Source organism: Caldimonas taiwanensis NBRC 104434, from assembly GCF_001592165.1.
In the GTDB taxonomy this organism is placed as follows: Bacteria; Pseudomonadota; Gammaproteobacteria; order Burkholderiales; family Burkholderiaceae_C; genus Caldimonas; species Caldimonas manganoxidans.
The window spans coordinates 115,344-171,639 of the sequence record NZ_BCWK01000008.1 but is presented as its reverse complement, the minus strand read 5'-3'; the positions used below and the strand labels follow the sequence as shown (position 1 = coordinate 171,639).

Sequence of the window (56,296 nt, the reverse complement as noted above, 5' to 3'; positions counted from 1 at the left end):
GTCGATCCGCGCTATATCGCCCGGCGGCTCATTCGCATGGCCAGCGAAGACATCGGTCTGGCCGACCCACGTGCCCTGCGTCTGGCGCTGGATGCGGCCGAAACCTATGAGCGCCTGGGTTCGCCCGAAGGCGAGCTGACCCTGGCGCAGGCGGTGGTCTATCTGGCCGTGGCCCCCAAGTCCAATGCCGTCTACACCGCCTACAAAGCCGCGCGCGCCTTCGTCCAGGCCGACGGCACGCGCCCAGTGCCCTTGCACCTGCGCAACGCGCCCACGCGGCTGATGAAGGATCTCGGCCATGGCCGCGACTACCGCTATGCCCATGACGAGGAAGATGCCTATGCCGCCGGGCAGCGCTACTTTCCCGATGCGATCGAGCCCCAGCGCTTCTATCACCCCGTGAACCGGGGGCTGGAGATTCGCATCGGTGAAAAACTCGAAGAACTGCGTGCCAAGGACGAACAGTCGATCAAAAGACGATGATTTTTCAGAATCTTCGTTGGAATCACTGCATTTGAAGGGAAAACCCCGAAGATTTCACCATAGGCAAGGTCGCTACAATCCGCGCCACTTTTCGAGCCGACCGCTCGGGGGGCGGGTTGTCCCCTCGTGGTCGGCTTCGCTTTAGCGCCTAGATTCGTCGCAGCTTGAGGGTGTGGCGGGGCAAGCCTGGTTCGGGTCCAGAACTTGCACTCGCATGCGCAAGCCGCGCCGTCAGCGGCGTCGTTTGGGTTTTCGTCGGAGACCGACTGATGGACATCTTCATACAACAGGTCATCAACGGCCTGGTGCTGGGCAGCATGTATGCCTTGGTGGCACTGGGCTACACGATGGTCTACGGCATCATCAGCCTGATCAATTTCGCCCATGGCGAGGTGCTGATGGTGGGGGCGATGACGAGTTGGATGATCGTCACGCATCTGCAGGAGGCGGCCCCCGGCATGCCGGGCTGGGCCATGATGCTCGTCTCGCTGCTGTGCGCCATCGTCGTGTGCGCCACGCTGAACTTCACGATCGAGAAGGTGGCTTACCGGCCGCTGCGCGGCCAGCCTCGACTGGCCCCGCTGATCACCGCCATTGGCATGTCCATCTTGTTGCAGACGCTGGCGATGATCATCTGGAAGCCCAATCCCAAACCCTATCCCCAGTTGCTGCCGACCGAGGCCATCCCCATCGGTGGGGCGGTCATCACGGTCACGCAAATCGCGATCTTGGCCTCCACCGTCGTGCTGCTGGCTGCACTGCTGTGGTTGGTCAATCGCACCAAGCTGGGCCGCGCGATGCGGGCCACGGCGGAAAATCCCCGGGTGGCCAGCCTGATGGGCGTCAAGCCCGACATGGTGATCTCGGCCACCTTCGTCATCGGCGCCGTGCTGGCGGCGGTGGCCGGCGTGATGTGGGCGGCCAACTATGGCACCGTGCAGCACACCATGGGTTTTCTGCCTGGGTTGAAGGCCTTCACCGCCGCGGTGTTCGGTGGCATCGGCAACCTCACCGGCGCGATGGTCGGTGGCGTGCTGCTGGGCCTGATCGAGGCCATCGGTGCCGGCTATCTGGGAGTGTTGACCGGTGGCGTGCTGGGGAGCCATTACTCGGACATCTTCGCTTTCATCGTGCTCATCTTGGTGCTCACGCTGCGACCCTCGGGCCTGCTGGGCGAGCGCGTGGCCGACCGTGCCTGAGGCTGCCGGAGACAGATCATGACCCAACGCAACAAACTCATCGTGATGGTCGCCGCCGCGCTCGGCTTGCTGATCCTGCCGCACTTGGCGCTTTACTTCGGCCAGGGCTGGGTGCGCATCATCGATTTGGCCCTGCTGTACGTGCTGCTGGCCTTGGGCCTGAACATCGTGGTGGGCTACGCCGGACTGCTCGACTTGGGCTACGTGGCCTTCTATGCCGTGGGCGCCTACATGATGGCCTTGCTGGCTTCGCCGCACCTGTGGGACACCTTCCCGGCCATCGCGGCGGCCTTTCCCAATGGCTTGCACACGCCGATCTGGGTGGTGGTGCCGCTGGCCGCAGGTCTGGCGGCCATCGCCGGTGTGCTGCTGGGCACCCCGGTGTTGCGTTTGCGCGGGGACTACCTGGCCATCGTGACGCTGGGCTTTGGCGAAATCATCCGGGTGTTCATGAACAACTTGGAGCATCCGGTCAACATCACCAATGGCCCGCGCGGCATCAGCGGCATCGACTCGATGCGCATTTTTGGCTTCGACTTCGGCAAGACACTGGTGATCGGGGACTACCGTCTGCCGCCGGTGGTGCTGTATTACTACTTGTTCCTGCTGCTCGTGGTGGCCAGCATCATCATTTGTCACCGCTTGGAGACGTCGCGCATCGGCCGGGCCTGGATGGCCATCCGTGAGGATGACGTGGCGGCCAAGGCCATGGGCATCAACGTGCGCAACATGAAGCTTCTGGCTTTTGCGATGGGCGCCACTTTCGGGGGCGTGGCTGGTGCGATGTTCGCCTCGTTCCAGGGCTTCATCTCGCCTGAGTCCTTCGGGCTGATGGAGTCCATCATGCTGGTGGCGATGGTGGTGTTGGGCGGGCTGGGCCACTTGCCCGGTGTGATCATGGGCGCACTGTTGCTGGCTGCCTTGCCCGAAGTGCTGCGTTACGTGGCCGGGCCTTTGCAAAGCATGACTGGTGGACGACTGGATGCTGCCATCTTGCGCCAGTTGCTGATCGCGCTGGCGATGATCGCGATCATGCTCTTGCGGCCGCGTGGCCTGTGGCCGGCACGTGAGCATGGCAAAGCCGCCCCGACCCCGGCCGGCAAGTGAGCAGGGAGACCGACATGAGTACCGACATCGTCCTCAAGGTTCAAGGGGTGTCCAAGCGCTTCGGCGGGCTGCAAGCCCTGTCCGACGTGGGCATCGAGATCCGCCGCGGCCAGGTCTACGGCCTCATCGGCCCCAATGGCGCGGGCAAGACCACGTTCTTCAACGTGCTGACCGGCCTGTACACACCGGATTCGGGCAGTTTCGAACTCGAGGGCAAGCCCTACAAGCCCACGGCCGTCCACGAGGTGGCCAAGGCCGGCATCGCGCGCACCTTCCAGAACATCCGGCTGTTTGCCGAAATGACGGCCCTGGAAAACGTGATGGTCGGCCGCCATGTGCGCACCAGCACCGGCGTGTTCGGCGCGGTGTTTCGCACCGCTGGCTTCAAGGCCGAGGAGAAGGCCATCCGCGAGCGCGCCATGGAGTTGCTGGCCTATGTGGGCATCGAGAAATATGCCGATTTCCGCGCACGCACTTTGAGTTATGGCGACCAGCGTCGCCTGGAGATCGCGCGAGCCCTGGCCACCGACCCCAAGCTGATCGCGCTGGACGAGCCCGCCGCTGGCATGAACGCCACCGAGAAGGTGGTGCTGCGCGAGCTGATCGACCGCATCCGCAATGACGGGCGCACGATTCTGCTGATCGAGCATGACGTCAAGCTCGTCATGGGGCTGTGCGATCGCGTGACCGTGCTCGACTATGGCAAGCCCATCGCCGAGGGGACGCCATACGAGGTGCAGCGCAACGAGAAGGTGATCGAAGCCTACCTTGGCGCCGGGCACAAGGCGCATTGAACCACCCCACGCACGCGGAGCAAGTACATATGAGCCAAACGATGCTGAAAGTCAGCGGACTGCGGGTGGCCTACGGGGGCATCCAGGCCGTCAAGGGCGCTTCGCTGGAAGTGCGCCAAGGCGAGCTCGTCAGTCTGATCGGCGCCAATGGCGCAGGCAAGACCACCACGCTGAAGGCCATCACGGGCATCCAGCCGGTGGCCGATGGCGACATCGAATTCCTGGGGCGTTCGATCAAGGGTCAAGGCGCTTGGGATCTGGTCAAGCAGGGTTTGGTGATGGTCCCGGAGGGGCGAGGCACCTTCACACGCATGACGATCACCGAAAACCTCCAGATGGGAGCGTTCACCCGCAATGACAAGGAGATCGAGGACGACATCGAGAAGGTGTTCACCTTGTTCCCGCGTCTGAAGGAGCGTCGCCATCAGCTTGCCGGCACGATGTCCGGGGGCGAGCAGCAAATGCTGGCGATGGGGCGGGCGTTGATGGCGCGCCCGAAGGTGTTGCTGATGGACGAACCCTCGATGGGCCTGTCGCCCATCATGGTCGACAAAATCTTCGAGGTGGTGGAAGACATCCACAAACAAGGCGTCACCGTGCTGCTGGTCGAGCAAAACGCCAGCCGTGCGCTGCAATTGGCCGACCGCGGCTACGTGATGGACTCTGGCGAAATCACGATGGAAGGCGAGGCCAAAGCGCTGCTGAGCGACCCGAAGGTGCGCGCGGCCTATCTGGGCGAGTGATCTTGCACGCCGAGCGTGGCGGCGTGAGGCATCTCACCGTTGAGCCCCGGTGAACGCGGGGTTGTCAGTTGGCCTGCGATCGAGGAGACGCCATGTTGGGACGAGTCCTGATGGCTTGGGGGCTGAGTGCATGCCTGGCCGTGTCTGCGCAAGCCCAGATGGTCAAGCCAGTGCGCATCGGCCTGATTGCCCCACTGACCGGAGATTCCGCCGACCTCGGCCTGAGCATGCGCCATGCGGCCGAGCTGGCGGTCAAGGAAATCAATGCCGTGGGCGGCTATCTGGGCCGGCCGCTGGAGCTGGTGGTGCGTGACGACCGGTCCGATCCTCGGCAAGGACGGCAGGCGGCGCAGGAACTGGTGCAGCAGGAGAAGGTCGCGTTCACGCTGGGTTTTTGCGACACCGAAGTGACCGTGCAGGCCTTGGAGATCTTTCAATCCCAGCGCCATGTGCTGATGGTGCCTTGCGATCAGGGGTCTGCGGTGATGGCCGGCCCACCTGCCGCAGGCAGCTATGTCTTTCGCCTCACACCGCCCGACGAGTTGACGGCGCGCGTGTTGGTGGGCGAGATCGTGGACCGGCGCAAACTGCGCAAAGTGGCGCTGCTGGCCGATCGCACGGCCTACGGCGACAGCGGCTTGAAGGACCTGGACAATGAACTGGCCCAGCGCGAGCTCAAGCCGGTGTACGTCGGTCGCTTCGACCGGGGGGTGAAGTCACTGTTGGAGGACATGCGCCAAGCCCGCGCGGCCGGCAGCGAGGCCGTGATCGTTTGGGCGCGCGGGGCCGATCAGGCGGCGGCTTTGCGGGCGCGGGCGGAGCTGCGCTGGACGGTGCCGTATTTCGCGCCGCCCACGCTGGCCTCGCGCAAGGCACTGGAAGGCGCCGGTGCGGCTGCGCTGGAAGGCGCGGTGATGACCCAGACGGTGCATCTCGATGCGGCCAACGAACGCCGGGCGACGTTCCTCACCAGTTATTTCACGCACAGTGGCGAAAAGCGCATGGGCTCGCTGATGGTGGCCGCGCAGACCTATGACGCGGTCTATCTGCTCGTCTCGGCCCTGTTCCAGTCGCGCAGCCCCGAGGGCGGAGAGCCGCTCAAGCGCGCGCTGGAAAACCTCGACAAGCCGCATCGTGGGGTGGTGACGACGTATGAGCGACCTTACTCCACGCGCGATCACGAGGCCTACTCGATCAACATGCTGTGGCTGAGCGTGTGGCGCGGCGGGGAGGTGCAGTTTCTCTATCCCATCGATGCGCAGCGTGCCAGTGTGATCCGACGCAAAGAGTTCTGAGTCGATCATCTCCCCCGAGGCCTAGAATCCGCGCCGCGCGCCACCATTGCTGGGCGCACCGAGCCATGCGTGATTCGCTCCTCCGACCGTTCGCATCAGCTTCAGCATCCCTGTGTGGTCCAGTCGTCGATGGCTTGCGCTGTCGACACGATCGGCCCGGCTTGGCTTGGCCGTTGGATGGCGAGCACGACGCGGAGCTCGGACGGATCTGCCACGGCGGGGCGACGCACGCGCCGCTGGCCAGCCCGGAACCTTTGTGGCCGCTCCACCCGGTGGCCGAGCGCTGGCAGGTGCGTGGTCCGGTGCATGAGGGCCAACAGGGCTGCGTGCGCTATCGCAGCAACGGCATGTGGGTTTTCGGCACGGCGTGTTTGGACGACCGTGTGGTCGGCGGCATGGAAGCCGCAGCCTGGCGGGTCTACACCGATCTGTTTGCGGTGCTCGAACGCGAGGGGTGCCCCCAACTGCAGCGCCTGTGGAACTACTTGCCCGACATCCACGGCCTGGAGGACGGCTTGGAACGCTACCGCTGCTTCAATTTGGGCCGCGCTCGCGCTTTTGCGCAGGCCGGGCGCAGTCTGGGCGAAGGGGCGCCGGCGGCATGTGCGATGGGCACGCGTTCCGGATGGTTGACGGTGCATTTCCTGGCCGGACGGCAGCCGGCGCGGGCGATCGAAAACCCGCGCCAGGTCAGTGCCTATCACTATCCTCGGCGCTACGGGCCTTGCAGCCCGACCTTCTCGCGTGCGGCCTTGGCCGATCTGGGGGGTGGGCTGCGTGTGCTGTTCATTTCGGGCACGGCCAGCATCGTCGGCCATGAATCGGTGCATGTGGACGACCTCGAGGCCCAGACCGCCGAAACCTTGCGCAACATCGATGCGGTGCTCGAGGCGACCCGGTCCCATCTGGAGGCGTCCTGGACGCTGGAGGCGCTGCGGCGGCGACTGGAATGCACGGTCTACTTGCGCCGGCCGGCAGACTTGGACCGGGTGCGTGCGGTCATCATCGCCCATCTGGGGGCGCAGGCGCCAGCGGTGCAAGCGGCGACCTACTTGCGCGCCGATGTGTGTCGCGCCGAGCTGCTGGTGGAAATCGAAGCTCAGCTGGCGCTCGTGGGGTGATCCCAAGATTCGGCCACCAGCGCGGCTTCCCGCAGCGGGCGCAGACTCAGGAGCAAGGCTGTCACGCAGACCGGCAAGGCCAGCGCGAAGGTCAGCGCCAGCGCGTGGCCGATGCGCCGCTCGTCGGCAAAGACGAAATCGGTGCAGGCGGCCACCAGACTCGGTCCGAGCACCGACCCCAGGACGGTGGTGAGCATCAGACCGAGCGCCGAAATCTGACCGCGCATTTCATTGGGCGTGACGAGTTGGATCGTCGAGGTGCCCAGTGAGATGAACATGCTCGACAGGAACAGGCCCGGGCCGAAGGCCAGCAGTGAGGCCGTTGCGGAGGGCAGCAGCGGCGTGGCCACCAAAAATGGCGTGGCTGCTGCCAGGCTCCATGCGGCCGTGCGCAAGGTCGCATCACGCTGACCTCGGCGCAGCTGGAGGCCAGCCCACCAGCCACCCGTGACGATGCCCAGAGGGCTCAGGCTGAGGATCAATGCGCCCAACAGCGGGCCGATGCGCTCTACCGGCAGGCCGTGCACGCGGATGTAGAAGGTCGCCATCCATGCCAGCAGGGCATAGGTCACGCAAAATGCCAGGCTGATGCCTACCACATAGCCCAGCGCCAGCCGCCGCCGCTCCCGCAGGAAGCGCACGACGGCCGACACGGGCAGGACTTGGCCGCCAGCCACGGTGTGACGCCGCGGCGGTTCACGCACGGTGAACATCAGCGCCGCCACCAGCAGGCCGGGCAGGCCCACGAGCATGAAGGCGAGCTGCCAGCCCTTGACCGCGCCCAGCAGCGGCAGCACGACGTCCCCACGCTGGGCCCATCCACCCACCAGCCCACCGATGGCGAAGGCCGCTCCCGAGCCCAAGGCCGTGCCCAGCGTGAACACCGACAGCGCCAGCGGCAGGCGGTGTCGCTCGAAGTAATCGCTGATGATCGAGTAGGCCGCGGGTCCCAGGGTGGCCTCTCCCACGCCCACGCCCGCGCGGGTGAGAAAGAGTTGCCAATAGTGCTGCGCCAGGCCGGCCGCTGCGGTCATCAGGCTCCAAAAGGTGATGCCCGCGGCCACGAGATTGCGCCGGTGGGTCCGATCGACGAGCCGCCCCAACGGCAGTCCGGCCAGGCAGAAAAAGAGGGAGAAAGCCAATCCCTGGAGCAGGCTGATCTGGAAATCGCTGATGCCCAGATCGCGCCGGATCGGCTCGACCAACAGGCCCACGAGCAGCCGATCGATCAGGGAGACCACGGCCGCCAGCATCAGGACGCAGACCACGTACCACGGGTAGCCTGTGCCGCGCTGCGCCGTGGATGGCGTCGTTGGGTCAGTGGTGCCCGTCGTGCTCGTGTCTGTGTCTATTTCCTGCTCCTGCGGGGGTGAGACTGCGGGGCGGCAGCGGATCGCATCGCAATAGAGTCGAGGCCGGATCTGGCTGACCGAGGATCGCCCAGTCGAGTTCCTGCAAGAGCGCTTGTGTGCCTCGTGTAAGGCGATTGGCGGGCCGCATGAGCGGCACGGCCAGCACCAGGCTGTTGTGGATGGTCGGCGGGCCGATGGGGGCATGCTGGAACTCGATTCCGGGCTCTCCGAGCGTGAGCGCGCTGCGGGGGAGGATGGTACATCCCACACCCTGCGAGACCAAGGCCAGCACGGTCTGCACTGCGCCAACCTCGGCTACTACCTGCAAGGCGATGCCACGGGGCCGTAGCACGTTGTCGATGAGGCTACGGATGGCGTAAGGGGCGCTGGGCAACACCATCGGATAGCCCTTGAGGGTGGGCAGGCCCACGCGCGAGGGCAGCTTCGGTGCTTCGGGTGGCGCCACGAGCAGCAGCGGCTCATGCATCAGCGGCTGGTACGAGAGCTGGGGTGAGGAGGGTGGATCGAAGAGCAGCGCCATGTCCAGCCGGCCCGCCAGCAGCCACTCGCGCAGGTGAAGGCTTAGCCCTTCCGATACGGTGATCACCGCGCGCGGGAAGCGTTCCCGGAAGCGCTGCACCAGCCGGGCGCTCATGCGAAGCGCCACCCGTGGGGGCAGGCCCACCGTGATCCGCCCCGAGGGGCTGGTGTGCAGGTCGCGAAGCTCCTCGCGGGCGCGCCGTGCCGTCTCGAGCATGCTGCGGGCGTGCACGAGCAGGGCATTACCCGCCTCAGTGAGCGACACACCACGCCCCGTGCGCACCAGCAGTCGTTGGCCGAGGTCGTCCTCTAGCAGGGCGACCTGCCGGCTCAGCGTGGGCTGGGCCAGGTTGAGCGTCACGGCGGCGCGGCTGAAGCTGCCGGCATCGGCCACCTGGACGAAATACTCAAGCTGCTTCAAATCCATAGAGAAAGAGCATATCTGCTATTGGAGCCATGCGCTTACGCTTGAGATGCCGGATGGACAGAATGCGCCCCATGACCACCGTACTTCCTTCGGGCGCCTGCAACGCACATTGTCATGTCTTCGGGCCGCGCGAGCGCTTCCCATATGCGGCCAACGCCAGCTTCGTGCCGGCCGTCGACGCTCCACGAGAAGCGCTTTATGCCCTGAACGACCGGCTGGGCCTGCATCGCTGCGTGGTGGTGCAGTCGGCCTGCCACGGTTTCGACAACACAGTAACCCAAGACGCGCTGGCCGGCCGGCCGGGTGCCTACCGCGGCATCGCCCTGTTGCCCACCGACGTGCCGGAGTCCGAGCTGAAACGGCTGGATGCAGCGGGCTTTCGAGGGGTGCGATTCAACTATATGCGCCACCTGGGCCGGCCCACACCGATCGACGAGGTGTTGCGGCTGGCCCGCCGATTTGCGCCGCTGGGCTGGCATCTGCAGTTGCATGGTGATCCTGGCATGCTGACCGAGCTGGCCCAAGCCATTGCCTCGGCGCCCGTGCCCGTCGTGATCGACCACATCGGCCGCATCGACGCGTCGCGTGGGCTCGACCAGCCCGACTTTAGCGTTTTGCGCCGCCTGCTCGACCACGACCACGTGTGGGTGAAAGTCAGTGGCATCGACCGCATCTCGGCCGAGGGGCCGCCCTATGCCGATGCGCTGCCCTTCGCTCGCGCTCTGGTGGCTGAGCAGGGGGACCGTGTGCTGTGGGGCAACGACTGGCCCCACCCGAATCACCGAGGACCGGTGCCTGACGAGGACCTGCTCGTGGCGCTGATCTACGAGATTGCGCCCACCGAAGCGGCGCGTCAGCGACTGTTGGTGGACAACCCACATCAACTTTATCGTTTCGGAGACGAGGCATGAAACGCCGATTTGAGAACAAGGTGGCCATCGTCACCGGTGCCGGCTGTGTGGGCGCGGGGTGGGGCAATGGCCGTGCGATCGCTTTGCGTCTGGCCGAGGAAGGCGCGCGCGTGCTGGCCGTAGACCTCGATGAGGCGCGTCTGGAAGAGACGCTGTCGCAGGCCGGTACCGCACGTGAAGCCATACGGCCCTGGATTTGCGACGTGACCAGCAGCAAGAGCGTGGCAGCGATGGCGGCTGCCTGCGTAGACGCCTTCGGCACCATCGACGTGCTCATCAACAACGTGGGGGGATCGGCGCCGGGCGGTCCGGTGGAGATGGCCGAGGAGGTGTGGGATGCGCAGGTCGACTTCAATCTAAAGAGCGTTTACCTCACCTGCAAGCATGTGCTGCCCACCATGCTGGCATGCGGCCGCGGTGCCATTGTCAACGTGGCGTCCACCTCCGGCATGCGCTGGACCGGCAGCGCCCAGGTGGCCTACGCGGCCACCAAGGCGGGGGTGATACAGCTTTCGCGTGTGGTGGCGGTGCAGTACGCCGCCCAGGGCATCCGCGTCAACACCGTGGTGCCGGGCCAGTTGCATACGCCCATGGTCAAGGCGCGACTGGCAGGCCAGCGTGCCGGTGGTGATGTTGATGCTTTGTTGGCCCAGCGCCAGAAGCGCATTCCCCTGGGATTCATGGGCGACGGCCGAGATACCGCTGCTGCCGCGCTCTTCCTGGCCAGCGATGAAGCCCGCTTCATCACCGGCACCGAAATCGTCGTCGACGGCGGCATGACCGCGCGTTGCGACTGACCCGCGCTTCCTTCACTTCCACGACAACGGAGACAGCAAGATGCTCAAGCGACACTTTCTCATCGCTGCGATGAGCCTGGCTTTGGGGGCTGGTGCCATGGCGCAGACCAAGACCACGCGCATCGTCGTGTCATTTCCCCCTGGCGGGCCGGTGGACTTCGTGGCGCGCGTGCTGGCCGAGCAGCTTGGAAAAGAATTGGGCCATACCGTCATCGTTGAGAACAAGGCGGGCGCCAACGGCGCGCTTGGCGCGCTCGAGGTGGCACGTTCCACCCCCGACGGCAGCAGTCTGTGGATCACCAGTGTGGGGGCGGCGGCCATCAACCCCGTGCTCTACGACAAGCTGACCTATGACATGACCCGCGACTTCGTGCCGGTGTCGCTGGTGGTGAACAACGTCGAGCTGCTGGTGGTGCATCCGAACAACCCGGCCAACACCGCAGCGGAATTCGTAGCCAACGCGAAGACCGCGAAGCAACCGATCTCGATGGCCTCGTCGGGTATCGGCAGCATTCCGCATCTGGCCATCGAGCAGCTCACCGATGCAACGGGCATCAAGGTCACGCACATTCCCTACCGCGGTGCGGCGCCGGCGATCACCGATGTGATGGGCGGGCAGGTCGACGGCTTCTTTGGTGACGTTCCCGGGCTGATCTCGCATGTACGCAGCGGCAAGCTCAAGCCACTGGGCCTGGCATCGGCCAGGCGCCATCCGGCCTTGCCGGGAGTGAAGACCCTGGCCGAGCAGGGCCTGCCTGGGGTGGACACGAACAACTGGTACGCGTTGTTCGCGCCGGCCAAGACACCACCCGCGGTGGTTGAGCAACTCAACCAGGCCGTGCGGCGGGCCCTGAAGACGCCTGCGCTGCATGACAAGCTGCTCAACATCGGCGCGGAGCCTGCTCCGTCCACGCCGGAGGAACTTGCCACCTTGTTGAAGCAAGACACCGACAAGTGGGGCAAGCTCATCCGAGCCAAGAACATCAAGGCAGAATGATGGGCGTGCGTGTACCGCTGGTGACTCCGGGAACCCGGCCCGAACTGGCCGAGATCGAAGCCCGCATCCTCGCCGAGCGCGGGCGCATTTCGCTGCTTTACCAGGTTTTGCTCAACAGCGCGCCCATCGCCTCCGGCTGGGAGCGCCTGCTGACGGCGGTACGCAACCAGACATGCGTGCCGGGCGACTTGCGCGAGCTGATGATCCTGCGCGTAGCGGTGCTCAACCGCGCCGCCTTCGAGTTCGACGCCCACGTCCCACATGCCCAGCGCGCTGGCGTGAGCGACGAGAAGATTGATGCCGTGCGCCAGCCGGGCATCGCTGGGCTTTTTACCGACGACGAGCGCTTGGTGCTGGAGCTCACCGATACGATGACGCGCCAGGTGCAGGTGCCGGACAGTCTGATGCATCGCCTGCAGGCGCGCTACGACGCCCGAAGCCTGGTTGAGGTGGTGGCCACGGTGGCTGCCTACAACATGGTGTCGCGCCTGCTCGTGGCCCTGAACGTGGAGCATTGAGTGGACGAGTCCCTGGACGAATCCGTGTGGTTGTTGCGCTTCCACTGCGGCGCCGACGACGCTGTTTTGGCCGAATTGCATGCCCTGGCGCCCAGCCTGGTTCTGTGCCGTGCGTTGGAGGGGCATGAGGTGTATGCCTACGCTGATTCCGAACGCGAGGTGTGTTCGCTAATGAGTCATCCGCTCACGGCGAGTGCCGAATCGACGCGCCTGAGGGTCACCCTGAGGCTGGATGGGGCCTCGAAGGGCCAGGTGGCGGCCTGGCGCTACGTGGTCGAGACCGATGTGCTGAGCGAAGCCGAGGCCGACCTCAATGCCTGGTACGACCACGAGCACCTGCCGGGGCTTGCTGCCGTGCCGGGCACTGTGCGGGCACAGCGCCTGCTCAACGAACAGGGCCACCCGCGCTACCACGCCTGCTATGACCTGGTCACATTGGAAACCTTCGGAAGCCCAGCTTGGCTGGCGGTTCGTGCCACGGCCTGGAGCTCGCGTGTGCGGCCATCTTTTCGCAACACCCGGCGCACAATGTTCCGTCGGATCTGAGTATGCATATGATGAATATGACTTAGTCAGTTCATCCGCTGGATGGATCCGGTTTGTCTCCGTAAAGTGGGCGATCCTATGCGACCCCTGAGGTCGCTCCCACGATGAAGCCGGCGTCACAGCCGGCCGGAGACAAGACCAATGGAAGTGTCCTTCAGCAAGGAAGTCCAGGCTTTGCGCCTGGGCGCAGGCCAGACGTTTCATGGCGAGGGCATCCTGGCCATCACCAAGGCGTTGCTGCAGTCGGGGGTGGCTTATGTCGGTGGCTATCAGGGCGCGCCGGTGTCGCACCTGTTGGACGTGATGGTCCAGGCCAAGGACTACCTGCAAGAGTTGGGCGTGCATGTGGAGGCTTGTTCGAACGAAGCCTCGGCCGCCGCGATGCTGGGGGCCTCCATTCATTACCCGCTGCGTGGTGCGGTGACTTGGAAATCCATCGTCGGCACCAATGTGGCGGCCGATGCGCTGTCGAACCTGGCCTCACCGGGGGTCCAGGGAGGGGCACTGATCGTCGTGGGCGAGGACTATGGCGAAGGCGCCAGTGTGATCCAGGAGCGCACGCATGCCTACGCGCTGAAGTCCACGATGGTGATGCTCGATCCGCGCCCGCAGCTGGCTGCGATGGTGCGTCTGGTGGAAGAGGGGTTCGCCTTGTCGGAGGCCTCCAACATGCCCGCGTTGTTGGAGTTGCGCATCCGGGCCTGCCATGTGCGCGGCCGCTTCGAGTGCAAGGACAATATCCCGCCGCCGGTGTCGATGCGGCATCTGATCGACGAGCCGGCGGCTTTCGACTACATGCGACTGGCGCATCCGCCAGTGACGTTCCGCCATGAGAAGCTCAAGGTGCAAGAGCGCATCCCGGCGGCGCGCCGCTACATCGCCCAACACCGGCTCAATGAATGGTTTGCCGGCCGGCGCCATGAGGTGGGTCTGATCGTCCAAGGTGGGCTGTACAACGCCTTGATCCGCGCGCTGCAACAGCTGGGTCTGGCCGATGGGTTTGGCAGCAGTCAGCTGCCCATTCTGGTGCTCAATGTCACCTATCCGTTGGTGCCTGAGGAAATCGCGCGTTTTTGCGCCGGCAAGCGCGCCGTGCTGGTGCTCGAGGAAGGTCAGCCCGAATACATCGAGCAAGACATCGCGAGCCTGCTGCGCCGCTGTGAGGTTCGCACCCCGTTGCACGGGAAAGACTTGTTGCCGGCTGCTGGCGAGTACACGGTCGAGGTGATGACCGAGGGGCTGTTGGCCTTCGTGTCCCGCTACCTGCCCGATCATGCGGTGGACGATGCCCGAGCTTGGCTGGAGGGCAATGCCAAGCGTCGGCAAGATGTCGCGCAGCAACTGGGCTCGCCGCTGCCTCCCAGGCCGCCGGGCTTTTGTGTGGGCTGCCCTGAGCGGCCGGTGTTTGCCGCGCTCAAGCTGGCGCAGCAGACCGTGGGGCCGGTGCACATCGCCGCGGACATCGGCTGCCACGCGCTGGCCACTTTCGAGCCGTTTTCCTCGGGCCATTCCATCTTGGGATACGGCCTGAGCCTGGCCAGTCGGGCAGGTGTGTCGCCCGTGATGAGCCGCCGCGTGCTGTCCATCATGGGCGATGGAGGGTTCTGGCACAACGGTTTGCTCACCGGCGTGCAAAGTGCACTGTTCAATGGCGACGATGCGGTGCTGCTCATCATGAAGAACGGCTATACCTCGGCCACTGGCACGCAGGACATCATTTCCACCCCTGACGAGGAGGTCAAGGCTCGCGCCGAAGACAAACAGCAAAGCCTGGTCGATCGCAACACCACGATCGAATCGACTTTGCGGGGTTTGGGGGTGCAATGGATGCGCACGGTGCACACCTACCATGTCGATGCGATGCGCAAGACCTTGCAAGAGGCATTGACCACCGACTTTGCCGGCCTGAAGGTGATCATCGCCGAAGGGGAGTGCCAGCTGGAGCGTCAGCGCCGCATCAAGCCCTGGATCGCGCAATTGCTCAAAGCCGGCCGCCGTGTGGTGCGTGTGAAGTACGGCGTCGATGAAGACGTGTGCTCGGGCGATCATGCCTGCATTCGTCTGTCGGGCTGCCCGACGCTCACGCTCAAGGACAGTCCCGACCCGTTGAAGGTGGACCCGGTGGCCACCGTGATCGACGGCTGCGTGGGCTGCGGCTTGTGCGGGGCCAACGCGCATGCGGCCACGCTGTGCCCGTCGTTCTATCGCGCCGAGGTGGTTCGCAACCCGAAGTGGCACGAGCGGCTGCTGGCAGCCGTGCGGCTCACCACCCTGCGCTGGTTGCAGCCCGCCTGAGCGCGGTGCTTGCGCAGGTTTCATCTCATTCCACCAAGAGGAGACACCCCGATGAAAATCTCGATCTCGCAGACTGGATGGACCCGTCGTGTCGTGTGCGCGATGCTGTTGGGCATGGCGGCAGGGCCTGTATTGGCGCAAGACTATCCGACCCAACCCATTCGGATGATCGTGAGCTTCCCGCCCGGGGGCGCGGCCGATGTGATCGGCCGCGCCATCGCCACCGGGCTGAGCGAAGCGTTCAAGCAAAACGTCATCGTCGAGAACCGGCCCGGCGCCAATGGCAACATCGGTGCGGATGCGGTGGCCAAGTCCGCGCCCGATGGCTACACCTTGCTGATGAGCTCGGGCGGCACGATCACGGCCAACCCGTTCCTGTTCAGCAAAATGCCTTTCGACCCCGAGAAGGACCTCATTCCGGTGGCCTCGGCAGCCGTCGTGCACCCGTACCTGGTGGTGCATCCTTCGTTGCCGGTCAACACCGTGCAGGAATTCATCGCCTATGTGCGCGCCCACCCAGGCAAACTCAGCTACGGCTCGGCGGGTATTGGCAGCTCGCTGCATTTGGCCGGCGAGATGCTCAAGCGGGACGCGAAGATCGAGGCCACGCATGTGCCCTACCGTGGGGCGGCGCCAGCGCTGAACGATCTGCTGGCCGGACAAGTGCATTTCATGTTCGATTCCGGACCTGGTCTCAAACATGCCCAGGCCGGCAAGCTCAAGCTCTTGGCCGTGGGCAGTGCGCAGCGTTCGCCGCAGGTGCCGCACGTGCCGACGTTGGCCGAGTCCGGCCTGCCGGGCTTCGATGCGGACACGGTGTTTGGCGTCTATGCCCCGGCCGGCACGCCGACGGCCATCGTCAACAAACTCAATGCGGAAATCAACAAGGTGCTGCGCACTCCGCAGGCGGTGGCGGCCATCCATGCCATCGGGGCAGACATCCTGACCATGAGCGTCAGCGAGTTCGTCGAGCGGCAGCGTGCCGAGCGGGCTCGAATGGGCGCTTTCATCAAACAGGCCGGCATCAAGCTCGATTGAGGGATCGATGACTCAGCTGCCCGATGCGTGTGCCGATCGTCCGATCACCGTGCTGATCTGTGCCCTGGGTGGGGAAGGCGGTGCCGTGCTCTCGCAGTGGCTGTTCGAGACCGCACTGCATTGCGGCCACAGCGCGCAGAGCACGTCCATCCCCGGCGTAGCGCAGCGCACTGGTGCCACCACCTACTACCTGGAGATCCACCCGCGGCCCGACGCCGAGCTGGGCGGACGCCACCCGGTCTTCAGCCTGAACCCGGTGCCTGGCGCCTTGGACTTGCTGGTGTCTTCCGAGTTGCTGGAGACGGTGCGCCAAATCGGCTTGGGCATGGTCAGCCCTGATCGTACGATGGTGATCAGCTCCAGCAGCCGCACGCTGACCGTGGCCGAGAAGATGCCGCTGGGCGACGGACGGGTCAAAGCCGCGCAACTGCTGGCCATGGTGCAGCGCTACAGCCGCGAAGCGCGGGTCTTCGACATGGCGGCGCTGGCCGAGCAGTGCGGCACGGTGATCAGTGCCGTGCTGCTGGGGGCGGTGGCCGCCAGTGGTCTTTTGCCGTTTGCCCGAGACGCCTACGAAGCGGTGATTCGCGCTTCGGGCAAAGGGGTCGAGGCGAGCCTGCGGGGCTTTGCACAGGCTTACGACCGGGTGGCGACCGAGCGTGCGCAGCAGGCCGCGCTGCTGCAGGCGGCCGAGGCGGGAGTGCGATCGGCCGCGCCAGCGGTGTTGCCCGCGGCGCTGGCGCAGCGTTTTCCTGCCGCCACCCACGAGATGGTCGGCGCAGGCCATGCCCGCATGCTCGAGTACCAGGATGCGGCCTATGCGGCCTTGTACGTCGAGCGCCTCGACCGGGTGCTGCAGGCCGAACGCAGCGTCGATCCCGAAGGCACCCATGGCTGGTCCATCACCCGCGAAACCGCGCGTTACCTGGCGCTGTGGATGGCTTTCGACGACATCGTGCGCGTGGCCGATCTCAAAAGCCGCGCCAGCCGCCTGCAGCGTGTGCGCCGCGAGGTGAAAGCCGCCGAAGACGAGCTGGTCTATGTGTATGACCATTTCAAACCCGGCGTCAACGAACTGGCCGCCTTGCTGCCGCAGGGCCTGGCCGATCGGTTGTTGCGGTGGGAGCAGCGCCGCTTGGAAGCGGGCAAGGAGCCCCTGGCCCTGCCACTGAAGGTCGGCGCCCACACCCTCAGCGGTATGTTGGCCCTGCGGGTGCTGGCCAGTTTGAAGCGGCTGCGTCGCTGGGGCAGCCGCTACCGGCAAGAGCAGCTCCTGATCGAGCGTTGGTTGGACAGCGTGGAACGAGGCACGCGTGCGTCGTGGGCCTTGGGGCACGAGATCGCACAGTGTGGCCGGCTCATCAAAGGCTATGGGGCGACCAACGAACGTGGCAAGCACAACCTGCGGCATGTGCTCGATCACTTGGCAGCATCGTTCGATCGGCCCGAGCCATGTGTCGAGGCGATCCGGGCGGCCCGCGAGGCGGCTCTGCGGGACGAGTCCGGCAAGGCTCTGGACCAAGCCTTGGTACGGCATGGTGCACCGCCGCGTCCGGCGCAGGCCCAGCCGATCCGGTGGTACAAACGTCGTCCTGTGTCTTGAAATCGCTCTGATCATGAGCCGCATCCACCATCTGCCCATCCATGTCGAATTCGGTGACTGCGACCCTGCGGGCATCGTCTGGTTTCCCAACTTCTTCCGATGGTTCGACGCCGGCTCGCGGCGCTTTTTCATCGCTTGTGGCGTGCCTCCTTGGAAGGAGCTGGAAAAGACCACGGGCATCATTGGGACCCCGCTGGTGGACACTCAGGCGCGTTTCGTGCGGCCGGCCAGCTATGGCGATGAGATCGTGGTGGAAACACAGATTTCGCACTGGCGCACCAAGAGCTTCGTGATGCAGCATCGCATCCTGCGCGGTGAGGAGTTGCTGTGCGAATGCACCGAGGTGCGTGTGTTTGCGCAGCGCACCGGCGACGATCCGCACGCCATCCGGGCCGTGCCCATTCCGGACGACATCCGCGCCTTGTGCGGCTGAAGCCTCAGGCCGCCGCGGTGGCCAGCGCAGCGCGCACGTCTGGCACGATGTTGTGGGCGCCCAGCTCGGCGGCAAAGCCTGAACGTTCCATCAGGCCGCGTGGCTGCTCGTTCAGATGGCACAGCACCAGGCGCACGCCGCGGCGTTGCAGACTGCGGTGCAACTGCTGCAGTGCATCCAATCCCGTGGTGTCCATGGAGATGAGGCGCTGCATGTCCAGCACCAGCACCTGCGTGTTGGGGCGCAGGTGCTGAGCGATGGCCTCCACCTTGGCCACGGCGCCGAAGAAGAGCGAGCCGTACAGCGTGATCAATTGCACCGTGCCGGGCGCATCGGCAGGCAGTGCCACCGCCTCGACGCGAAACAGCGTGCTCATGCGGTAGATGAAGAAAATGCAGGCCATCACCAGACCGACTTCCACCGCCACGGTGAGGTCGAACACCACCGTGAGGACGAAGGTGCCCACCAGCAGTACGCGGTAGAGCATCGAGAACTGGCGTAAGCGCACGAACTCGTGCCATTCGCCCATGTTCCATGCCACGTAGAGCAGGATCCCGGCCAAAGCCGAAAGTGGCACGTGTGAGGCCAGTGGCGCGGCCACCAGCACCACCGCCAGCAGTGTGAGCGCATGCACCATGCCTGCCACCGGACTGGTGGCGCCGGAACGGACGTTGGTGACCGTGCGTGCAATCGTGCCGGTGGCCGGAATACCGCCGAAGAATGGCACGACCATGTTGGCCACGCCCTGTCCCATCAATTCCTGATTGGGGTCGTGGCGAGGACGGTCGCTCAGGCTGTCGGCCACCCGTGCACACAGCAGCGATTCGATCGCGCCGAGCATGGCAATCGTGAGCGTGGGGATGAACAGTTGGCGGATGCCATCCCAGGAAAAGGCTGGCCATTGCGGGCTGGGCAGGGTCTGAGGGATGCCGCCGAAGCGCGAGCCGATCGTCTCCACCGACAGGCCGAACAGCGCGGTCGATGCCGTGGCCAAGCCCAACGCGACGATGGTCCCAGGCAGACGGGCCACCGCCTTCAACATGCGCTGCGCAGGTGAGTGCGCGACGGCGGGCAGGGCATACAGCTTCGGCCAGAGGATGACGATGGCCAGGCACCCCAGGCCGATGCACAGGGCGATGGGGTTGAAGCTGTCCAGATGATGGGCCAGCGTGCGGATTTGGCTGAAGAAGTCGGCCGGCAGATGCTCGATCTTCAGGCCGAGCAAATCCTTGACTTGGGATACAGCGATGAGTACCGCGATGCCGTTGGTGAAGCCGATGACGATGGTGACTGGGATGTAACGCACCAACACGCCCAGCTTGAACAAGCCCATCAAGAACATCAGGGCCCCCGCCAACACGGTGGCGATGAGCAGGTTGCCCAGGCCGTAGCGCTGAACGATGCCATACACGATCACGATGAAGGCGCCGGCCGGCCCACCGATCTGGACGCTGGAGCCGCCCAACGCCGAGATGAGAAAGCCGGCGATGATCGCGGTGATGAGGCCTTGCTCAGGCTTGACGCCAGAGGCGATGGCAAAGGCCATGGCCAAGGGCAGCGCCACCACGCCCACGGTCAGGCCGGCCGAGATGTCTTGGACGAAGCGTTGGCGGTTGTATTGCCGCCAATCATCGAGGAGACGGGGGCGGAAGGATGCGAGTTCGATGCCAGCGGGAAGCCGTAAACCCATGATTGTGTTCGCCGTGACGGATGGATTCGCAGCAGTCTCGTGACAATCATCGAATGCGCGTGGCGGCCCAGTCAAGCCTTGGTGAGCATCGTGCGGCCGCGCCGCGCCAGGATGAGGTAGGCTTGCCGACTGTCGGCAATTTTCCCGGGAGTCTTCGCTGATGAGCCTGCCAGCCTGCTTCGATGATCCACGCGCCCTGTTGCGCCACTTGCTGGAGGTGGCGATCGCACGGGCCCAGCCCGAGCGGTGTTTGCAAGGACGGTTGCCGCCTGTGCCGCGTGGCCGCACGCTGGTGCTGGGCGCAGGCAAGGCCGGCGGTGCGATGGCCGCGGCCGTCGATGCCCTGTGGCCGAAGGATGCGCCGCTCAGTGGCTTGGTGGTGACGCGCTACGGTCATGTGCCCCCGGCCTATCGGGCCTCGCCCGGGCGGATCGAGGTGGTCGAGGCGGCGCATCCCGTGCCCGATGCGGCCGGGCAGGCTGCGGCGCAGCGCATCATGGAGCTGACCCGTGGGCTGACGGCTGACGACCTGGTGCTGTGTCTCATCTCCGGCGGCGGTTCGGCCTTGCTCAGCGCGCCAGCGCCGGGCTTGTCGCTGCAAGACAAGCAGGACATCAATCGCGCGCTGTTGAAAAGCGGGGCCTCGATCGACCAAATGAACTGCGTGCGCAAGCATTTGTCGGCCCTCAAAGGGGGCCGGCTGGCCGCGTTGTGCGCGCCGGCCCGGGTGGTCACGCTGGTCATCTCCGACGTGCCTGGCGACGACCCCAGTGTGATCGCCAGCGGCCCCACGGTGCCCGATGCGACGACCTGTGCCGAGGCCTTGGCCATCGTGCGGCGCTATGGCATCGCATTGCCGGCCGGCATCGAGTCCGCCTGGGCGCGCGGCGAACTGGAAACTCCCAAGCCCGGCGATCCGATCTTCGAGGGGCATGAGGTCCACCTGATCGCCACCCCGCAGCAGGCGCTGGAAGCGGCGGCCGAGGCCGCGCAAGCACTGGGTGTGCAGGCCCACATCCTCAGCGATGAAATCGAGGGCGAATCGCGTGTGGTCGGGCAAGTCCATGCGGCTTTGGCTCGCCAGGTGGCGCGGCGCAACCAGCCGTTCGCGCGGCCGTGTGTGCTGCTGTCTGGTGGTGAGACCACGGTCACGGTGCGCAGCGCCGGTGGGCGCGGTGGCCGGGCGACCGAGTTTCTGTTGGGAACCGCCTTGGCCCTCCAGGGGCAGCCGGGCGTGTACGTGCTGGCGGCCGACACCGATGGCATCGACGGCGTGGAGGACAACGCCGGCGCGATCGTGACTCCCGATACCTTGGCGCGCGGCCAGGCCTTGGGGCTCAACGCGACAGAGGTGCTCGATCGCAACGATGCCTATCGCTATTTCGAGGCGTTGGGGGACTTGGTCATCACTGGGCCCACGTACACCAATGTCAACGACTTCCGGGCGATCTTGGTTGCGTGATCGTGCGCAGACTTGAACTTTTTCGCTGCAGCCCCATCTGAGGGGGCGGATCGTCACGTCACGGTTTCTGAGCTGTCTTGCATGGCCATGAATCCGATACGCATCTCACCGCCGTTGCGGCCCTGTGGCCTCATGTCCGAGGCCGTGCGCGCCGGGCCGCCCTGAGGCGGCCCGCCAAGGTCCCGAGGCGCCCAACGGGCGCCGAACTCCCATCCATCCAGCCCGCCGGGGGTGCATGGCGCTGCCCGGCGCGAACTCGTTCGTTCCGAGGAGGAGCCTCCCAACATGATCCAGGTGGAACACCTGACGCGTCGCTATGGCGCGCTGACCGCCGTGGACGATGTCAGCTTCGACATCGCGCCTGGTGAGGTGGTGGGCCTGCTGGGCCACAACGGTGCCGGCAAGACCACCATCATGAAGATGATCACCGGCTATCTCGAGCCCAGCGCGGGCTCGGTGCGGGTGGACGGCCTGGAGGTCGGTCTACACCGCCGCGCCGTGCAGCAGCGCATCGGCTATCTGCCAGAAAACTGTCCAGTGTGGCCGGAGATGACGGTGATCGACTACCTGGACTTCCAGGCGGCCTTGCACGGCGTGCCGGCTTCCCGCCGCGCGCAGGCCGTCGCCCGGGCGATGGCCCGCACCGCACTGAAGGACAAGGCCACCGCCGCGATCCAAACGCTCTCGCGCGGCTATCGGCAGCGTGTGGGCGTGGCCCAGGCGCTCTTGCACGACCCGGCCATTGTGATCCTCGACGAGCCGACCAACGGATTGGATCCGACGCAAATCCTGCACATGCGTGAGCTCATCGCCGAGCTGGCGCGTCAGGCCACGGTGATCGTCTCGACCCACATCCTGCAAGAAGTGCAGGCCAGCTGCGAGCGGGTATTGATCATGCGCGCCGGCCGCTTGGTGCTCGACGCTCGACTGGCCGATCTGCAGCGCGGGGATGGCTTGCTCGTGCGTGCCGAAGGCGATGTGGCCGCGGCCTTGCGCGAACTGCCCGCCGTGCAAGAGGTGCGGGCCGAGCCTGGGGAGGCTTCGCCGCCGTGCTGGTGCGTGCAGGCGCCGATCGAAGCGGCTGCGGCCGTGGCCGATGCGCTGGTGCGTGCCGGCGTGCGTCTGCATGCCTTGCAGCCACGCCGGCGCGATCTGGAGACCGTGTTTGCCGAGGTCAACGGCCTGGCGTCCGACACTGTCCGGGAGGTGAACCATGCGTGACTGCTTGCGGGAAATCGGCCACATAGCGCGCAAAGAGTTTCGGGGACATTTCGCCAGTCCGGCGGCGTACCTGTTCATCGCCGCCTTCCTGGCTGCCACGCTGTTCGTGGTGTTTTGGGTCGAGGCCTACTTCGCTCGCAACATTGCCGATGTGCGCCCGCTGTTCCGTTGGATGCCGCTGCTGCTGATCTTTCTGGTGGCGGCTCTGACGATGCGCAGCTGGTCCGAGGAGCGCCGCTTCGGCACCATGGAGACGCTGCTGACCGCACCGGTGCGACCAGCCAGCCTGGTGCTGGGCAAATTCCTGGCCACTTGGGCCTTGGTGGCGCTGGCTCTGGCGCTGACCTGGCCGGTGGTGTTCACCGCGGCCTGGTTGGGGCCGTTGGATCCAGGCCCTGTGGTGGGGGGCTATGTGGCCACGCTCTTGCTGGCCGCCGCCTATGTGGCCATCGGGCAAACGCTGAGCGCACGCACCGACAATCCCGTCGTTGCGCTCATCCTCACGGCCGTGGTCTGTGGGGCGTTCTATCTGGTGGGGGCGGACTTCTTCACCGCCTTGTTCGGCCATGACGTGGCGGGCGTGCTGGCGCTGCTGGGCAGCGGCTCGCGCTTCGAGTCCATCACTCGCGGCGTGCTCGACTTGCGGGACCTGTACTACTACGTCAGCATCGTCGGCATCTTTTTGCTGCTCAATCTCTACGGCTTGGAGCGCTTGCGCTGGGTGGGTCAGCCCGCGCAGGCGGCGCAGCGTCGCTGGGCCTGGGCCGTGGGTCTGGGCGTGGCCAATCTGGTGGCCGCGCATTTCTGGCTTGCCCCCTTGTCGCTGGCGCGCCTGGATCTCACCGAGGGGCGGCAGTACAGCTTGTCGCAAGCGACCCGAACCCAGCTCGCCTCGCTACAAGAGCCCTTGCTGATTCGCGGCTATTTCTCCTCGCGCACCCATCCGCTGCTGGCGCCGCTGGTGCCGCAGATGAAAGACGTGCTGCAAGAGTATGCGGTGGCGGCCGGGTCGCGCGCACGCGTGGAGATCATCGACCCCCAACAGGACCGTCAAGCCGAGGAAGAGGCGGCCTCGCGCTACGGCGTGCGGCCGGTACCGTTCCAAATGGCCAGCCGTCATCAGGCGGCAGTGGTCAGCTCCTACTTCGACGTCGTCGTGGCCTATGGCGATCAGCACGAGACCTTGGGCTATCGTGATCTGATCGAAGTGAAGGCTCGCGGCGAAGGACAGCTCGACGTCGTGCTGCGTGATCCCGAATATGCGTTGACCCGCGCCATTCGCAAGGTGGTGCAGGCCTACGAATCCGGCGGCAATCCGGCGGCACGGCTGACGCAGCCGGTGCGGCTGAATGCGTATGTGTCGCCCGACGAGCGCTTGCCCGAGCCGCTGCGTCAGCTGCGCGGTCACCTCGCCTCGATCGGGGAGACGCTGCGCCAGCGCTCTCAGGGAAAGCTGGAGCTGCATTTTGCCGATCCCGATGCCGGCGGCGGCGCGTTGGCGCGCGAACTGCAGCAGCGCTACGGCTTTGGCCCCCAAGTGGCCAGCCTGATCGATCCCAAGCCCTTCTGGTTCTACATGGTGCTCGAAAGCGAGCAGGGGCAAGCCGTGCAAGTGCCCTTGCCGCAGCCGCTGGAGCGCGAAGCCCTGCAGCGCAACATCGATGCGGCTTTGCAGCGTATGGCCCCAGGCTATTTGCGCACCGTGGCGGTGTGGCGGCCCCAGGGGTATGGCGCAACCGGCTTTGGTCGGCTGACCGAGATGCTGGGCGAGGGCGCGCGCGTGATCGACACCGACCTCAGCGACGGTCGCCTCAGCGCCGAGGCCGACGTGTTGCTCGTGCTCAGCCCCGAGAATCTGGACGATCGGCAACGCTTTTCGATCGACCAGTTCCTGATGCGTGGCGGCAGCGTCGTGCTGGCCACCTCGCCGTTCCAGGTGGAGGTGGGAGCCAGCCTCACCGCCCGGCGTCAGACCTCTGGCTTGGAGGACTGGTTGGCCCACCATGGGCTGCGCATCGACGCGCAAATGGTGCTGGACGAACGCAATGCCGCATTGCCCGTGCCAGTGCAGCGCAGCGTGGGCGGCCTGACCGTGCGCGAGATCCGCATGCTGCCGTACCCGCATTTCCCGGATCTGCGTGACGATGGGTTGGACCCGCACCATCCGATCACGGCAGCGCTGCGTCAGCTCACGCTCAACTGGGCCTCGCCCATCGAGGTGGACGAAGCGCGGCAAGCGGGCCGACAAGTCGCCCGGCTGCTGCACAGTTCCCCCGCCAGCTGGGTGTCCGACAGTCTGGACGTGTTGCCCGACTACCGCCGCCATCCCGAAACCGGCTTTGCGGTGCAAGGCGAGCGCGGACCGCGCCTGCTGGCCGTGGCCTTGGAGGGGCGCTTCGAGTCGTTCTACCGCGGCAAAGACGCGCCGCGCGCCAAAGACCAAGACGGCACGCCCTTGAGCGTGATCGAGCATTCGCCGGCCTCGGCGCGGCTCGTCGTGGTGGCCAGCAATGCGTTCGGCTCGGATGCGGCGATCGACTTGGCCTCTCAAGGGCTCAATACCTTGTATTTGCAGCCGGTGGCGTTCCTGCAGAACGTGATCGACTGGGCACTGGAAGATCGCGCCTTGCTGAGCCTGCGTGGCCGCAGCCAATGGGCGCGCACGCTGGAGCCGCTGCCCGAAGGGCAGGCGGCCCGCTGGGAGGCGGCCAACTACCTGCTGGCCGCGCTGGGCCTGGCTGCGGTGTTGCTGTGGCGTCACCTCGTCGCGCGTGCCGATCGGCGCCGTCATCAACGGGTGCTGGCGGAGGTTTGAATCATGCGGATCTCAACGAGAACTTTATGGATCTTGGCCGCGGTGCTGGCCGTGCAAGGGGTGCTGGCCCTGATCGTGGGGCTGTGGGGGCGCAGTGATGCGTCCTCGGCGTCTGCGCGGGCGCCTCTGTTGGGAGTGACGGCCGATCAAGTGGACCGCCTCGTGATCGAAGCGCGCAGCCCCAGCGAGCGCATCGAGCTGCGCCGGCAGGGGCAGAGCTGGCAAGTGGCCACGGCAGAGCCGCCCTTCCCGGCTGCTGCGGGCGAGGTCCAGCACTTGTTGGATCGACTGCTGGCCTTGCGCCAAGGGGTGCCGGTGGCCACCCGGGCCGAGGCGCACGAACGCTTCGCGCTCACGGAGGACCGTTACGAGCGGCGCATCACCCTGGCCCAGGGCGATCGAACCCTGGCCACGCTGGTGCTGGGCAGCGCCTCGGGCATGCGTCAGACGCATGTGCGCGTGGTCGGGCGTGACACCGTGCATGTGGTCGACCTGCCGGCCTACGAGGTCTCTGTGCGCCTTGACGATTGGCGTGATCTGGGCTTGTTGGCCGTGCCGCGCCCGCAGATCGAGCGCATCGACGTGGCCGGCCTGGCGTTGCGCCCGGAAGCGGCCGGAGCCGGCGGCGAAGGCGCCGAAGCCGCGCGCTGGCAAGCCCAGGGGCTGCCCGAAGGCCGACGGCTGGACATGCAGGCCGCCGAGCGTCTGGCCGACCTGTTGGCCAACTTGCGCGTCAGCCGAGTGCTCAGCCGCGATGACCTGCCGGCCCAGGCCTGGCAGGCGCCGGTGGCCCGCTGGAGCGTGCTGCGGCAAGGGGCCCCCGCCCCCGTGGACTATGTCTTGGCACGCGGACCCGACAATGCGTATCGCCTGAAAGCATCCAGTCGCCCCGAGGTGTTCGAGCTGCCTGCAGCCACTGCCACGCAGTGGGTCGAGGCCACCGAGCTGGATCGCCTGGCGCCCGCGGCTCGCTGAGCCGACCGGGCTTGGGCTCTGGGGCTTTACCCTCGGTGCCCGACCGAGGGTCGCAGCAGCACCACCAAGGCGCCGGCGCCGCCGTCCGAGGCGCGCGCCTGGGTGAAGGCAATCACTTCGTTCTTTTGCACCAGCCAGGACTTCACCTTGGCTTTGAGGACTGGCTGGCGACCTGGCGAGCCGTGCCCCTTGCCATGCACCACCCGCACGCAGCGCAGGCCGGCCCGGACGGCCTCGCGCAAGAAGGCCGCCAGTTGCTCGCGGGCTTCGTCACGGCGCAGGCCGTGCAGATCGATTTGGGCCTGGATCACCCAGTCACCCCGGCGCAGCCGGCGCACCACGTCCAGGCCCACGCCGGGGCGGCGGAACGACAGCGTCTCGTCGGTGTCTAGCAGCGTCTCGACATCGAATTCATCGGAAATCGCCTCGCGCAGCACCGATTGCTCATCCAGGACGCGCTGGCGTGGCCGAGGGGCGGGGCGCGGGCGTGGCACCATGGCCCAGCCGGGATCTTTCAGTGCGTGTACGGGCCCCACGCTGCGTGCGAACAGCTCACGTTCGCGCTGCTGGCGCGCCTCTTGCTCACGCCGCCGCGCTTCACGTTCGGCAGCCTCACGGGCTTGCGCCTGCAGCAATTGCTTGATGGCGCCCAAATCGGCCAGGCTGCGGGCTTTCATCTCTACAGCAACCCCCGTTCGGCAAAAGACACCACGTGTTCCCGCGCCACCACGAAATGGTCCAGCACGCGCACATCCACCAGACCCAGGGCCGATTGCAGCGTGCGTGTCAGGTATTCGTCGGCCTTGGACGGTTCGGCCACGCCCGAGGGGTGGTTGTGTGCCAGCATCACCGCCGCGGCATTCAATGCCAGGGCCCGCTTGACCACCTCGCGCGGATAGACGCTGGTCTGCGTCAGCGTGCCGCGAAAAAGCTCTTCCATCGTCAACAGCCGGTGTTGGGCGTCCAGAAAGAGGACTGCGAACACCTCATGGGGCAAGTCGGCCAGCTTCAGCCGCAAATAATCCTTCACTTGGGTGGGCGATTCGAACACCGGCCGAGAGTGCAGCACTTGCGCCAGGGCGCGTCGGGCCAGCTCCAGCACCGCCACGAGCTCGGCCCGCTTGGCCGGGCCCAATCCCTTGACCCGCGCGAGCTCATCGGGTCGAGCGTGCAGCAATCCAGCCACGCCACCGAAGCCCTGCAACAGCTGCTGCGCCAGCTGCAGGACCGAGGTGCCTTTCAAGCCGGTGCGCAGCAACAAGGCCAGCAGCTCCGCATCGGCCAGGGCGGCGGGGCCCAGGGTCAGGAGCTTCTCACGAGGGCGGGCGTCGGCAGGCAGGTCCTTGATCGACATGGTGCATCCGGGGCGAAGGGCCGTCCGCACGGGCGGCCACGGGTCAGGGAGCCGGACTTCTACAATGTCGGTCAGTCTACATAACCGCAACGCGCCGTGGCCACCGTCCAACCTGGGTCTTTTCTGACCCTGCATTACCGCTTGGCCGGCCCCGACGGGGCCGACCTCATCAACACCTTCGACGACAAGCCCGCCACGCTGTCGCTGGGCACCGGGCAGCTCGCCCCGGCCCTGGAGCAGCGCTTGCTGGGGCTGCAGGAAGGCGCCCGCCAAGTGTTCGACATCCCGGCTGGCGAGGCCTTCGGCCCGCGCAATCCCGAGTTGTTGCAGCGGGTCAAGCGCAGCCTGTTGGTCGAACTGGGAGACCCCGATGCCGACTACCGGCCCGGCGACGTGGTGCAATTCCCCACGCCCGATGGCGCGGGCCATTATGCGGGCGTGGTGCGCGAGGTCGGCGAAGACTGGGTCTTGTTCGACTTCAACCACCCCTTGGCCGGTCTGCCGGTGTCCTTCGAGGTGCAACTCATCGGAGTGTTGTGATGGCAGCGGCGCCACCCGTGCAATTGCAAGAAGTCGTGCTGGCCGAGCCGCGCGGATTTTGTGCCGGCGTCGATCGCGCGATCGAGATCGTCGAGCGTGCGCTGCTGAAGTTTGGCGCGCCGGTGTATGTGCGCCATGAAATCGTGCACAACACCTATGTGGTCAATGACTTGAAAGCCAAGGGGGCGATCTTCATCGAAGACCTGGCCGAGGTCCCCGCGGGCGCCACGCTGGTCTTCAGCGCCCATGGCGTGCCCAAGGCGGTGCGCGAGGAAGCCCAACGCCGCGGCTTCACGGTGTTCGATGCCACCTGTCCACTGGTCACCAAGGTGCATGTGGAAGTGGCCAAGCTGCACAAGGAAGGCTACGAGTTCCTGATGATCGGCCACAAAGGCCATCCCGAGGTCGAAGGCACCATGGGGCAGTTGAGCGAGGGCATCTACCTGGTGGAGACTGTTGCCGACGTGCAGCGCGTGCAGGTGAACAACCCGGCCAAACTGGCCGTGGTGACGCAAACCACGCTGTCGGTGGACGATGCCGCAGAGATCCTGGCGGCCGTGCGCCAGCGCTTTCCGCAGGTGCGCGAGCCCAAGCAGCAAGACATCTGCTATGCCACGCAGAACCGGCAGGATGCCGTCAAGGTGTTGGCCCCGCAGGTGGACGTGGTCATCGTCGTGGGCAGCCCCACCAGCTCCAACAGCAACCGCCTGCGCGAGCTGGCCGACCGGCTTGGCACCCCGGCCTACATGGTCGATCGACCCGACGATCTGCGCCCCGAATGGTTCGTGGGCAAGCAGCGGGTGGGTCTGACCGCCGGCGCTTCGGCCCCTGACATCCTGGTGCAGCAGGTCATCGCGCGTCTGCGTGACCTGGGCGCCACTGCCGTGCGTCGCATGGACGGCATCCGAGAAACCATGCGTTTTCCGCTGCCGCGCGGCCTGGGCGACAGGTCCATGGGCGAGCCGCCGATTCCCTCGCATTTGCACAAAGGCTCGCGTTGAGCCGATTCCCGACGACGACTCATCTCAAGCATCATGCTCGACATCAACCTGCTGCGCAAAGACCTCGAGGCGGTCGTGCAGCGCCTATCCACTCGCAAATCGCCCCAACCCTTCCTCGACGTCGAACGCTATACCGCGTTGGAAGCCGAGCGCAAACGCATCCAGACGCGCACCGAGGAACTCCAAGCCCAGCGCAATGCGCTGTCCAAGCGCATCGGCCAGCTCAAGGCCCAAGGGCAGGATACGGCCGCGACCATGGCCGAGGTCGCCGGCATCGGCGACGAACTCAAGGCCAGCGCCGAGCGGCTCGATGAGGTGCAACGGCAGCTCAATGCGCTGCTGATGTCCGTACCCAATCTGCCGCATGCCAGCGTGCCCGTCGGCACGGACGAATCCGCCAATGTCGAGGTGCGCCGCTGGGGCACGCCGCGAGCCTTCGACTTTCCCGTGAAGGACCATGTGGACCTGGGCGCCCCCCTGGGCCTGGACTTCGAGACCGGCGCCAAGCTTTCGGGGGCGCGTTTTACGTTCATGCGCGGCCCCATCGCGCGGCTGCACCGGGCGCTGGCGCAGTTCATGCTCGACGTACAAACCACCGAGCACGGCTACACCGAGTGCTACACGCCCTACATCGTCAACCGCGAAGTGCTCGAAGGCACGGGCCAATTGCCCAAGTTCAAGGACGATATGTTCTGGGTGCTGCGCGGTGGCGACGAACAGTCGCACGAACAATATCTCATCTCCACCTCGGAGATCTCGCTCACCAACACCGTGCGCGAGCAAATCTTGCCGTTGGAGGCCCTGCCGATCAAACTCACGGCGCACACCCCGTGTTTTCGCTCCGAGGCCGGCAGCGGTGGGCGCGACATCCGGGGCATGATCCGCCAGCATCAGTTCGACAAGGTCGAGATGGTTCAGATCGTCCATCCCGACAAGAGCGATGAGGCCTTGGAAGAAATGGTGGGTCATGCCGAGGCCATCTTGCAAAAGCTCGGGCTGCCCTACCGTGTGGTCCTGCTGTGCACTGGCGACATGGGCTTTGGCGCGGCCAAGACCTACGACCTCGAAGTGTGGCTGCCGGCACAAGGCACCTACCGCGAGATTTCCAGCTGTTCCAATTGCGAAGCCTTCCAGGCCCGCCGCATGCAGGCGCGCTTCAAAAACGCCCAAGGCAAGAACGAGCTGGTGCACACCCTCAACGGCTCGGGCTTGGCCGTGGGCCGCACGCTGGTGGCCGTGCTGGAAAACTACCAGCGGGCCGACGGCAGCATCGAAGTGCCCGAAGTGCTGCGCCCCTACCTGGGCGGGCTTGCCGAGCTGCGGGCCTGACAGGCTATAATCTAAAACTTCGCTTGCGGAAGACCGCCCGCGAGCCGACGGTCCCAGGAAAGGTGGCAGAGTGGTCGAATGCGCCGGACTCGAAATCCGGTATACGGGGTTCCCCGTATCGAGGGTTCGAATCCCTCCCTTTCCGCCAAGCCCCTCGCTACAGGCCTGCCCATGATGGGGCTGCGCACTCGATTCAGTGTCTCCACACGAGGGGCCTTTGTGCGAGGGGCCCCATCTTGAAGAATGGCCAGTGCTGCGCCGTGCCCAACGGGGCTTTTCATGGGCTCGTCTGCCTTGTACGCTTCATATCACTTCACTTGGCCATGGCCGGGCACGACGGGGTCGCGGCGATCATCGGTGGAACGACAGGGGTCGGAATGGTGTCGGCGTTCGTCGTGGGCGTCAGGCGACGAACGGATCGCCGTTGACGCAGCGCCGCAGCGATTGCCCCAACGACGATCGATAGTCGCGGCAAGTCACACATCGGGCCTCAGCGGCATGTGACGAGGGGGACCCGCATGGATGCGAGACGGTGCGGCCGTTGGCCGGACTTCTTTCTAGTGTCAAGCCAATTTGCTAGAGACATATCCTTCTGAACGGGTCTAAATCCGCCAACAATCCATCCGGCAGCGGCGCACCATGGCGGCAATCATCCCCTTGGTGAGCGCCATGAAATCGTCACTGCCAGCCCCCGTTCCGTTCCACGCCCCCAGCCCCCTGGCCGAAGCGCCGCTGCGGCAGGCCATCGCCGACGCCACGCGCCGCCCCGAGCCTGAGGTGATGGCCACCCTGGTGCCGCAGGCCCGGCTGCCGCAGGGCTTGGCCGCCCCGGTCGAGGCCCTGGCGCGCCGTCTGACGCAAGGCCTGCGCCAGCGCCCGCCGGGCAGCACGCGCCATGGTCTGGTGCAGGCCTTGCTGCATGAATACACGCTGTCGTCGCAAGAGGGCGTGGCCTTGATGTGCTTGGCCGAAGCCTTGCTGCGCATTCCCGATGCGGCCACCCGCGATGCGCTGATCCGGGACAAGATCGCACGCGGCCAGTGGCAGGCGCATCTGGGACGCAGCCCTTCACTGTTCGTGAATGCCGCCACTTGGGGGCTGTTGATCACCGGCAAACTCGTGGCCACCCATAGCGAGACGGGTCTGTCGGCTTCGCTGACGCGTCTGCTGGCCGCTGGTGGTGAGCCGTTGATCCGCAAGGGGGTGGACGTGGCGATGCGCCTGATGGGCGAGCAGTTCGTCACGGGCCAGACCATTGGCGAGGCGCTGCAGCGCGCCCGAGTGCGCGAGGCCGAGGGTTTCCGCTACTCCTACGACATGCTGGGCGAAGCGGCGATGACCGCTGCCGATGCGCGGCGCTATGCGCAAGCTTATGAGGCGGCCATTGAGGCGATCGGCCGGGTGGCCGCAGGCCGCGGTGTGATCGACGGACCGGGCATTTCGATCAAGCTGTCGGCCTTGCATCCGCGCTACTGCCGCGCGCAGCGCGCCCGGGTGATGGACGAGCTCTATCCCGTGCTGTTGCGGCTGGCGCAACAGGCCAAGGCCCATGACCTGGGCTTGAACATCGACGCCGAGGAAGCCGAGCGCTTGGAGCTGTCGCTGGATCTGTTGGAGCGGCTGTGCGGCGAGCCCTCGCTGGCGGGCTGGCAGGGCCTGGGCTTCGTGGTGCAGGCCTATCAGAAGCGTGCGCTGCCGGTGATCGAGCATCTCATCGATTTGGCCCGGCGCCATCGGCGTCGGCTCATGGTGCGCTTGGTCAAAGGCGCTTACTGGGACAGCGAAATCAAACGCGCCCAGCTCGACGGCCTGGACGACTACCCGGTGTTCACGCGCAAGGTGCACACCGATGTGTCTTATCTGGCCTGCGCGCGCGCTTTGTTGGCCGCCCCCGAGGCGGTGTATCCGCAGTTCGCCACGCACAATGCGCAGACGCTGGCAGCCATCTATCACCTGGCCGACCCAGCGTGCTGGCAGCCGGGCCAATACGAGTTCCAGTGCCTGCATGGCATGGGCGAGCCCTTGTACGAGCAGGTGGTGGCGCCGCCCGAAGCGGGAGGGCTGGGGCGGCCGTGTCGCATCTACGCGCCGGTGGGCACGCACGAGACCTTGCTGGCTTATTTGGTGCGCCGTTTGCTCGAAAACGGTGCCAACACTTCGTTCGTGCACCGGTTGGCCGACCCTGGCGTGTCCTTGGACGAGCTGGTGCGCGACCCGGTGCGGCAGGTGGAGCAGGCGGCAGCGCAGGAGGGCGAACTGGGGCGTCCGCACCCGGCCATCGTGCGTCCGGTCGATCTCTATGGCGAGACCCGGCGCAATTCCCGCGGGTTGGATCTGGCCGACGAGCGGGTGTTGGCCCAGTTGTCCGAGGCCGTGGAGGCCGCACGCCGGCAGACTTGGCATGCGGCGCCTTTGTGGGCCGAAGACATGAGGATCGAGGCCGAGGCTGTGACGGTGGTCAATCCGGCCGACCCTGCCGACTGCGTCGGCACCGTGGTCGAAACCCCGGATGAAGTCATCGATCGGGCCTTGCGGCTGGCGCAGCCGTGGGCTTGGGCGAGCGCGCGCGAGCGCGCCGAGGTGCTGGAGCGCGCGGCCGACGCGCTGGAAGCCCGCATGCCGCTGTGGATGGGGCTGCTGATGCGCGAGGCCGGCAAGACTGCAGCCAATGCGCTGGCCGAAGTGCGCGAGGCGGTGGATTTTTTGCGCTTCGACGCCGCGCAGCTGCGCGCCGAGCTCGACGGCATGGACCACGCTCCCGTGGGCAAAGTGGTGTGCATCAGCCCATGGAACTTTCCGTTGGCCATCTTCGTTGGCCAGGTCGCCGCCGCCTTGGCGGCGGGCAATGCGGTGCTGGCCAAGCCGGCGGAGCAAACGCCTTTGATCGCCGCGCAGGCGGTGCAGCTTTTGTGGCAGGCCGGCGTGCCGCGCACGGCCTTGCAGTTGCTGCCCGGCCGTGGCGAGACGGTGGGCGCACGGCTGGTGGCCGATGAGCGCATCGGCGGCGTGCTGTTCACCGGCTCCACCGAGGTGGCGCGACTCATCCAACGCGCCCTGGCCGATCGGCTCGACGAGCGCGGCCAGCCGCTGCCGCTGATCGCCGAGACCGGCGGGCAAAACGCCATGATCGTCGACTCTTCGGCCCTGCCCGAGCAGGTGGTGGCCGATGTGCTCGCCTCGGCCTTCGACAGCGCAGGCCAGCGCTGTTCGGCCCTGCGTGTGTTGTGCTTGCAAGAGGAGGTGGCCGACACGATCCTCACCATGCTGCGCGCAGCGATGGAGGAGTTGGCCTTGGGCCGTCCCGATCGCTTGGATGTGGATGTGGGGCCGGTGATCGATGCGCAGGCCCGCCAGCGCATCGAGGCACATGTCGAGGCCCTGCGTGCACGCGGCCGGCGTGTGCATGTCCTCCAAGCCCGGCATGCCGGCGCTTTGCCCCCGGGGCATTTCGTGCCGCCCACGCTGATCGAGATCGAACACCTGCGCGACCTCGAGGGCGAGGTCTTCGGCCCGGTGTTGCACGTGCTGCGCTTCCGGCGCGAGTCGCTGCTGGACCTGTTGGCACAGATTCATGCCACGGGCTATGGCCTGACGCTGGGCCTGCACACCCGCATCGACGAGACCGTGGCGCAGGTGCTGCGTCATGCCCATGTCGGCAATGTGTACGTGAACCGCAACATGATCGGCGCGGTGGTCGGCGTGCAACCCTTTGGTGGCGAGGGCCTGTCGGGCACGGGGCCGAAGGCCGGCGGGCCGTTGTACCTGTACCGATTGCTCTCGCGCGCGCCGCAGCCGGTGCTGGCGCACGCGCTGCGAGGCCAACCCGCAGCGATGCCGCCGGCGCTGGGCGTCTTGCGCGATTGGCTGGCGCCACGTCAGCCGGGGCTGGCGGATGTGTGCGAACGCCTGTCGGCCGCCTCGCGGGTCGGGGCGGAGCTCACGTTGCCCGGACCCACCGGCGAGCGCAACACCTATGGCTTGCACGGCCGGCAAGCCGTGCTGTGCCTGGCCGATGCCGAGGCGGACCGTCTGGTGCAATTGGCGGCCGTGCTGGCAGTGCGGGGGCGCGCGATTTGGCCGGCCGAGACCGCCGCGCTGGCCGCGCAGCTGCCTGCCGAAGTGGCCCGGTGCGTGGAGCTGCGTGCCGAACCTTTGCGCGCGCCGGGGCCGCTGGAGGTGGTGCTGCTGCATGGCACGCCGCAGGCGGCACGGGCGGTGCAGCATGCCCTGGCCGAGCGGCCTGGGCCGGTGGTGGGGCTGGTGCGTCTGGCCCCGGGCGAGACGGCCGTGCCGTTGGAGCGTTTGGTGGTCGAGCGCTCGGTGAGTGTCAACACCGCGGCCGCCGGCGGCAATGCGTCTTTGATGACGCTGGGCTGAGCGGCCCTCAGGGCACTGGATGGCCGGTGCTGGCCGACCACAGCGCATGCCAGGTCGGCGCCTCCAGCCGCAGCGACAGCGCCGCCACGGCCTCGCGCATGGCCTCGATGCGGCGCGATCCCACGATGGGGTGCGGTCGGCAGGGCAGGCGCAGCAGCCAGGCGTGTGCCACGGTGGCCGCACTGCAGCCGTGTTCACGCGCCACGCCCTCCAGGGCGGCGCGCACGCGCTGCTCGGTCGGGCCGTCGCCGGTGAACAGCCGGCCGCCGGCCAGTGGCGACCACACCATGGGCGACAGCCGCAGCCGTTGCATGTGGTCGAAGCTGCCATCGTGCAGCGGGGCCAAGTGGAGCAAGGAACATTCGACTTGGTTGGTCACCAAGGTCGTGCGGCTGGCCAGCAATTCGAACTGCGCTGGCGAGTAGTTCGAGACGCCGAAGTGCCTCACCTTGCCTGCCGCGCGCAGCGCCTCGAACGCCTCGGCCACTTCGTCGGCATCCAGCAGCGGATCGGGACGGTGCAGCAACAGCAGGTCCAGGTAGTCGGTACGCAGTGCCTTCAGCGAATGCTCCACGCTGGCCACGATGTGACCGCGCGAGCTGTCATAGGCCTTCACGCGGTGTTGCGGGCGCTGCGGCGAGACGAGCTGGATGCCGCACTTGCTCACCAGTTGCAGGCGCGAGCGCAGCTGCGGGGCCAGCGCCAGGGCCTCGCCGAACAAGGCTTCGACGGTGTAGCTGCCATAGATGTCGGCATGGTCGAAGCTGCTGACGCCCAGCTCCAGGCATTGCTCGATCCAGCGCAGGCGTTCTTGGGGTGTCCAGCCCCACTGTGCCATGCGCCAACAGCCGGCCACGATGGGCGACAGCAAGGTGGACAGGACAGATGTCATGGCGGTGACCTCGGCTGAAAACGAACGAGGCGCCTGCACGGGGCGCCTCGCCTGGAAGCAAAGAAAAGGAAGGCGTGGGATTCAGACGTTGAACAGGAAGTGCATCACGTCCCCATCCTTGACGATGTAGTCCTTGCCTTCGGCACGCATCTTGCCAGCGTCTTTGGCGCCTTGCTCGCCGCCGTAGGCGATGAAGTCCTCGTAGGCGATCGTCTGGGCGCGGATGAAGCCGCGCTCGAAGTCGGAATGGATGACCCCGGCGGCCTGCGGCGCCGTGGCGCCGATGGGCACGGTCCAGGCGCGCACCTCTTTCTCGCCAGCGGTGAAATAGGTTTGCAAGCCCAGCAACTTGAAGGCGGCGCGGATCAGACGGTTCAGCCCAGGTTCGTCCTGGCCCATGGCCTGCAAGAACATCAGTCGGTCCTCGTCGCTCATGTCGGCCAGCTCGGCTTCGGTTTTGGCACAGATGGCCACCACCGGCGCGTTTTGCTGGGCGGCGTAGTCCTTCAGGCGGTCTAGCAGAGGGTTGTGCTCGAAGCCGTCCTCGGCCACGTTGCCGACGAACATCGCCGGTTTGGCCGTGATCAGGCACAGCGGCTTGAGCACGGCGCGCTCTTCTTTGCTGAAGTCGATGCTGCGCACCGGTCGGCCTTCATTGAGTGCGGCCTGGCATTGGTTGAGCACGTCCACCAGGCGCTGGGCTTCCTTGTCGCCGCCGGCCCGAGCCACCTTGGTGTAGCGCTGCAGGCTCTTTTCCACCGTGGCCAAGTCGGCCAGGCACAGCTCGGTTTGAATCACCTCGATGTCGGCGATCGGGTCCACGCGGCCGGCCACGTGGATGATGTTGTCGTCCTCGAAGCAGCGCACCACGTTGACGATGGCGTCCGTCTCACGGATGTGGCTGAGGAACTGATTGCCCAGGCCTTCCCCCTTGGAGGCACCGGCCACCAAACCGGCGATGTCCACGAATTCGACGAGGGCTGGCACCACCCGTTCGGGCTTGACGATCTCGGCCAGCTTGTGCAGGCGCGGGTCGGGCAGTTCCACGACGCCGACATTGGGCTCGATGGTACAGAAGGGATAGTTTTCGGCAGCGATGCCGGCCTTGGTCAAGGCATTGAAGAGTGTGGACTTGCCCACATTGGGCAGCCCCACGATGCCGCAGCGGAGGCTCATGGTGTCTGGGGCCGTGCGAAGTCAAACCCTGCATTTTACCGGGCCTGCCAGCGGCGGCACCTGTGCGGTCGAATCAGGCCGCAGGCCGATCTCGAAGCCGCCTTGCGGGCCGGCGTGGCGCAGCGACCACCCATGATGGGCGCATTCGGCGCGAATGAAGGGGTGGGCATGCGCGCACCACAAGCGGCTGACTTCCGGCGCCTGGGCCAAGGCCGCTTGCAGCAGCAAGCGGGCCAGCCCGCGACGGCGCAGCCGCGGATGCACCACCACGGCCAACTCGTGGCTGCGTGCCTGGCCCATGTCGAACAGGTGCAAGGCCGCCACCAGCCCCACGTCGGGCGCGGCCCACAGACCCCAGGCGCGTTGGGTCTGCCAGTCCAGTGCCTCCACCCAAGCGCACAGGGCCGCGTCGTCCAGCGCATGGCCAAACCGCGCATGCCGGTCGGCGCGCGACAGCGACAGCATCAGCACTTGCAGGGCGTGGGCATGTGCCGGCTGCAAGCGCTGCAACTCAAGGGTCGAGGGCCACATAAGTCATCGTTGCCGTGGCGCAGCGTTGCGGCTGCCCGCTGGGGGCCGATTCGACCCACAATTGCGCTTGCACCTGGATGGAGCGTCGGCCGGTGCGTTGCACCCAGGCGTGGGCTTCGACGATGTCGCCCACGTGCGCGGGCGCATCGAAGTCCACGCGCTCACATCCGGCCATGACCACGCTGCGGCGGCTGTGGCGCGTGGCGGCCACGAAGCCGGCCTTGCTCATCCAGGCCATGGCCGGGCCGCCATGCAAGATGCCGCGGTGATTCACATGTCCGGGAAAGACGATGTCGGCCACCGTGCAGGCCTGGGCTGGCATGTCGGCGCGGGTCTCATGGGCCGGCGTACGGGCCGCGGCCGGTGGCGATGATGCGGGGCGCACCATCACGAAGCGGCCGCTGACACAGTGGGTGCGCTGTCCGCTGAGCAGGTCTTCGCTGATCAACTCGGCTTCGATCCAGGCCGAGCGCTCGCCCACGTCGGTCACCCGTGCATGGGCTTCGACCAACTGCCCGGCCGGGGCAGGATGGGCAAAGGCCAGCTCGGTGATGCTCGCGGTGACGGCCGGGGCGGCCAGGGCGCGGGTGCCCACGATGTAGGCCAGACGGTCCAGCATGGCCACGGCGGCGCCACCAAACAAGGTGCCATGGTGATTGGACTGGTCGGGCCAGACCATATCGACGGTGCGCAGCGTGGGCAGTACGACGGCGGCGGGAACGGCGGACGAAGAAGCGACGGGCATGGACGAACGACTCCTGCATGCAAGGACGAGGGTCGTCGAACCGGGATGCCGCCGCCCCCCGGTCGCGCCATGGCAGCCCGCTCGAGGCCACCAGCGATCCGTGGGACAGTGGTGCGCGCCCAGACCAGGGACACCCCGCCCTGCTCACTGACACATGACTTCGCGGCAGGTCTCCTGGCTCTCGGGTCATGGTTCGGGTCGGTCTTCCCAGCGCAAGGCCAGTGACTCGATGGACCGCGAACTCGCCGATCACAGTTGCGGGGGCAGCCACAGCACAGGTCGCTTGCGCGACCCTTCTGTCGTTCCCTTTTCATTCTTGCCTTGGGGCAAGACACCGCGAAGCAGAAAACACTTTACCTCAAGTGGCCTCGGCGGTGTGCTCCCGCAGCCAACGGGCGGCTTGCACCATGTGGCGCAACGCGGGTACGACTTCGTCCCACTGCCGCGTCTTCAGCCCGCAATCCGGATTGACCCACAGCTGCTGCGGTGACAAGTGCTGCGCGGCACGGCGCAGCAAATCGATCATCTGCTGCACGGATGGGAGGTTGGGGCTGTGGATGTCATACACCCCCGGCCCCACGCCATTGGGGTAATGGTGGCGTTCGAAGGCGTCGAGCAACTCCATGGCCGAGCGGGCCGTCTCGATCGTGATGACGTCGGCGTCGAGCTCAGCGATGTGCTCGATGATGTCGTTGAACTCGCTGTAGCACATGTGGGTATGGATCTGCGTGGCGTCGCCCACCCCGTTGGCCGCCATGCGAAAGCAGGCGCAGGCCCAGCGCAAGTAATCGGCTTGGTCGGCTTGGCGCAGTGGCAGCCCTTCCCGCAAGGCCGGCTCGTCGATTTGGATGATGGCCACGCCGGCGGCTTCCAGGTCGAGCACCTCCTGGCGCAAGGCCAGTGCCAACTGGCGGCATGTCGTCTCGCGCGCTTGATCGTCACGCACGAAGGACCAGTTCAGCAGCGTCACCGGGCCGGTGAGCATGCCTTTGACCGGCTTGGTGCTCAGCGACTGCGCGTAGGTGGCCCAGCGCACGGTCATCGGTGCGGGCCGCTGCACATCGCCATACAGCAGCGGTGGCTTGACGCAGCGCGAACCGTAGGACTGCACCCAGCCATGCTCGGTCAGCGCGAAGCCATCGAGTTGCTCGGCGAAATATTCCACCATGTCGCTGCGCTCGGCCTCGCCGTGCACCAGCACATCCAGCCCCAGTTCCTCTTGCACGCGGATGCAATGGGCGATTTCTTCCCGCATGGCCTGTTCGTAGGCGGCCGGGTCGATCAGGCCATCGCGCAGGCGCTTGCGCTGCAGGCGAATGTCTGCCGTCTGCGGAAACGAGCCGATCGTGGTGGTCGGCCAGGCGGGCAGTTGCAGGCGTTGCTGTTGCACGGCGATGCGCTGGGCGTAGGGGCTGCGCCGGCGTCCGAGCGCATCGTCCCATGCCGCCAAGGCCGCTTGCACGGCAGGCCGATGCACGCTGGGGCTGTCGCGCCGTGACTGCACGGCCTGTCGTTGCTCCTCCAGCCGTTGGGCCACGCTGTCTTTGCCCTGGGTGAGCGCTTGGGCCAGACAGCGCAGCTCGTCGAGTTTTTGCACACCGAACGCGAGCCAGTCGCGCAACGGATGCGGTAGGCGTCGTTCCAGGTCCAGGTCCACCGGCACGTGCAGCAAAGAACACGAGGGCGCCAACCACAGCCGCTCCTCCAGCCGTGCGGCCAACGGCTCCAGCCAATCCAAGGTGGCGTCCAAGTCGGTTTTCCAGACGTTGCGGCCGTCGATCACGCCCAAGGACAGCACCTTGGTGGGCGGCAAGAGGTTGAGCGCGGCGCTCACTTCCGCGCGCGCCCGCACCGCATCGAGATGCAAGCCGGCCACCGGCAGATTCGCCGCCAGGTATAGGTTCTCGCCCAAGGGGCCGAAATAGGTGGTCAGCAGCAGCTTGACCGGGACGGCCTTGAGCGTGTGATAGGCCAGGTTGAAGGCATGCCGCCACGACGCGTCCAGCTCTTCGACCAGCACCGGCTCGTCGATCTGCACCCAGGTGGCGCCATCGCGGTGCAGGCGTTCGAGCCATTGGGCATACACCGGCAACAGGGCGTCCAGCAGCTTCAGGCGGTCCGAGCCGTCGCGGGCCTTGCCCAGGCGCAGGAAGCTCACCGGCCCCAGCAGCACGGGCTTGCCTCGCACGCCCAAAGACCGGGCCTGCGTCCATTGGGTTTGCAGCCAGTGATCGTCCAGCTCGAAGCGGGTGTGCGCGTCGAACTCGGGCACCAGATAGTGGTAATTGGTGTCGAACCACTTGGTCATTTCGGCCGCGGCCACGGGCGCGGCTGGGCACTGCGCATGAGCCCGGCCGCGCGCGGCCCGGAAGTACACCGACCAGCGATCCAGCGATGCCGCACGGGCACGCTCGGGCAAACAGCCCAAGGCAGCGCTGGTGTCCAGCACGTGGTCGTACAGGGAAAAGTCGCCCACCGGCACCCAATCGAGCCCCGATTGCAAGCCCCAGTGTCGCGCGCGCAGCTGCGCAGCGGTGTCCAGCACCGTGTCGATCGGGGTCTGGCCGCGCCAGTGGGATTCGAGCGCGAATTTCAGTTCACGGTGTGCGCCGATGCGGGCAAAGCCCAGGTTGTGTGTGGTGATCGTTGGCATGGAGTCCGCAGAGATGAAGCCTTGCTGAGGCTGGGATGCTGGCCCCAATGCGCTATGAAGTAAAATGATCTTTCATCAAAAATCAATGAATCCAGTTCATGATCGAGCGCATCCACCTGGCGATCGTGCGCGAAGTGGAGCGTCAGGGTTCTCTGACTGCGGCCGCGCAACGCTTGTGCCTGACCCAATCGGCCCTCAGCCACACCATGCGCAAGCTCGAGCAGCGGGTGGGCACGCCGGTGTGGCGCCGCGAAGGCAAGCGGCTGGTGTTGACCCAGGCAGGTCAAGCGCTGCTGGCGGTGGCGCAGCGGGTGCTGCCGCAACTGGAATTGGCCGAGGAGCGCTTGCAGCAGTATGCGCGGGGCGAGCGCGGCACCTTGCGCATCGGCATGGAATGTCACCCCTGCTTTCTATGGCTGCACCGGCATCTGGGCCCGTACTTGGCGCGCTGGCCGGACGTGGATGTGGATGTGCGCCAGCGGTTCCAGTTCGGTGGCATGGGCGCGCTGCTGGCCCACGACATCGATGTGCTGGTCACGCCAGACCCCTTGCTGCACGCCCAGGTGCATTTCGAGCCGGTCTTCGATTACGAGCAGGTGCTGGTGGTCAGCGCGGCTCACCGCCTGGCGGCTCAGTCGTGGGCGCAGCCGGAAGACTTGGCTGGCGAAACCTTGCTCACCTACCCGGTGAGCACCGATCGTCTGGATGTCTACACCCGGTTTCTCACACCGGCGGGGGTGTTGCCTTTGCGGCACAAGACGGTGGAGAACACGGAAGTTTTGCTGCAGATGGTGGCCGCCGGCCGGGCCGTGACGGCCATGCCGGCATGGTTGGTGCAAGAGTATGCCCAGCGCCTGCCGCTGGCCTGGCTGCGGCTGGGGCAGCAGGGGGTGTTCAAGCACATCCACCTGGGCGTGCGGCGGGCCGATCGGGGCGTGGACTACGTGGCGGATTTTTTGCGTCAGTGCCGCGCCGCCGAGGCGTGAGCTGCCGCAGCGGCGGGCAAGGTCGTTCTCAAAAGGCCCAGCGACCCGTGCCCAATTGTCCGACGCGCAGCAGCCGCTCCACCCCTTCCAGCACGATGGCATTCATGCCGAAAGTCAGTCCGCCGTCCATGCGGGGGTCGGCGCGGTAGCCGGCCAAGGCGTCACCGATGGCGTGGCCGGTGTCGGCCGTGACCGGGTCCACATCCGGGATGGAGCAGCGCACGCAGGGTTTCACGAGCTTCAGGCGCACCGGACCGTCATCCGTGTCGATCTGCAGCTCTTGCAGATGGTCTTCGGCATGGGCCGTCAGGGTCTCGTCCACGGCATCGAGCACGAGGTTGGGGCGGAAGCGCTCCGGGCTGGCCGCCGGCTGCCCCTGCGCGGCCAGGCGGGTGTTGAGTTCGTCCAGCGCCGCGCGGGTCAGCACCAACAGCGGGAAGCCGTCGGTGAACTGGTTTTCGGCTTCCAGGCCGCCGGTCCACTCCAGGCTCGACAGGCGCTTGTGTTCCGGGTCGAAGCGCACCAGGCGCACGCGCCGGCCCAGGAAGTCGCTGAACCATTGGGCCGCCAGGTCGCCCATGTCGTAGGCGGGCACGGTGTCGTTCCACACCGTCACCCGGGTGGGGCCTTCCACGGTGTCGTAGGCAATGTGCAAGGCCAGCATGCCCGGCGCGCGCAGCACCATGTCGGCCGCACGCAGTGTGGGGCGGATCAGCGCCATGCGTGGCAGTTCGCGCTGGCTGAGGAAATGGCCATGCTCATCGACCACCATCCAGGCACGGTCGAACTCCAGACCGGTCTCGATCAGCAAGGCTTCATGGACCGGCACGGCTGCACAGGACTTGATGGGATGCACGTACAAAGCGCCTACACGGAAATTCACATCGCTCACTTGAACCCACTCCTCTGTGCTTGTGTTGCAGCAGGCCCATCGTCCGGGCAGTGGGCGCCAGCCGATGCCCAGGGGGCTGCCGCGCCGATCGCTCCAGCGTGTGGCGCCATGCCCAGCCGACGGCCCTGGGCGAGCCCGACCCGGTGGGTGGCTTCAGGCAGGACGATGGGAGCCTTCAGGCACGGATCATAGAGCCCCGCCCCCTACAATGAGCCATCATGAGCCGCTACGACGTTTCCATCCTGGGCCACGGCATCGTCGGCAAGACGCTCGCCTTGGCCCTGGCGCGCGAAGGGCTGCGTGTGGCCCTCAGTGCGCCGTTGCCGAGCCCGTCGGCCGACGACGTGCGGGCCTATGCGCTCAACGCCAGATCGGTGGCCCTGCTCGAAGGGTTGAAGGTCTGGCCCCACCTTCCCTCCACGGCTGCCACACCGGTCTACGACATGCGGATCGAGGGCGATGCGCCCGGGGCGGCACTGGAGTTCTCGGCCTGGCAACAAGGGGTGCGCGAGCTGGCTTGGATCGTCGATGCGGCCGCGCTCGAACGGGAACTGTCCCGGGCCTTGCAGTTCCAGCCGCATGTGACCGTGGTGGATCGCCCAGTGCACGCCGAGCTCGAGGCCATTTGCGAGGGGCGCCATTCGGCGCGGCGCGCAGCGCTTGGGGTGCAATGGACGCGGCACGACTATGGCCAGACCGCACTGGCCGCCCGCCTGGTGGCCGATGCGCCGCATCGGGGCGTTGCCCGTCAATGGTTTCGCAGCCCCGATGTGTTGGCCTTGCTACCCTTCGACCGCCCGCAGCCCGAGTCTTCCTACGGCCTGGTGTGGTCGCTACCTCGTGCGCAGGCCGAGGCCTGGTTGAGGGCGCGCCCTGAGGCGCTGGAGCAGGCCCTCAACGAAGCCACGGGCGGTGTGGCCGGTCGGCTCCAACTGCACGGTCCCTGCGTGGGTTGGCCTCTGGTGTTCGCCCAGGCCGACCGGGTGTGTGGCCCGGGCTGGGTGTTGCTGGGCGATGCGGCGCACGTGGTGCATCCCTTGGCTGGGCAGGGGCTCAATTTGGGTCTGGCCGATGTGCAGACCCTGGCCGAAGTGCTCGCTGCACGAGAGGCGTGGCGACGTCTGGGGGATGAGCGGCTGTTGCGCCGCTATGCGCGTGCGCGTCGTGCGCCGACCTGGGCCATGGGGCAGCTCACCGATGGTCTGCTGCATTTGTTTGCTGCATCGTCGGCACCGTTGAAGGAACTTCGTAACCGTGGTTTGGGTCTGGTCAATGCCCTGCCGCCTCTGAAGCGCTGGCTCACGGCCCGCGCGCTCGATGCCTGAAGGAATTCGTGATGTCATTGCGCTCCATCTTGGCCGCACTGTTGCTGCTGCCCTTGGCCGTGCCGGCCTGGTCCAATGAGGCGGTGATCCGCAAGAAGTTCGAGACCCGGCTGCCGGCCGATGCCAAGCTGGAGGTCCTGCCCACCCCCGTGCCGGGCTTGTTCGAATTGCAAGTCGGCCATGAGGTCTACTACACCGATGCCCAGGGCAACTACCTGATCCGCGGTGAGCTGATCGACCTGGAGGCTCAGCGCAACCTCACCCAAGAACGCGTGGCGAAGCTCACCGCCATCGACTTCGCCAGCCTGCCGCTCAAAGACGCCATCGTGATGAAGAACGGCAACGGCAAACGCAAGATTGCCGTGTTTGCCGACCCGAATTGCGGCTACTGCAAGCGTTTCGAGCGCGACGTGCAGCAGGTCAAGGATGTGACGGTCTACACCTTTCTCTACCCGGTGCCCATCGGGCCGGACTCGCTGGCCAAGTCGCGCGACGTTTGGTGCGCCAAAGACCGCCTCAAGGCGTGGCAAGACCTGATGCTGCGCAACATCGCGCCGCCGCCGGCGCCAGCGGGCTGTGATTGGAAAGCGGTGGAGCGATCCACCGAGCTGGCACGCAAACACCGCATCAATGGCACCCCGGCGCTGATTTTCGAAGACGGCACCCGCATTCCGGGGGCGCTCAACACGGCCCAGATCGAGCAGCAGCTCGCCCAGGTGAAAGTTCGCTGAAGCACCCCCCGGATGATCCACTATCGCATCGAGCCCCATGATTTGCAGGCCCACCTGTACCGGGTGGTCCTGCGCGTCGTCCGTCCGCAGGCCGACACCCTCGTGTCGCTGCCGGTGTGGATTCCAGGCAGCTATCTGGTGCGTGAGTTTGCGCGTCACCTGCAAGGGCTGGTGGCGCGGCAGGGCTCGCGCACGGTGCCGCTGGAGCAGCTGGACAAGTGCACCTGGCGGGCTCGCTGCAGCGGGGCGAGTGCCTTGGAAATCGAATATCGGGTCTATGCCTTCGACACGTCGGTGCGGGCGGCCTACTTGGATGCGGATCGAGGGTTTTTCAACGGCACCTCGGTGTTCTTGCGCGTGCACGGCCGCGAGGACGAACCCCACCGTGTCGAGCTGCGTGGCTTGCCGCCGCGCTGGCAGGTGGCCACCGCTTTGCCTGCCGTGCGCACCGACGCGCGCGGGCAGGGCGTGTACCAAGCAGCCGACTATGACGAGCTGGTCGACCATCCGGTCGAGCTGGGTGGCTTCTGGCGCGGGCGCTTCAAAGCCCAGGGCGTGGAGCACGAGTTCGTCGTCAGTGGCGCTGCGCCGAGTTTCGACGGCCAACGATTGCTTCGCGATGCCCAGCGCATCTGTGAGACGGCCATCGCCTTCTGGCACGGACGGCGCAAACCTCCTTTCGACCGCTACGTCTTCATGCTCAACGTCGTCGACGATGGCTATGGCGGCTTGGAGCACCGCGCCAGCACTGCATTGATCTGCAGCCGGCGCGATCTGCCGCGCTTGGGCGAGGAGGGGCTGTCCGAGGGCTACGTCACTTTGCTGGGGCTCATCAGCCACGAGTATTTCCATGCGTGGAACGTCAAGCGCCTGCGGCCGGCGGAATTCGCCCGCTATGACTACGGCCGCGAGAATTACACGCAGCTGCTGTGGCTCTTCGAAGGCTTCACGTCGTATTACGACGATCTGCTGTTGTGCCGTGCCGGCTTGATCGACGAGGCGCGCTACCTCAAGTTGTTGGCGCGCACGATCACCAACACCCTTGCGCTGCCGGGCCGTCGGGTGCAAAGCGTCGCGCAGGCCAGTTTCGATGCCTGGGTGAAGTATTACCGCCCAGACGAAAACACGGTCAATTCGACCATCAGCTACTACACCAAAGGGGCGCTCGTCGCGCTGGCACTGGACTTGCGGCTGCGGCAGGAAGGGCGTGGCACGCTGGACGAGGTGATGGCTTGGCTGTGGCGGCACACCGGGGGCGGCCCGATGGACGAAGCCTTGTTCGCGCAGGCGCTGGAGGCCGTCGGCGGGCGCAGCTACCGACGGGAACTCCAAGCCTGGGTGCATGGCACGCAAGATCTTCCGCTGGAAGAACTGCTGCGTGCTCATGCGGTGCGCTGGCAGCGCGACCCCCCGACCTGGGCTCAGCGCTTGGGCGTGCGCGTGGCCGACAACGGCGGGCTGACGGTCAAGGCCGTCTTGCGCGGCAGTGCGGCCGAGCGCGCCGGGCTGGCCGCCGGCGATGAGCTGTTGGCCGTGGACGATTGGCGTTTGCGCAAGCTCGACGATCTGTCGATCTATCTCGGGCCTGCGGCTGAGCCCCGGCGGGCTCGGCTGCTCGTCAGTCGAGATCAACGTCTCAAGACGCTCACGGTGGAGATTCCCGCCGGGCTGGGCTCGGTGGTGTTGGTGCCGGCCGATCCGGCGTCAGATGGCGAATTGCAGCGTCGTCGAGCTTGGCTCAAGGCCCGTTGACCGCTGTCGAAGGTGGCGCGGCGGCCCCGCCGATGATGTGCGGGGTTCAGTACGGATCGATGAAACGAATCCGGAAGGCTTCGGCCGTCGTCGGCCCACGGTTGTCCTGCAGCACCCGCTGGGCCATGGTCAGCACCGGCTTCATGTCCGCCCAGGCCTTGGCTTTTTCCAAGCGCACGGCCAGATCGTCGCCCATGGGTCCGAGCTGCTCGGAGATGAAGCGGGCAGCCTGCTGGCGCAGGGCGATGAAGTCCGCCCCCGTGGGGCCCTGACCGAAGCTGGACTCCGTCGGCGGGGGGACGCTGTCTGCCGGTTTGGCGCCATTCGATGCGGAGCGCTGCGCCGTGACGGCGATCACCTCGATGAAGCCTTGATCACGCAGCTGTTGGAGCAGTTCCTGGCCATCGCCAGGAATCATGCGCAGCAGCTCCTCGTCCGTGCGTTTGCCATCGACCATGATCAGCGCTGAGCGCAGCTTCATGGACAGGTGGTGTTGGCGGGTGGCGATTTCGGCCTGTCCCTTTTCCGTCTTGCGGTACACCGTAGCCATCGATCACCCTGGTTGAGCGCGATGCGTGCAGCTTAACGCGCCCCATCCGCTCACGCCACTGGGAAAGCTCCTGTGGAGCGCGCTGCGGTGGGGGCATGCCGGTCGGATTTCACGCCATCGGCGGGGCCGTATAGTGAGGGCTGCGAAAGGAGAAGCCCGTGAGCGAACCCCTCATCCTGACCCAAGTGCGCGGCCAGGCCGCGCTGAAGGTGGGTGTCATCACCCTGAACCGGCCCAAGCAGCTCAACGCCCTCAACGATGCGCTGATGGATCAGCTAGGCCAGGCGCTGTTGGCCTTCGATGCCGACGATGCCATCGGCTGCATGGTCATCACTGGCAGCGAGAAGGCCTTTGCGGCCGGTGCCGACATCTCGGCCATGGCCAAGTGGACCTACATGGAGGTCTACAAATCGGATTTCATCACCCGCAACTGGGAAACGCTCAAGCGCGTGCGCAAGCCGGTGATCGCCGCGGTGTCGGGCTTTGCGCTGGGCGGCGGCTGCGAGTTGGCGATGATGTGCGACATCATCATCGCGGCGGACACGGCGAAGTTCGGCCAGCCCGAGATCAAGCTGGGCATCATTCCCGGCGCAGGAGGCACGCAGCGCTTGCCGCGCGCAGTGGGCAAGGCCAAGGCCATGGATCTGGTCCTTACCGGGCGCATGATGGATGCGGTCGAGGCCGAGCGCGCCGGTCTGGTGTCCCGGGTGGTGCCAGCCGACAAGCTGCTGGAGGAGACGTTTGCCGCGGCCGACGCCATCTGTGGCTATTCACTGCCCAGCCTGCTGGCGGCCAAGGAATGCGTGAACCGGGCCTATGAGTCGCCGCTGGACGAAGGACTGCGTTTCGAGCGTCGCGCCTTCCACGCCTTGTTTGCCACCGAGGATCAAAAAGAGGGCATGGACGCCTTTCTGTCCAAACGCCCCGCGGTGTTCAAGCATCGCTGACGCGCACGCTCAGCGCGCCGCCAGCGCCTCCAGCAGGCGGCCATGGATGCCGCCGAAGCTGCCATTGCTCATGCACAGCACATGGTCGCCCGCACGCGCGGCGGCCAGCACCTGGGCGATCACGCCGTCGATGCTGTCGGCCACCTGGGCCTTGGCGCCCAAGGGGGCCAGCGCCTGGGCGGCATCCCAAGTCAGGCCGCCACTGTGGCAGAAGGCCAGATCGGCTGCTTCCAAGGCCCAAGGCAGCTGCGCTTTCATCGTGCCCAGCTTCATCGTGTTCGAGCGCGGCTCGAAGACGGCCAGGATGCGCGCCGAGCCCACGCGGCGGCGCAGGCCGTCGATCGTGGTGCGCATCGCCGTGGGGTGGTGGGCGAAGTCGTCATAGACGGTCACGCCGCCGGCCTGTCCACGCACTTCGAGCCGCCGACGCACGTTGCGAAAGCCGCCCAACGCTTCGGCCGCCGCCGAGGGCGAGATGCCCAGGTGCTCGGCCGCGGCGATGGCCGCCAGCGCGTTCATCTGGTTGTGCTCGCCCAACAGCTCCCAGCGCACCCGGCCCACGACCTGGCCATCGCGGTAGACCTCGAAGTCTTGAGGCTCGCCGCGGGCCTCGAAGCCTTGGGCCGTGCCAAAGCGCACCACCTCGCTCCAGCAACCCTTGTCCAGCACACGCTGCAGGCTGGCCTCGCGCGCATTGACCACCAGGCGGCCGCCGCCAGGCACGGTGCGCACCAGGTGGTGGAATTGGCGCTCGATGGCCGCCAGGTCGTCGAAGATGTCGGCGTGGTCGAATTCCAGGTTGTTCAGCACCGCAGTGCGCGGCCGGTAGTGCACGAACTTGCTGCGCTTGTCGAAGAAGGCCGTGTCGTACTCGTCGGCCTCGATCACGAAGGCGGACCCTGCACCCAGGCGGGCCGACACCCCGAAGTTTTGCGGCACGCCGCCCACCAGAAAACCAGGCTGGCGCCCCGTGGCCTCGAGAATCCAGGCCAGCATCGAGGTGGTGGTCGTCTTGCCGTGCGTGCCGGCCACGGCCAGCACATGGCGGCCGTGCAAGACGTTTTCGGCCAGCCACTGCGGGCCACTGGTGTAGCGCAAGCCGGCCTCGAGCACGGCCTCCATCAGCGGGTTGCCGCGACTGACCACGTTGCCCACCACCCAGACATCGGGCCGCAGGGCGAGCTGGTCGGCGCCATAGCCCTCGATCAGCTCGATGCCCAGCTCGCGCAGCTGGTCGCTCATGGGCGGATAGACACCGGCATCGCAGCCGGTGACGCGGTGGCCTGCCTCGCGGGCCAGGGCGGCCAGCCCGCCCATGAAGGTGCCGCAGATGCCAAGAATGTGCAGATGCATGCGTGAATCCCGGCGCGGGGCCGGCAGCGATGGGATCAGGGGGCGGCCCAGGATGCGAAGGTGGCGCGGGCGGCCTCGATGGTGGCGGTGATGTCTTCGGCCGTGTGGGCGGCGCTGACGAAGCCGGCTTCGTACAGCGCGGGCGCGAGGTAAATCCCGCGTTGGAGCATGCCGTGGAAGACGCGATTGAAAGCCTCCTTGTCGGTGGCCATGACCTGCCCGTAGTTTTGCGGCAGCTCACGCGCCAGGAAGAAGCCGAACATGCCGCCTTCGCAGTCCACGGCGAGGTCGATGCCGGCTTCGCGTGCGGCGCTTTGCAGGCCGTCCACCAGCATGCGGGTGCGCTCCGACAGTGCCTCGAAGAAGCCGGGTCGGCGGATCTCGCGCAGCGTGGCCAGGCCGCAGGCCGTGGCCACCGGGTTGCCCGACAAGGTGCCGGCCTGATAGACCGGCCCCAGCGGCGAGAGCTGCTCCATGATGGCGCGCGGGCCGCCAAAGGCGGCCAGCGGCATGCCCCCGCCGATGACCTTGCCGAAGACGCTGAGGTCGGGCCGCAAGCCCGGGATGAGCCGGCCGTAGAGCCCCTGCGCGCCGTGCAGACCCACGCGGAAACCGGTCATGACCTCGTCGAAGATCAGCAGCGCCCCATGCCGTGTGCACAGCTCGCCCAGCCGGCGCATGAACGGTACGCTGGCGCGCACGAAGTTCATGTTGCCGGCGATCGGCTCGATGATCACGCAGGCCAGCTGCGTGCCGTGCTCGGCAAACGCGGCCTCCAGTTGATCGAGGTTGTTGTATTCCAGCACCAAGGTGTGCTGCACCGCCTCGGGCGGCACGCCGGCACTGGTCGGGTGGCCGAAGGTGGCCAACCCGGAGCCGGCCTTCACCAGCAGGGCATCGGCATGACCGTGGTAGCAGCCTTCGAATTTGATGAGCTTGGGTCGGCCGGTGGCTCCGCGCGCCAGGCGGATCGCGCTCATGGCGGCTTCGGTGCCCGAACTCACCAGCCGCACCTGTTCCACCGAGGGCACCAGATCCAGGATGGCTTCGGCCAGTTCGATCTCGCGCTCGGTGGGCGCACCGAAGGACAAGCCCTCGGCCACGGCGCGCTGCACGGCCTCCACCACGGCGGGATGGCCGTGTCCGAGGATCATCGGGCCCCAAGAGCCGATGTAATCGATGTAGCGGCGGCCTTCGGCGTCATAGAGATACGCGCCCTGGGCCCGCGTGATGAAGCGCGGTGTGCCCCCGACGGCGCGGAAGGCGCGCACCGGCGAGTTGACGCCGCCGGGGATGACCCGACGTGCGCGTTCGAAGAGTTGTTCGTTGGTGGCCATGCGAAGCGAGAGTCGGAGCCGACGGGCGCACCCGTTGGCGGTGTTTTGTGTGTCAGTGGACGTGACGCCGATCCGGCGGGGCGCCATCCTCGGCCTCGTCGGCAGGCTCTGGCGAGCCCTCGGCCGGTGGCAAAGCCCAGAAGAACCGGTCGGGAATCACCGCGCCCATGCCGGGCCGGAAGCCGGCATCCAGGGTTTGGTCCAGGAAGGCCAGGGCCTCGGCGGCTGCGGCGGTGATGTCCGCCCCGTTGGCCAGCATGGCCGTCAGGGCGGCCGACAGGGTTTCGCCCGCGCCGACGAACCCGGCGTCGAAGCGCTCGAAACGTTCGCCGCTGATCGGCCCGTCGGCCGTGGCCAGGACGTTGTCGACGAAATGGTCGGGCAGTTGGATGCCGGTGACCAGCACGAAGCGCGTGCCATGTTCGGCCGCCGCGACGGCCAGCTCACGCGGGGAGGCTGGCCGATCGGCATCCCAGTCGGGCAACAAAAAGTCGGTGAGGGTCTTGTGGTTGCCCACGAGCACCGAGGCCTGCGGCAGCACCAGTTCGCGGAACGCGTCGTGATAGGCCTCGTGGGCGGATTCTTCCATCCAGGGCAGGCTGGGCAGGTAGGCCACCAGGGGCACGTCGGGGTAGTCGGACAACACCTCGGCGACCACGCTGATGATTTCCGCACTGCCGAGGAAACCGACTTTCCAGGCAGCGATCGGCGTGTCCTCGAGGATGCTGCGGGCCTGCTCGACCACCGCCTCATCGTCGAGCACGTGGTGATCGAACACTTCGGCGGTGTCTCGCAGCAAGATGGCCGTGACCACCGGCAAGGGGTGGGCTCCCATGGCGCACAGGGTGGCCACGTCGCCACCCAAGCCGCCTGCGCCACTGGGGTCGTTGGCGTTGAAGCTCATCACGCACGGCGGGGCGGCGGCGTCCTCGGGGGCGTCGGGGGCCGGGTCTTGGGGGGTTTGGGACATGGATGCGGGCCGGTGCGGTGGGCGAGGGCGGTCGGCAGGGAACTTCACATGAACAATCACGTGTAAGTTCGCACAAACCCTCGCGGTTTTGTGTGTTCACAAGGCTACAATGCCTCGCATCATTGTAGTGAAACTGATACAAAGTGAGCGAGTCTCGAACCTGGATGTGCCTGATTTGCGGATGGATCTATGACGAGGCCGCCGGCGACCCTGAGCATGGCATCGCCCCGGGGACTGCCTGGGCCGATGTGCCGATGAACTGGGTTTGCCCAGAATGCGGCGCTCGCAAGGAAGACTTCGAAATGGTGCAGATCTAGCGCGACAGACGCGAGGACAGCCAGTTCAAGTCGTTGAGGAGAGGGCTTCAGTGAGCGATACCGCTGCTTCGAACGGCCGGGCCATGCCTGCGGGGGCCACCAAGGTGCTTGTCATCGACGACAGCAACACCATTCGCCGCAGCGCCGAGATCTTCCTCAAGCAAGGCGGCTACGAAGTGGTGCTGGCTGAGGACGGCTTCGATGCGCTGGCCAAGGTCAATGACCATGAGCCGCATTTGATTTTTTGCGACATCTTGATGCCGCGGCTCGATGGGTACCAGACCTGCGCGATCATCAAGCGCAATCCCAAGTTTTCTTCGGTGCCGGTGATCATGCTGTCGTCCAAGGACGGTTTGTTCGACAAGGCGCGCGGACGCATGGTCGGCTCGCAGGATTACCTGACCAAGCCCTTCACCAAAGACCAGTTGCTCCAGGCCGTGGAACAGCACCGCCGCACCGCATGAATCCCGGGGCGCCCGACTGCCGGCGCCCTTTCTCATTGCATCCGTTTGCACGGGGGCACCTGTGGGTCAGCCCCGATCGAGTGAGGTAAAACGCCATGCCAGTCAAAAAGATCCTGTTGGTCGACGACTCGAAGACCGAACTGCATCATCTGTCCGAACTGCTGACCAAGCGCGGCTACAGCGTGCGTACGGCCGAAAACGGAGAGGAGGCTTGGCGGCGTCTGGCCGAGGACAAGCCCGACCTGATCCTGATGGATGTGGTCATGCCCGGCCAGAACGGCTTTCAGCTCACGCGTTCGATCACACGCGACCCCAACTATGCGGACGTGCCGGTGATCATGTGCACGAGCAAGAACCAAGAAACCGACAAAGTCTGGGGCATGCGCCAAGGCGCGCGCGACTATGTGGTCAAGCCCGTGGACGCCGAGGAACTGATCAACAAGATCCGCGCCTTCGACTGATGAGACGTCGCGGGCACGACGGCACGCAGGTGTCAGACCGCACCCGAGCAAGCACAGACATACACCATGGCGAACAAAGAAGCGCTGCGTGAGCTGCAAACCCGCTTGGCCGAGCGTTTGCAGGCCGCTCGCACCGAGGCGCGCACGGCCAACTGGTTGGCGGTGGAGTCTGCAGGACGGCGTTTCCTGCTGCCGCTGCAAGAAGCCGGCGAGATCTTCCCGTTTTCATCCTGCGTGAGCGTGCCGCATACATCGCCCTGGTTCCTGGGCGTGGCCAATCTGCGTGGCGGCCTGCATGGCGTGGTCGACTTGGCGGCCTTTTTGGGTTTGCGGGCCGCCAACATGGCAAGCGCCGACGGCTTGCGTGAACAGGCCCGATTGATCGCGCTCAATCCGTCGTTGGATGTCAATTGCGCCTTGCTGGTGGAGCGGCTGGCCGGTCTGCGCAGCCGCGAGCAGCTCCAGCCGGCCGACGACGGGGTCGATGAGCGTGCGCCGCGGCCCGGCTTCGTGGGTCAACGCCTGCGCGACGCCCAGGGGCGCGTATGGCAGGAGTTGCACCTGGCCGCGCTGGCGCGTGACGAGGCATTCCTGAGGATCGTGGGCTGACGGGGCGCCTCGCGCGGCGACGACCGGCCTGCTATGAGTGACGTTCGAGCAGAAAGCTAGAGGGGAATATGAGTTTCATCAGCAAGATCACCGGCAAAGGCAAGAAGGGGCCGGGCGAGGACTCACTGGGCAAGCCGTACGACGGGGCCTCGGACGAGCTGCCTTTGCCGGGGGCGGATGCGACGATCAGCCTGGAGACGCGGCCCAACGGGGCGTCCTCCACCGACAAGGACTCCTCCATCATCTCCGAGGTGGCGCCCTCGGAATTGCCTGGCGAGTTTGCGCAAACGCGCATGCAAGCCGGCGAGGCCGTGGAGTCCCGTTCCCGGCTGCCCTTGATCGGCCACTTGCCGGTGGCCCAGCAGCAGCGGATCCTGGGTGCGCTGACCGTGCTGGGTGTGGTCGGTCTGCTGGCGGTGGTGGGCATTTCGCAGAACAATGCCAACAACGTGGCAGCGCAGGTGCGTACCACCGGTGAGGCGCTGATGCAGTCGCAGCGCTTGGCCAAGTCAGTGTCTCAGGCCCTGGTGGGCAACCCGCAGGCCTTTGCCGAGGTGCGCGAAAGTGCCTCGGTGTTGGCCGCTGGCGTGCGTGGTCTGCGCAACGGTGGAGCGGATCTCGTGCCGGTGGCCCCGGATGTGCAGCCGGCCCTCGAGCCCATCATGCCGCTGGTCGACCGCGCCGAGAAAAATGCCGGCATCGTGTTGTCGCAGCAGGAGATCTTGACGCAGGTGGGACAGGCCTTGCGCACCATCAACCGCCAGTCGGCCGACCTGCTGGAGATTGCCGAGACCATCTCCTCGCTGAAGCTGCAGCAAAATGCCTCGCCGGCCGAAATCTCCGCCGCAGGGCAGTTGGTGATGCTGACGCAGCGTATCGGAAAGTCGGCCAACGAGTTCCTGACGATGGAAGGCGTCTCGCCCGAGGCCGTGTTCTTGCTCGGCAAGGACTTGAACTCTTTCCGTGAAATCGCGCAAGGCTTGCTGGAGGGCAGCGCCGAACTGCGCTTGCCACCCACGCGCGACGAGCAGACCAGGGAACGCCTGCAGGCCTTGCAGGCGCTGTACGAGCAAACCCGCACTCAGGCCGGCGCCATCCTGGGCAACCTCCAGGGGCTGGTGTCGGCCCGCGAGGCCCAGGTGGTGATCATCGACGACTCCGAGGCCTTGCGTAAGGGCTTGCAAGAAGTGCAGACGCTGCTGTCCGAAAAGACCGGCTTCGGCACCGTCAACCTGATCGTGTTGTTGACCTCCATCGTCTTGGCCTTGGTCGGCATTCTCGGGCTGCTCTATGTGTACTTCCAAGCCGAACGTGCGCGTGCGCTGCTGGCCGAGCAGCAGCGCTTGGAGGCCGAGCGGCAGGAGCAAGAAGCCAAGCGCATCAATGATGCCAACCAGGCGGCCATTCTGAGGCTGATGAACGAGTTGCAGACGGTGGCCGAAGGCGACCTGACGCAACAAGCCACGGTGACCGAGGACATCACCGGTGCCATTGCCGACTCGGTGAACTACACGGTGGAGGAACTGCGCACCCTCGTGGCTCAGGTGCAGGGCACGGTGACGCGGGTGACCGAGACCACGCAACAGGTCGAGGCCACGTCCACCGAACTGCTGGCAGCCTCGACCGAGCAGCTGCGTGAGATTCGTGACACGGGTGAGTCGGTGCTCCAGATGGCCAGCCGAATCAACGAAGTGTCGGCGCGAGCCCAGCAATCGGCCCAAGTGGCTCGTCAGTCGCTGTTGGCTGCCGAGCAAGGCTTGCGGGCCGTGCAAAACGCCATCGGCGGTATGAATGCCATTCGTGAACAGATCCAGGAAACCTCCAAACGGATCAAGCGGCTGGGCGAGTCCTCGCAAGAGATCGGTGAGATCACCGAGCTGATCTCCGACATTACCGAACAGACCAACGTGTTGGCGCTCAACGCCGCCATCCAGGCGGCTTCGGCCGGTGAAGCCGGGCGCGGCTTTTCGGTGGTGGCCGAGGAAGTGCAGCGGCTGGCCGAGCGTTCCGCCGATGCGACCAAGCAGATCGCCGCGCTGGTCAAAACCATTCAGACCGACACGGCCGATGCCGTGGCGGCCATGGAGCGCTCCACGCAGGGCGTGGTGGAAGGGGCCAAACTGTCGGACCACGCCGGCACGGCGCTCGGTGAGATCGACCGCGTGTCGCGCCAGCTGGCCGAGCTGATCGAGGAGATTTCGGCCCAGGCCTCCCGTGAAGCCGAATCGGCCAACATCGTGGCCGGCAACATTCAGCACATCTTCGCGGTGACCGAGCAAACCGGTGAGGGCACACGCTCGACGGCGCAGCTGGTGCGTGAGCTGTCCAAGACCGCCGAAGAACTGAAGCAGTCGGTGGCGCGCTTCAAGATCAGCTGAGCAGGGTGGGGCACTGGATGGACAGCAGCAACCGAGACAGTCGGACCGGCGACGACCTCAGCGCCCTGGCCTGGGTTCAGGAGGAGTTGCGCAAGTCGCTCGACCATGCACACAAGGCCTTGCGCCGTTTCCTCAAAGAGGCCCACAGCGCTGCCGGCTCGGACGTCGACGCGGTCGATCCGTCGGTCCTGAGAACCGCGCGCCAGCAGATCCACCAGGGCGTCGGTGCGCTCGAACTCGTGGGGATGCCGGCCGCAGCCAATG

Annotated in this window: 50 protein-coding genes, 1 tRNA gene and 1 riboswitch (2 of these 52 only partly in view); of the genes, 36 read left to right on the top strand and 15 right to left on the bottom strand. The window is 66.3% G+C overall.

Annotated elements, in window-relative coordinates; all coding sequences use genetic code 11:
* The 7 genes from CTA01S_RS09215 to CTA01S_RS09185 all read left to right on the top strand — a co-directional run.
* On the top strand, positions 1–483 hold the end of the coding sequence (locus CTA01S_RS09215; protein WP_019561962.1) for a replication-associated recombination protein A. Its footprint begins 831 nt before the window's first position; 483 of the gene's 1,314 nt are visible here — the last part of the coding sequence; its start codon lies beyond the left edge, outside the window; its stop codon occupies positions 481–483.
* Positions 484–752: 269 nt separating this feature from the next.
* Positions 753–1,682, top strand: coding sequence for a branched-chain amino acid ABC transporter permease (locus tag CTA01S_RS09210; protein ID WP_019561961.1), 930 nt, complete (start codon positions 753–755; stop codon positions 1,680–1,682).
* 18 nt (positions 1,683–1,700) lie between these two features.
* Positions 1,701–2,789 carry a branched-chain amino acid ABC transporter permease gene (locus CTA01S_RS09205; protein ID WP_019561960.1) on the top strand — a complete coding sequence of 363 codons (1,089 nt, stop codon included), beginning with the start codon at positions 1,701–1,703 and terminating at the stop codon, positions 2,787–2,789.
* A gap of 14 nt (positions 2,790–2,803) precedes the next feature.
* Positions 2,804–3,583: an ABC transporter ATP-binding protein gene (locus CTA01S_RS09200; RefSeq protein WP_019561959.1), complete on the top strand. Its 780-nt coding sequence runs from the start codon at positions 2,804–2,806 to the stop codon at positions 3,581–3,583.
* A 41-nt stretch (positions 3,584–3,624) separates the two neighbouring features.
* Complete coding sequence (locus CTA01S_RS09195) at positions 3,625–4,326, top strand: ABC transporter ATP-binding protein (protein WP_019561958.1); 702 nt, start codon at positions 3,625–3,627, stop codon at positions 4,324–4,326.
* A gap of 92 nt (positions 4,327–4,418) precedes the next feature.
* Positions 4,419–5,621, top strand: coding sequence for an ABC transporter substrate-binding protein (locus CTA01S_RS09190; RefSeq protein WP_084362378.1), 1,203 nt, complete (start codon positions 4,419–4,421; stop codon positions 5,619–5,621).
* 161 nt (positions 5,622–5,782) lie between these two features.
* Entirely contained in the window at positions 5,783–6,742 is a 960-nt protein-coding gene (locus CTA01S_RS09185; RefSeq protein ID WP_062194808.1) for a chorismate transformation FkbO/Hyg5 family protein, read from the top strand.
* Here the strand turns inward: CTA01S_RS09185 and CTA01S_RS09180 are convergent.
* Positions 6,721–8,010 carry a spinster family MFS transporter gene (locus CTA01S_RS09180; RefSeq protein WP_157451333.1) on the bottom strand — a complete coding sequence of 430 codons (1,290 nt, stop codon included), beginning with the start codon at positions 8,008–8,010 and terminating at the stop codon, positions 6,721–6,723. The genes CTA01S_RS09185 and CTA01S_RS09180 overlap by 22 nt on opposite strands.
* A gap of 49 nt (positions 8,011–8,059) precedes the next feature.
* Entirely contained in the window at positions 8,060–9,061 is a 1,002-nt protein-coding gene (locus tag CTA01S_RS09175) for a LysR family transcriptional regulator (RefSeq protein WP_084362377.1), read from the bottom strand.
* 71 nt (positions 9,062–9,132) lie between these two features.
* Between CTA01S_RS09175 and CTA01S_RS09170 the strand changes: the two genes are divergently transcribed.
* From CTA01S_RS09170 to CTA01S_RS09130, 9 genes are all read left to right on the top strand, one after another.
* On the top strand, positions 9,133–9,972 hold the full coding sequence (locus tag CTA01S_RS09170; protein ID WP_062194801.1) for an amidohydrolase family protein: 840 nt from the start codon (positions 9,133–9,135) through the stop codon (positions 9,970–9,972).
* Complete coding sequence (locus CTA01S_RS09165; RefSeq protein WP_062194797.1) at positions 9,969–10,769, top strand: SDR family NAD(P)-dependent oxidoreductase; 801 nt, start codon at positions 9,969–9,971, stop codon at positions 10,767–10,769. Before CTA01S_RS09170 ends, CTA01S_RS09165 begins: the two co-directional genes overlap by 4 nt.
* Before the next feature lie 40 nt (positions 10,770–10,809).
* Positions 10,810–11,766, top strand: a complete 957-nt coding sequence (locus CTA01S_RS09160; protein WP_062194794.1) for a Bug family tripartite tricarboxylate transporter substrate binding protein — start codon at positions 10,810–10,812, stop codon at positions 11,764–11,766.
* On the top strand, positions 11,763–12,284 hold the full coding sequence (locus CTA01S_RS09155; protein ID WP_084362376.1) for a carboxymuconolactone decarboxylase family protein: 522 nt from the start codon (positions 11,763–11,765) through the stop codon (positions 12,282–12,284). The genes CTA01S_RS09160 and CTA01S_RS09155 overlap by 4 nt, the downstream gene beginning before the upstream one ends.
* The gene (locus tag CTA01S_RS09150) at positions 12,285–12,830 is read left to right on the top strand and encodes a DUF4286 family protein (RefSeq protein WP_232301032.1); all 546 of its coding nucleotides are present in this window, start codon (positions 12,285–12,287) and stop codon (positions 12,828–12,830) included.
* 141 nt (positions 12,831–12,971) lie between these two features.
* On the top strand, positions 12,972–15,125 hold the full coding sequence (locus CTA01S_RS09145; RefSeq protein WP_062194789.1) for a thiamine pyrophosphate-dependent enzyme: 2,154 nt from the start codon (positions 12,972–12,974) through the stop codon (positions 15,123–15,125).
* Positions 15,126–15,176: 51 nt separating this feature from the next.
* Positions 15,177–16,163: a Bug family tripartite tricarboxylate transporter substrate binding protein gene (locus tag CTA01S_RS09140; RefSeq protein WP_062194786.1), complete on the top strand. Its 987-nt coding sequence runs from the start codon at positions 15,177–15,179 to the stop codon at positions 16,161–16,163.
* A gap of 7 nt (positions 16,164–16,170) precedes the next feature.
* Complete coding sequence (locus CTA01S_RS09135; protein WP_062194782.1) at positions 16,171–17,766, top strand: indolepyruvate oxidoreductase subunit beta family protein; 1,596 nt, start codon at positions 16,171–16,173, stop codon at positions 17,764–17,766.
* Between the two features lie 13 nt (positions 17,767–17,779).
* Positions 17,780–18,199 carry an acyl-CoA thioesterase gene (locus tag CTA01S_RS09130; RefSeq protein ID WP_019561951.1) on the top strand — a complete coding sequence of 140 codons (420 nt, stop codon included), beginning with the start codon at positions 17,780–17,782 and terminating at the stop codon, positions 18,197–18,199.
* A 4-nt stretch (positions 18,200–18,203) separates the two neighbouring features.
* Here CTA01S_RS09130 and CTA01S_RS09125 read toward each other — a convergent pair whose 3' ends face one another.
* On the bottom strand, positions 18,204–19,889 hold the full coding sequence (locus CTA01S_RS09125) for a SulP family inorganic anion transporter (protein ID WP_062194780.1): 1,686 nt from the start codon (positions 19,887–19,889) through the stop codon (positions 18,204–18,206).
* Positions 19,890–20,049: 160 nt separating this feature from the next.
* Between CTA01S_RS09125 and CTA01S_RS09120 the strand changes: the two genes are divergently transcribed.
* The 4 genes from CTA01S_RS09120 (at position 20,050) to CTA01S_RS09105 (ending at position 26,362) form a co-directional block, all read left to right on the top strand.
* Complete coding sequence (locus CTA01S_RS09120) at positions 20,050–21,351, top strand: glycerate kinase type-2 family protein (protein ID WP_062194778.1); 1,302 nt, start codon at positions 20,050–20,052, stop codon at positions 21,349–21,351.
* Positions 21,352–21,636: 285 nt separating this feature from the next.
* Positions 21,637–22,572: an ABC transporter ATP-binding protein gene (locus tag CTA01S_RS09115; RefSeq protein ID WP_062194769.1), complete on the top strand. Its 936-nt coding sequence runs from the start codon at positions 21,637–21,639 to the stop codon at positions 22,570–22,572.
* A complete protein-coding gene (locus CTA01S_RS09110; RefSeq protein ID WP_062194755.1) occupies positions 22,565–25,387 on the top strand; it encodes a Gldg family protein in 2,823 nt (940 codons plus the stop codon). The genes CTA01S_RS09115 and CTA01S_RS09110 overlap by 8 nt, the downstream gene beginning before the upstream one ends.
* 42 nt (positions 25,388–25,429) lie before the next feature.
* Positions 25,430–26,362, top strand: a complete 933-nt coding sequence (locus CTA01S_RS09105; protein ID WP_232301035.1) for a DUF4340 domain-containing protein — start codon at positions 25,430–25,432, stop codon at positions 26,360–26,362.
* 26 nt (positions 26,363–26,388) lie between these two features.
* Here the strand turns inward: CTA01S_RS09105 and CTA01S_RS09100 are convergent, their stop codons facing one another.
* Positions 26,389–27,039 carry a Smr/MutS family protein gene (locus CTA01S_RS09100; RefSeq protein ID WP_019560874.1) on the bottom strand — a complete coding sequence of 217 codons (651 nt, stop codon included), beginning with the start codon at positions 27,037–27,039 and terminating at the stop codon, positions 26,389–26,391.
* A gap of 2 nt (positions 27,040–27,041) precedes the next feature.
* Positions 27,042–27,716, bottom strand: coding sequence for a RadC family protein (gene radC, locus CTA01S_RS09095; protein ID WP_019560873.1), 675 nt, complete (start codon positions 27,714–27,716; stop codon positions 27,042–27,044).
* Positions 27,717–27,812: 96 nt separating this feature from the next.
* On the opposite strand from radC, the gene CTA01S_RS09090 reads away from it, so the two are divergent.
* The 5 genes from CTA01S_RS09090 (at position 27,813) to putA (ending at position 34,963) form a co-directional block, all read left to right on the top strand.
* The gene (locus tag CTA01S_RS09090) at positions 27,813–28,256 is read left to right on the top strand and encodes an FKBP-type peptidyl-prolyl cis-trans isomerase (RefSeq protein WP_062194750.1); all 444 of its coding nucleotides are present in this window, start codon (positions 27,813–27,815) and stop codon (positions 28,254–28,256) included.
* The gene (ispH, locus tag CTA01S_RS09085; RefSeq protein ID WP_019560871.1) at positions 28,256–29,257 is read left to right on the top strand and encodes a 4-hydroxy-3-methylbut-2-enyl diphosphate reductase; all 1,002 of its coding nucleotides are present in this window, start codon (positions 28,256–28,258) and stop codon (positions 29,255–29,257) included. Before CTA01S_RS09090 ends, ispH begins: the two co-directional genes overlap by 1 nt.
* A gap of 33 nt (positions 29,258–29,290) precedes the next feature.
* On the top strand, positions 29,291–30,586 hold the full coding sequence (gene serS, locus CTA01S_RS09080) for a serine--tRNA ligase (protein ID WP_019560870.1): 1,296 nt from the start codon (positions 29,291–29,293) through the stop codon (positions 30,584–30,586).
* Positions 30,587–30,642: 56 nt separating this feature from the next.
* A tRNA-Ser gene (locus tag CTA01S_RS09075) sits at positions 30,643–30,734 on the top strand.
* A 521-nt stretch (positions 30,735–31,255) separates the two neighbouring features.
* Positions 31,256–34,963 (top strand): trifunctional transcriptional regulator/proline dehydrogenase/L-glutamate gamma-semialdehyde dehydrogenase, encoded by a 3,708-nt coding sequence (gene putA / locus CTA01S_RS09070; RefSeq protein WP_062194850.1) that lies wholly within the window; start codon positions 31,256–31,258, stop codon positions 34,961–34,963.
* Between the two features lie 7 nt (positions 34,964–34,970).
* On the opposite strand, the gene CTA01S_RS09065 is transcribed toward putA, so the two are convergent.
* The 5 genes from CTA01S_RS09065 to metE form a co-directional block, all read right to left on the bottom strand.
* Positions 34,971–35,855, bottom strand: coding sequence for an aldo/keto reductase (locus CTA01S_RS09065; protein ID WP_062194748.1), 885 nt, complete (start codon positions 35,853–35,855; stop codon positions 34,971–34,973).
* A gap of 81 nt (positions 35,856–35,936) precedes the next feature.
* Positions 35,937–37,031, bottom strand: a complete 1,095-nt coding sequence (ychF, locus tag CTA01S_RS09060) for a redox-regulated ATPase YchF (RefSeq protein ID WP_062194744.1) — start codon at positions 37,029–37,031, stop codon at positions 35,937–35,939.
* A gap of 21 nt (positions 37,032–37,052) precedes the next feature.
* The gene (locus CTA01S_RS09055; protein WP_062194740.1) at positions 37,053–37,562 is read right to left on the bottom strand and encodes a GNAT family N-acetyltransferase; all 510 of its coding nucleotides are present in this window, start codon (positions 37,560–37,562) and stop codon (positions 37,053–37,055) included.
* Entirely contained in the window at positions 37,543–38,307 is a 765-nt protein-coding gene (locus tag CTA01S_RS09050) for an acyl-CoA thioesterase (RefSeq protein ID WP_062194736.1), read from the bottom strand. Before CTA01S_RS09050 ends, CTA01S_RS09055 begins: the two co-directional genes overlap by 20 nt.
* A 147-nt stretch (positions 38,308–38,454) precedes the next feature.
* Positions 38,455–38,661, bottom strand: a riboswitch (cobalamin riboswitch).
* A gap of 4 nt (positions 38,662–38,665) precedes the next feature.
* Positions 38,666–40,960, bottom strand: a complete 2,295-nt coding sequence (gene metE, locus CTA01S_RS09045; RefSeq protein WP_062194733.1) for a 5-methyltetrahydropteroyltriglutamate--homocysteine S-methyltransferase — start codon at positions 40,958–40,960, stop codon at positions 38,666–38,668.
* 98 nt (positions 40,961–41,058) lie between these two features.
* On the opposite strand from metE, the gene CTA01S_RS09040 reads away from it, so the two are divergent.
* Positions 41,059–41,946: a LysR family transcriptional regulator gene (locus CTA01S_RS09040; protein ID WP_062194726.1), complete on the top strand. Its 888-nt coding sequence runs from the start codon at positions 41,059–41,061 to the stop codon at positions 41,944–41,946.
* Positions 41,947–41,974: 28 nt separating this feature from the next.
* Here CTA01S_RS09040 and CTA01S_RS09035 read toward each other — a convergent pair whose 3' ends face one another.
* A complete protein-coding gene (locus tag CTA01S_RS09035; protein WP_062194724.1) occupies positions 41,975–42,838 on the bottom strand; it encodes an MOSC domain-containing protein in 864 nt (287 codons plus the stop codon).
* Positions 42,839–43,056: 218 nt separating this feature from the next.
* Here CTA01S_RS09035 and CTA01S_RS09030 point away from each other — a divergent pair, with 218 nt between their 5' ends.
* The 3 genes from CTA01S_RS09030 to CTA01S_RS09020 are packed head-to-tail and all read left to right on the top strand — an operon-like array spanning position 43,057 to position 46,646.
* Positions 43,057–44,163 carry an FAD-dependent monooxygenase gene (locus CTA01S_RS09030; RefSeq protein WP_062194722.1) on the top strand — a complete coding sequence of 369 codons (1,107 nt, stop codon included), beginning with the start codon at positions 43,057–43,059 and terminating at the stop codon, positions 44,161–44,163.
* Between the two features lie 11 nt (positions 44,164–44,174).
* Positions 44,175–44,894 (top strand): DsbC family protein, encoded by a 720-nt coding sequence (locus tag CTA01S_RS09025; RefSeq protein WP_062194718.1) that lies wholly within the window; start codon positions 44,175–44,177, stop codon positions 44,892–44,894.
* A gap of 12 nt (positions 44,895–44,906) precedes the next feature.
* Positions 44,907–46,646 carry a M61 family metallopeptidase gene (locus CTA01S_RS09020; RefSeq protein ID WP_062194715.1) on the top strand — a complete coding sequence of 580 codons (1,740 nt, stop codon included), beginning with the start codon at positions 44,907–44,909 and terminating at the stop codon, positions 46,644–46,646.
* A 46-nt stretch (positions 46,647–46,692) separates the two neighbouring features.
* Here CTA01S_RS09020 and CTA01S_RS09015 read toward each other — a convergent pair whose 3' ends face one another.
* Positions 46,693–47,196 (bottom strand): hypothetical protein, encoded by a 504-nt coding sequence (locus tag CTA01S_RS09015; RefSeq protein WP_157451332.1) that lies wholly within the window; start codon positions 47,194–47,196, stop codon positions 46,693–46,695.
* A gap of 158 nt (positions 47,197–47,354) precedes the next feature.
* Between CTA01S_RS09015 and CTA01S_RS09010 the strand changes: the two genes are divergently transcribed.
* Positions 47,355–48,143: an enoyl-CoA hydratase gene (locus tag CTA01S_RS09010; RefSeq protein WP_062194707.1), complete on the top strand. Its 789-nt coding sequence runs from the start codon at positions 47,355–47,357 to the stop codon at positions 48,141–48,143.
* A 9-nt stretch (positions 48,144–48,152) separates the two neighbouring features.
* On the opposite strand, the gene mpl is transcribed toward CTA01S_RS09010, so the two are convergent.
* From mpl to thiD, 3 genes are read right to left on the bottom strand one after another with little or no spacing between them, the layout of a single operon-like run.
* Complete coding sequence (gene mpl, locus CTA01S_RS09005) at positions 48,153–49,496, bottom strand: UDP-N-acetylmuramate:L-alanyl-gamma-D-glutamyl-meso-diaminopimelate ligase (RefSeq protein WP_062194704.1); 1,344 nt, start codon at positions 49,494–49,496, stop codon at positions 48,153–48,155.
* A gap of 35 nt (positions 49,497–49,531) precedes the next feature.
* Positions 49,532–50,833: a glutamate-1-semialdehyde 2,1-aminomutase gene (hemL, locus tag CTA01S_RS09000; protein ID WP_062194700.1), complete on the bottom strand. Its 1,302-nt coding sequence runs from the start codon at positions 50,831–50,833 to the stop codon at positions 49,532–49,534.
* A gap of 52 nt (positions 50,834–50,885) precedes the next feature.
* Entirely contained in the window at positions 50,886–51,803 is a 918-nt protein-coding gene (gene thiD, locus CTA01S_RS08995) for a bifunctional hydroxymethylpyrimidine kinase/phosphomethylpyrimidine kinase (protein WP_026330175.1), read from the bottom strand.
* A gap of 164 nt (positions 51,804–51,967) precedes the next feature.
* Between thiD and CTA01S_RS08990 the strand changes: the two genes are divergently transcribed.
* The 6 genes from CTA01S_RS08990 to CTA01S_RS08965 form a co-directional block, all read left to right on the top strand.
* Entirely contained in the window at positions 51,968–52,120 is a 153-nt protein-coding gene (locus CTA01S_RS08990; RefSeq protein ID WP_019560853.1) for a rubredoxin, read from the top strand.
* An 83-nt stretch (positions 52,121–52,203) separates the two neighbouring features.
* Positions 52,204–52,584, top strand: a complete 381-nt coding sequence (locus tag CTA01S_RS08985) for a response regulator (protein WP_019560852.1) — start codon at positions 52,204–52,206, stop codon at positions 52,582–52,584.
* A 95-nt stretch (positions 52,585–52,679) separates the two neighbouring features.
* Entirely contained in the window at positions 52,680–53,045 is a 366-nt protein-coding gene (locus tag CTA01S_RS08980) for a response regulator (protein WP_019560851.1), read from the top strand.
* 66 nt (positions 53,046–53,111) lie between these two features.
* Positions 53,112–53,654 carry a chemotaxis protein CheW gene (locus CTA01S_RS08975; protein WP_019560850.1) on the top strand — a complete coding sequence of 181 codons (543 nt, stop codon included), beginning with the start codon at positions 53,112–53,114 and terminating at the stop codon, positions 53,652–53,654.
* A 68-nt stretch (positions 53,655–53,722) separates the two neighbouring features.
* Positions 53,723–56,032, top strand: a complete 2,310-nt coding sequence (locus CTA01S_RS08970; RefSeq protein WP_019560849.1) for a methyl-accepting chemotaxis protein — start codon at positions 53,723–53,725, stop codon at positions 56,030–56,032.
* Positions 56,033–56,049: 17 nt separating this feature from the next.
* Positions 56,050–56,296: the start of a hybrid sensor histidine kinase/response regulator gene (locus CTA01S_RS08965; RefSeq protein WP_062194697.1), read on the top strand. The gene runs 5,882 nt beyond the window's last position; 247 of the gene's 6,129 nt are visible here — the first part of the coding sequence; its start codon is at positions 56,050–56,052; its stop codon lies off the right edge, out of view.

Coding starts and splice junctions, on each gene's coding strand:
- CTA01S_RS09210 (WP_019561961.1), top strand. CDS start 753: ATGGACATCTTCATACAACAGGTCATCAACGGCCTGGTGCTGGGCAGC.
- CTA01S_RS09205 (WP_019561960.1), top strand. CDS start 1,701: ATGACCCAACGCAACAAACTCATCGTGATGGTCGCCGCCGCGCTCGGC.
- CTA01S_RS09200 (WP_019561959.1), top strand. CDS start 2,804: ATGAGTACCGACATCGTCCTCAAGGTTCAAGGGGTGTCCAAGCGCTTC.
- CTA01S_RS09195 (WP_019561958.1), top strand. CDS start 3,625: ATGCTGAAAGTCAGCGGACTGCGGGTGGCCTACGGGGGCATCCAGGCC.
- CTA01S_RS09190 (WP_084362378.1), top strand. CDS start 4,419: ATGTTGGGACGAGTCCTGATGGCTTGGGGGCTGAGTGCATGCCTGGCC.
- CTA01S_RS09175 (WP_084362377.1), bottom strand. CDS start 9,061: ATGGATTTGAAGCAGCTTGAGTATTTCGTCCAGGTGGCCGATGCCGGC.
- CTA01S_RS09170 (WP_062194801.1), top strand. CDS start 9,133: ATGACCACCGTACTTCCTTCGGGCGCCTGCAACGCACATTGTCATGTC.
- CTA01S_RS09165 (WP_062194797.1), top strand. CDS start 9,969: ATGAAACGCCGATTTGAGAACAAGGTGGCCATCGTCACCGGTGCCGGC.
- CTA01S_RS09160 (WP_062194794.1), top strand. CDS start 10,810: ATGCTCAAGCGACACTTTCTCATCGCTGCGATGAGCCTGGCTTTGGGG.
- CTA01S_RS09155 (WP_084362376.1), top strand. CDS start 11,763: ATGATGGGCGTGCGTGTACCGCTGGTGACTCCGGGAACCCGGCCCGAA.
- CTA01S_RS09145 (WP_062194789.1), top strand. CDS start 12,972: ATGGAAGTGTCCTTCAGCAAGGAAGTCCAGGCTTTGCGCCTGGGCGCA.
- CTA01S_RS09140 (WP_062194786.1), top strand. CDS start 15,177: ATGAAAATCTCGATCTCGCAGACTGGATGGACCCGTCGTGTCGTGTGC.
- CTA01S_RS09135 (WP_062194782.1), top strand. CDS start 16,171: ATGACTCAGCTGCCCGATGCGTGTGCCGATCGTCCGATCACCGTGCTG.
- CTA01S_RS09130 (WP_019561951.1), top strand. CDS start 17,780: ATGAGCCGCATCCACCATCTGCCCATCCATGTCGAATTCGGTGACTGC.
- CTA01S_RS09125 (WP_062194780.1), bottom strand. CDS start 19,889: ATGGGTTTACGGCTTCCCGCTGGCATCGAACTCGCATCCTTCCGCCCC.
- CTA01S_RS09120 (WP_062194778.1), top strand. CDS start 20,050: ATGAGCCTGCCAGCCTGCTTCGATGATCCACGCGCCCTGTTGCGCCAC.
- CTA01S_RS09115 (WP_062194769.1), top strand. CDS start 21,637: ATGATCCAGGTGGAACACCTGACGCGTCGCTATGGCGCGCTGACCGCC.
- CTA01S_RS09110 (WP_062194755.1), top strand. CDS start 22,565: ATGCGTGACTGCTTGCGGGAAATCGGCCACATAGCGCGCAAAGAGTTT.
- CTA01S_RS09100 (WP_019560874.1), bottom strand. CDS start 27,039: ATGAAAGCCCGCAGCCTGGCCGATTTGGGCGCCATCAAGCAATTGCTG.
- radC (WP_019560873.1), bottom strand. CDS start 27,716: ATGTCGATCAAGGACCTGCCTGCCGACGCCCGCCCTCGTGAGAAGCTC.
- ispH (WP_019560871.1), top strand. CDS start 28,256: ATGGCAGCGGCGCCACCCGTGCAATTGCAAGAAGTCGTGCTGGCCGAG.
- serS (WP_019560870.1), top strand. CDS start 29,291: ATGCTCGACATCAACCTGCTGCGCAAAGACCTCGAGGCGGTCGTGCAG.
- putA (WP_062194850.1), top strand. CDS start 31,256: ATGAAATCGTCACTGCCAGCCCCCGTTCCGTTCCACGCCCCCAGCCCC.
- CTA01S_RS09065 (WP_062194748.1), bottom strand. CDS start 35,855: ATGACATCTGTCCTGTCCACCTTGCTGTCGCCCATCGTGGCCGGCTGT.
- ychF (WP_062194744.1), bottom strand. CDS start 37,031: ATGAGCCTCCGCTGCGGCATCGTGGGGCTGCCCAATGTGGGCAAGTCC.
- CTA01S_RS09055 (WP_062194740.1), bottom strand. CDS start 37,562: ATGTGGCCCTCGACCCTTGAGTTGCAGCGCTTGCAGCCGGCACATGCC.
- CTA01S_RS09050 (WP_062194736.1), bottom strand. CDS start 38,307: ATGCCCGTCGCTTCTTCGTCCGCCGTTCCCGCCGCCGTCGTACTGCCC.
- metE (WP_062194733.1), bottom strand. CDS start 40,960: ATGCCAACGATCACCACACACAACCTGGGCTTTGCCCGCATCGGCGCA.
- CTA01S_RS09040 (WP_062194726.1), top strand. CDS start 41,059: ATGATCGAGCGCATCCACCTGGCGATCGTGCGCGAAGTGGAGCGTCAG.
- CTA01S_RS09030 (WP_062194722.1), top strand. CDS start 43,057: ATGAGCCGCTACGACGTTTCCATCCTGGGCCACGGCATCGTCGGCAAG.
- CTA01S_RS09025 (WP_062194718.1), top strand. CDS start 44,175: ATGTCATTGCGCTCCATCTTGGCCGCACTGTTGCTGCTGCCCTTGGCC.
- CTA01S_RS09020 (WP_062194715.1), top strand. CDS start 44,907: ATGATCCACTATCGCATCGAGCCCCATGATTTGCAGGCCCACCTGTAC.
- CTA01S_RS09015 (WP_157451332.1), bottom strand. CDS start 47,196: ATGGCTACGGTGTACCGCAAGACGGAAAAGGGACAGGCCGAAATCGCC.
- mpl (WP_062194704.1), bottom strand. CDS start 49,496: ATGCATCTGCACATTCTTGGCATCTGCGGCACCTTCATGGGCGGGCTG.
- hemL (WP_062194700.1), bottom strand. CDS start 50,833: ATGGCCACCAACGAACAACTCTTCGAACGCGCACGTCGGGTCATCCCC.
- thiD (WP_026330175.1), bottom strand. CDS start 51,803: ATGTCCCAAACCCCCCAAGACCCGGCCCCCGACGCCCCCGAGGACGCC.
- CTA01S_RS08990 (WP_019560853.1), top strand. CDS start 51,968: ATGTGCCTGATTTGCGGATGGATCTATGACGAGGCCGCCGGCGACCCT.
- CTA01S_RS08985 (WP_019560852.1), top strand. CDS start 52,204: ATGCCTGCGGGGGCCACCAAGGTGCTTGTCATCGACGACAGCAACACC.
- CTA01S_RS08980 (WP_019560851.1), top strand. CDS start 52,680: ATGCCAGTCAAAAAGATCCTGTTGGTCGACGACTCGAAGACCGAACTG.
- CTA01S_RS08975 (WP_019560850.1), top strand. CDS start 53,112: ATGGCGAACAAAGAAGCGCTGCGTGAGCTGCAAACCCGCTTGGCCGAG.
- CTA01S_RS08970 (WP_019560849.1), top strand. CDS start 53,723: ATGAGTTTCATCAGCAAGATCACCGGCAAAGGCAAGAAGGGGCCGGGC.